Source organism: Pseudomonas reactans, from assembly GCF_013385825.1.
Lineage (GTDB): Bacteria > Pseudomonadota > Gammaproteobacteria > Pseudomonadales > Pseudomonadaceae > Aquipseudomonas > Aquipseudomonas reactans.
Genome location: NZ_JACAPG010000012.1, coordinates 56,222 through 112,995 on the forward strand (window position 1 = coordinate 56,222; position 56,774 = coordinate 112,995).

Genomic DNA, 56,774 nt, shown 5'->3' on the forward strand with positions numbered 1-56,774 from the left:
TTGCCCATTCCTGTACTGGATGGGGGGCATCTGTTGTTTTATCTGGTCGAGTGGGTGCGTGGTCGCCCCTTGTCGGATCGGGTGCAGGGTTGGGGGATACAGATCGGTATCAGTTTGGTGGTCGGGGTGATGTTATTAGCCTTGGTCAACGATCTGGGTCGACTGTAACGCTTCGCTGAATTGCGAATCTGCCGCATTTTGCGGCAGTTTGTTTATTGCCAGTTGGAATAAGAAAGGACTTCATGAAACGTCTGCTGCTAACTGCGGTTCTCACCGTATTGATGATCGCCGAAGTTCACGCCGAGTCCTTCACCATCTCCGATATTCGCGTCAACGGCCTCCAGCGGGTTTCCGCGGGTAGCGTCTTTGGTGCATTACCGTTGAACGTCGGTGAACAGGCTGATGACCGTCGCCTGGTGGAATCCACTCGTGCGCTGTTCAAAACCGGTTTCTTTCAAGACATCCAACTGGGTCGCGAAGGCAACGTCCTGGTCATCACCGTGGTCGAGCGACCTTCCGTCGCCAGTATCGAGATCGAAGGCAACAAGGCGATCTCTACTGAAGACCTGATGAAAGGTCTGAAACAGTCCGGCCTGGCCGAAGGCGAGATCTTCCAACGCGCCACCCTCGAAGGTGTGCGTAACGAGTTGCAACGCCAGTACGTTGCCCAGGGTCGCTACTCCGCCACCGTGGAAACGGAAGTGGTGCCGCAGCCGCGTAACCGTGTCGGCCTCAAGGTCAACATCAACGAAGGCACCGTGGCGGCGATTCAGCACATCAACGTGGTGGGTAACACCAAGTTCGCTGATGAAGACCTGATCGACCTGTTCGAACTCAAGACCACCAACTGGTTGTCGTTCTTCAAGAACGATGACAAGTACGCCCGTGAAAAGCTTTCCGGTGACCTGGAGCGCCTGCGTTCCTACTACCTGGACCGTGGCTATATCAACATGGATATCGCTTCGACCCAGGTGTCCATCACCCCGGACAAGAAGCACGTCTACATCACCGTCAACGTCAACGAAGGCGAGAAGTACAAGGTTCGTGACGTAAAACTGAGTGGCGACCTGAAAGTACCTGAAGACCAGGTCAAGGCGCTGCTGTTGGTGCAGAAGGACCAGGTGTTCTCGCGCAAGCTGATGACCACGACTTCCGAACTGATCACCCGCCGCCTGGGTAACGAAGGCTACACCTTCGCCAACGTCAACGGCGTGCCGACACCCCATGATGATGACCACACCGTGGACATCACCTTCGTGGTCGATCCAGGCAAGCGTGCTTACGTAAACCGTATCAACTTCCGCGGCAACACCAAGTCTGCGGACGAAGTGCTGCGTCGCGAAATGCGCCAGATGGAAGGTGGCTGGGCGTCGACTTACCTGATCGACCAGTCCAAGACCCGTCTTGAACGCCTGGGCTTCTTCAAGGAAGTCAACGTCGAAACCCCGGCCGTACCGGGTGTTGATGACCAGGTTGACGTGAACTACGCCGTGGAAGAGCAGGCGTCGGGTTCCATCACCGCCAGCGTCGGTTTCGCCCAGAGTGCCGGTTTGATCCTCGGTGGTTCGATCACCCAGAACAACTTCCTGGGTACCGGTAACCGCGTGTCCATCGGCCTGACTCGAAGCGAATACCAGAGCCGATACAACTTCGGTTACACCGACCCCTACTGGACTGCTGACGGTGTGAGCCTGGGCTACAACGCCTTCTACCGCACCACCGACTACAAAGACCTCGACGTTGACGTTGCAAGCTATGCGATCGACAGCCTCGGCGCCGGTGTGAACATCGGTTACCCGATCAGCGAAACTTCCCGTCTGACGTTCGGCCTGACTGCACAGCAGGATGAGATCAAGACCGGTGTGTACACCGTGGATGAGATCTTCGACTTTACCCGTCGTGAAGGTGACAAGTTCCTGAACTTCAAGGCGTCTGCCGGCTGGTCCGAGTCGACCCTGAACAAAGGTGTACTGGCGACCCGTGGTCATTCCCAGAGCCTGACCCTGGAAACCACCACGCCAGGCAGCGACCTGTCGTTCTTCAAGCTCGACTACCGTGGCCAGTTGTTCACGCCGTTGAGCGACAACTACACCATGCGCCTGCACACTGAACTGGGTTATGGCGATGGTTATGGTTCCACCAATGGTCTACCGTTCTACGAGAACTACTACGCGGGTGGCTTCAACTCCGTACGTGGTTTCAAAGACAGCACCTTGGGCCCGCGTGGTACGCCAAGCCGTGGTGTTGGCATAACCGGTAACCAGGGCACTGTGGCGGATTCGGACAACGACCCGTTGCCGTTCGGTGGTAACGTGTTGATCCAAGGTGGTGCGGAGATTCTGTTCCCACTGCCATTCGTGAAAGATCAGCGTTCCCTGCGGACTTCGGTCTTCTGGGACGTGGGTAACGTGTTCGACTCCAAGTGCGAGCAGATCCGTAACCCGAGCGGTGTGAAGTCCAACACCCAGTGCAACGATGTGAGCCTGAGCAACCTGGCAAGCTCCGTGGGTGTGGGTGTGACCTGGGTGACTGCGCTTGGCCCATTGAGCTTTGCTCTGGCCATGCCGATCAAGAAACCGGATAACGCTGAAACCCAGATTTTCCAATTCTCCCTCGGCCAGACGTTCTAAGCGTCTGACCCAAGATAACGACAACGGATTCTGTAGGAGTACATCGTGCGTAAGTTGACTCAATTGGTTCTGCTGGCCACCGTGCTGGTAACCACCCCGGCCTTCGCCGAAATGAAAATCGCCGTCCTGAACTATCAGATGGCCCTGCTGGAATCCGATGCGGCCAAGAAGTACGCCGTGGATGCCGAGAAGAAGTTCGGTCCGCAACTGACCAAGCTCAAGACGCTGGAAAGCAGCGCCAAGGGCATCCAGGATCGCCTGGTAGCCGGTGGTGACAAGATGCAGCAAGGCGAGCGCGAGCGTCTGGAGCTTGAATTCAAGCAAAAGGCCCGTGACTACCAGTTCCAGTCCAAGGAACTGAACGAAGCCAAGGCTGTTGCTGACCGTGAAATGCTGAAACAACTGAAGCCGAAACTCGACAGCGCTGTGGAAGAAGTCATCAAGAAAGGTGCCTTTGACCTGGTGTTCGAGCGTGGCGCTGTGATCGACGTCAAGCCTCAATACGACATCACCCGTCAGGTGATCGAGCGCATGAACCAGCTGAAGTAAGCCATGACCGCGACTATCAAGCTCGGCGAGTTGGCCGAGTTCCTGGGAGCCACCTTGTGTGGCTCCCCGGAGAAGGAAATCACTGGGCTAGCCACCTTGCAGGAGGCTGGCCCAGCTCAGTTGAGCTTCCTCGCAAACCCCCAATACCGTAAATACCTGATCGACAGCCAAGCCGCAGCCGTGTTGCTGAAGGCCGCTGACGCCGAAGGGTTTGCCGGGGATGCGCTGGTGGTAGCCGACCCGTATCTGGCTTATGCACGGGTGTCGCACCTGTTCGATCCGAAACCCAAGGCTGCCAGCGGTATTCATCCATCGGCGGTTATTGCTGATGATGCGCAGGTTGATCCAGCGGCCAGTATCGGTGCGTTTGCGGTGATCGAAAGTGGCGCACGCATTGCGGCGGGCGTAACGGTTGGTGCCCATTGCTTTATCGGTGCGCGCTGCGAGATCGGTGCTGACGGTTGGCTGGCTCCGCGTGTAACCCTGTACCACGACGTGCGTATTGGTGAGCGTGTGGTCATCCAGTCGGGTGCCGTGATTGGCGGTGAAGGCTTCGGTTTTGCCAATGCCAAGGGTATCTGGAACAAGATTGCCCAGGTCGGCGGCGTATTGATCGGCGACGACGTGGAGATCGGCGTGAATACCGCTGTCGATCGGGGGGCTCTGGCCGATACCGTGATCGGCAATGGCGTGAAGCTCGACAACCAGATCCAGATCGCCCACAACGTGCAGATTGGCGATCACACCGCCATGGCGGCCTGCGTGGGTATCTCCGGCAGCACCAAGATCGGCAAGCATTGCATGCTCGCCGGTGGCGTAGGGCTGGTGGGGCATATCGATATTTGCGACAACGTCTTTATCACCGGCATGACCATGGTCACCCACTCGATCACCGAGCCAGGCGCCTATTCTTCCGGTACCGCCATGCAGCCCGCGGCTGAATGGCGCAAGAGTGCAGCACGGTTGAGGCAGCTCGACGACATGGCTCGACGTCTCAAACAGCTGGAAAAGCGTGTTGGGGACGTGACCCCTGGCGGTAATGCTTCATCAGAAGGCTGATACCATTTCCATATCAAGTGTGCACAGCCGCTAGACTGCCTCCTTGATTTGCTAGCGGGGCGTGCTTTTAGTTCGCCCGCCCCCAATCTTTATTACAGGCTTCCCCCCGAAATGATGGACATCAACGAGATTCGCGAATACCTGCCTCACCGTTACCCGTTCCTGCTGGTGGACCGCGTAGTGGACCTCAACATCGAGGAAAAGCGCATTCGTGCCTACAAGAATGTCAGCATCAACGAACCGTTCTTCAATGGTCACTTTCCTGCGCATCCAATCATGCCGGGCGTGTTGATCATCGAAGCGATGGCCCAGGCTGCCGGTATCCTTGGTTTCAAAATGCTCGACCTCAAGCCTGCCGACGGCACGCTTTATTATTTCGTGGGCTCCGACAAGTTGCGTTTCCGCAACCCGGTGACCCCGGGTGACCAGTTGATCCTGGAAGCCAAGTTCATCAGCTGCAAGCGCCAGATCTGGAAGTTCGAATGCCAGGCCTCGGTGGACGGCAAGCCGGTGTGCTCCGCCGAGATCATCTGTGCGGAACGCAAACTATGAGTTTGATTGACCCTCGCGCAATCATCGATCCGTCGGCCGTTCTGGCCGCCGACGTTGAGGTCGGCCCCTGGTCGATCATCGGCGCAGGTGTGGAAATCGGCGAGGGGACTGTCATCGGGCCGCACGTGATCCTCAAAGGTCCGACCCGCATTGGCAAACACAATCGCATCTACCAGTTCTCCTCGGTAGGTGAAGACACCCCGGACATGAAGTACAAGGGTGAAGAGACGCGCCTGGTAATCGGTGATCACAACATCATCCGTGAAGGCGTGACCATTCACCGTGGCACCGTTCAGGATCGTGCCGAGACCACCCTGGGTGATCACAACCTGGTCATGGCCTACGCGCACATCGGCCACGACAGTGTCATCGGCAACCACTGCATCCTGGTCAACAACACTGCATTGGCCGGACATGTGCATGTTGATGATTGGGCGATCCTGTCCGGCTTCACCCTGGTGCATCAGTACTGCCATATCGGCGCCCACAGCTTTTCCGGAATGGGCACCGCCATTGGCAAGGATGTTCCGGCGTTCGTCACGGTATTCGGCAATCCGGCGGAAGCGCGCAGCATGAACTTCGAAGGCATGCGCCGTCGTGGGTTCAGCGAAGACGCCATCCATGCCCTGCGCCGTGCCTACAAGGTGGTTTACCGCCAAGGGCTCACGGTTGACCAGGCATTGACCCAATTGGCCGAGCCGGCAGCGTTGTTCCCGGAAGTCGCGGTGTTCCGTGACTCGATCCAGGCGTCGACTCGCGGCATCACCCGCTAATCATGGCTAATCTGCGTATCGCGCTGGTAGCCGGGGAAGCTTCCGGTGACATTCTGGGCGCAGGTCTTATGCGGGCCCTCAAGGCCCAGCATCCGGCGGTTGAATTCATCGGTGTCGGCGGTCCGCTGATGCAGGCTGAAGGGCTCACGTCCTACTTTCCCATGGAGCGCCTGTCGGTCATGGGGTTGGTCGAGGTGCTGGGTCGCCTGCGCGAGCTGCTGGCCCGTCGCAAGCTGCTGATTCAGACCCTGATCGAAGAAAAGCCCGACGTGTTCATCGGCATCGACGCGCCAGACTTCACCCTCAATATCGAACTCAAGTTGCGTCAGGCCGGGATCAAGACCGTGCATTACGTCAGCCCGTCCGTGTGGGCGTGGCGGCAGAAGCGCGTGCTGAAGATCCGCGAAGGCTGCGATCTGATGCTGACACTGCTGCCGTTCGAGGCCAGGTTCTACGAAGAGAAGGGCGTGCCGGTACGGTTTGTCGGGCATACCCTGGCGGACACGATTCCGTTGCAGGCTGACCGCGCCGCCGCGCGTGCCGAACTGGGCTTGCCCGACGGCCCGTTGGTCGCGCTGATGCCGGGCAGTCGTGGTGGCGAAGTTGGCCGCCTGGCCTCTGTATTCTTCGATGCCGCCGAGCGTCTGCAAGCGTTGAAACCAGGGATACGTTTCGTGCTGCCTTGCGCGAGCCCGCAGCGTCGCGCGCAGATCGAAACGCTGCTGGAAGGTCGCAATCTGCCGTTGACCTTGCTCGACGGCCAGTCGCACCTCGCCCTGGCGGCCTGTGATGCGGTGCTGATCGCTTCGGGGACGGCTACCCTGGAAGCTTTGCTGTACAAGCGCCCAATGGTGGTGGCCTACCGCCTGGCGCCGCTGACCTTCTGGATCCTCAAGCGCATGGTCAAAAGCCCTTACATCTCCCTGCCCAATCTGCTGGCCCAACGCCTGTTGGTGCCGGAGTTGTTGCAGGACGATGCAACGCCTGAGGCCCTTGCGCAAACCCTACTACCCTTGATCGATGGCGGCGAAGAACAGACCCGCGGTTTCGACGACATCCATCGCATATTGCGTCGTGATGCCTCGAACCAGGCGGCAGACGCCGTGTTGACCTTGATCGGCCAGAAACAGGAAACCTTATGACGACGCAAATGGGCCTGGATTTCAGCCTGGTTGCCGAAGCCCATGAACTGGTCGCCGGTGTCGACGAAGTCGGGCGTGGACCTTTGTGCGGTGCCGTGGTCACGGCCGCGGTGATCCTCGATCCGAACCGCCCGATCCTCGGCCTCAATGACTCGAAGAAACTCACCGAGGCGCGCCGTGAAAAGCTTTACGACGAGATCATCGAAAAAGCCCTGAGCTGGCATATCGCCCGGGCTGAAGTCGAAGAAATCGACGAACTGAACATTCTCCACGCCACGATGCTCGCGATGCAGCGTGCGGTTGAAGGCCTGCACATCACCCCCAAAATGGCGATGATCGACGGTAACCGTTGCCCCAAGCTGGCCATGCCTTCTGAGGCGGTGGTGAAGGGTGATAGCAAGGTGCCCGCCATCGCCGCCGCCTCGATCCTCGCCAAAGTCAGTCGTGATCGTGAAATGGCCGCATTCGAATTGATCTATCCCGGCTATGGCATTGGCGGGCATAAAGGTTATCCGACGCCCGTTCATCTGGAAGCCCTGGCTCGGCTTGGCCCGACGCCGATCCATCGCCGCTCGTTCGCCCCGGTTCGCCAGGCCTACGAGCTGCGCGAGAGCCTCAACGAGGTGTAGCCGCGAGGCTGATGTTTTGCTCAAGGCCCGGTACAATCCGGGCCTTGTTGTTTTCCACGTATAAGAGATCACTATGCCGGCTTCATTCGTTCACCTACGCCTGCACACTGAATACTCCCTGGTCGACGGCCTGGTACGGATCAAACCGCTGGTCAAAACCCTGGTGGGCATGAACATGCCTGCGGTCGCGGTGACCGATCAGAACAACATGTGTTCCCTGGTCAAGTTCTACAAGAACGCCATGGGCGCCGGCATCAAGCCGATCTGCGGCGCCGACCTGTGGCTGTCCAACAAAGATCCGGATAATGCACTTAGCCGCATCAGCCTGTTGGCGATGAACGGCGTGGGTTACCGCAACCTCACTGAACTGATTTCTCGTGGTTTCATCGACGGCCAGCGCAATGGCTCGATCATCATAGAGCGCGAATGGGTCGCCGAGGCGAGCGAAGGCCTGATCATGCTGTCGGCCGCCAAAGAGGGCGAGATCGGTATCGCGCTGCTGGGTGGCAATCCTCAAGAAGCCGAAGTACTCGCCAAGGAGTGGATGCAGGTCTTCCCCGATCGTTTCTACCTGGAAGTCCAGCGCACCAATCGCCCCAACGACGAAGAACACCTGCACGCGGCCGTGGCCTTGGCCGATAAGCTGGGCGCGCCGCTGGTCGCAACCAACGATGTGCGCTTCATCAAGAAGGAAGATTTCGAGGCCCACGAAACCCGCGTGTGCATCGGCGAAGGCCGGGCCCTGGATGACCCGCGCCGCTCGAAGAACTACAGCGAAGAGCAGTACCTTAAAAGCGCCGACGAAATGGCCGAGCTGTTCAGCGACCTGCCCGAGGCCCTGGAAAACTCTGTCGAAATCGCCAAGCGCTGCAACATTGAAGTGAAGCTGGGCAAGCACTTCCTGCCCAACTTCCCGATTCCCGATGGCATGACCATCGACGAGTACTTCCGCAAAGTCTCGTTCGACGGCCTTGAAGAGCGACTGACCGTCCTGCTGCCCAAGGACACCACCGAAGATTACGACGCCAAGCGCCAGGTCTACGTCGACCGGCTGAATTTCGAGCTGGATATCATCATCCAGATGGGGTTCCCCGGTTACTTCCTGATCGTAATGGACTTTATCCAGTGGGCCAAAAGCAACGGCGTGCCGGTAGGTCCAGGCCGGGGTTCGGGTGCCGGTTCGCTGGTGGCCTATGTGCAGAAGATTACCGACCTCGACCCGCTGGAATATGACCTGCTGTTTGAACGGTTCCTGAACCCGGAACGGGTTTCCATGCCCGACTTCGACGTTGACTTCTGCATGGACGGCCGTGACCGCGTGATCGAATACGTGGCCGAGAAATATGGCCGCAACGCGGTGAGCCAGATTATCACCTTCGGTTCCATGGCGGCGAAAGCTGTAATCCGTGACGTGGCCCGGGTGCAGGGCAAGTCCTACGGTCTGGCGGACCGTCTGTCGAAGATGATCCCGTTCGAAGTCGGCATGACCCTGGAAAAAGCCTACGAGCAGGAAGAAATCCTGCGCGACTTCATCAAGGTCGACGAAGAAGCCGCCGAAATCTGGGACATGGCGCGCAAGCTTGAAGGCGTGGTGCGTAACGTCGGTAAGCACGCCGGTGGTGTGGTGATTGCCCCGACAAAGCTCACCGACTTTTCGCCGATCTACTGCGACGAAGAAGGCGACGGCCTGGTAACCCAGTTCGACAAGGACGACGTGGAGGCGGCCGGCCTGGTGAAGTTCGACTTCCTCGGGCTGCGGACCCTGACGATCATCGACTGGGCGCTCAAGACCATCAACCGCGACCGCGCCAAGGTCAACGAAGCGCCGTTGGATATCGCGTTTATCCCGCTGGACGACAAACCGACTTACACCTTGCTGCAAAAAGCCGAAACCACGGCGGTGTTCCAGCTTGAGTCGCGGGGCATGAAAGAGCTGATCAAAAAGCTCAAGCCCGACTGCCTGGAAGACTTGATCGCACTGGTGGCCCTGTTCCGTCCGGGTCCGTTGCAATCGGGCATGGTGGACGACTTCATCAACCGTAAGCACGGTCGCGCCGAACTGGCATATCCGCACTCGGACTACCAGTACGAAGGCCTCAAGCCAGTATTGGCCCCGACCTACGGCATCATCCTGTATCAAGAACAGGTAATGCAGATCGCCCAGGTGATGGCCGGTTACACCCTGGGTGGCGCGGACATGCTGCGTCGAGCCATGGGTAAGAAAAAGCCCGAGGAAATGGCCAAGCAGCGCGGCGGTTTCATCGAAGGTTGCGCCACCAACAATATCGACGCGGACCTGGCGGGTAACATCTTCGACCTGGTGGAAAAATTCGCCGGTTATGGCTTCAACAAATCTCACTCCGCCGCCTACGGCCTGGTGTCGTACCAGACTGCCTGGCTGAAAGCCCACTACCCGGCGCCGTTCATGGCCGCGGTACTCTCGGCGGATATGCACAACACCGACAAGGTCGTGACCTTGATCGAGGAAGTGCGCACCATGAAGCTGCGCCTTGACGCGCCGGACGTGAACGCCTCTGAGTTCAAGTTCACAGTGAACGACGAAGGCCGCATTATTTATGGCCTGGGCGCGATCAAAGGCGTGGGCGAAAGCCCGGTGGAAGCTATCGTCGAAGCGCGTCAGAGTGGGCCGTTCGCCGACCTGTTCGACTTCTGTGCGCGGGTTGACCTCAAACGCATCAACAAACGGACCCTCGATGGCCTGATCCGCAGCGGCGCACTTGATCGTCTTGGCCCGTATTTCCATGATGAGCCGAAGGCTTACCAGGCCAATATCGATCGCAACCGTGCGGTGCTGCTCACCGCGATGGAAGAAGCGATCAAGGCCGCCGAACAGACCGCCCGCACCCATGATAGCGGCCACGCCGACCTGTTTGGCGGGTTGTTCGTCGAAGAGGACGCGGACGTCTACGGTAACCACCGCAAGGCCAAGGAGCTGACCCTCAAGGAGCGCCTCAAGGGTGAGAAAGACACTTTGGGCCTGTACCTCACCGGTCACCCGATTGATGAATACGAGGGCGAGATCCGCCGTTTCGCCCGTCAGCGCATCATCGACCTGAAGCCTGCGCGGGATACCCAGACCGTCGCCGGCATGATCATCGCCCTGCGGGTGATGAAGAATAAAAAGGGCGACAAGATGGGGTTCATCACCCTCGACGACCGCTCGGGCCGCATTGAGGCCTCGCTGTTTGCCGACGCGTTCCATTCTGCGCAGTCGCTGTTGCAGACCGATGCGATGGTGGTGGTGGAAGGGGAGGTCAGCAACGATGACTTCTCCGGTGGCCTGCGCCTGCGGATCAAACGGGTGATGAGCATGGAGGATGCGCGCACCAATCTGGCCGAAAGCCTGCGCTTGAAGGTGAAAACCGAAGCACTCAAGGGCGATCAGCTACGCTGGTTGGGTGATTTGCTCAAGCGCCACCGTGGCGCGTGCCCGGTGACCATGGAGTACACCGGCAGCGACGCCAAGGCCATGTTGCAGTTTGGCGAGACTTGGCGAATTGATCCGGCTGATGGCTTGATTCAAGCATTGCGTGACCAGTTCGGCCGTGACAACGTCTTCCTCCAATACCGTTGACGGTCAGGCAGTCCTAACAGCCTGATCTCGACTGAACATTTAATCTCGACCTAAACGCGCCTCTCCCTTAAGGTAGGGCGCGAATAGACAACCGGCTGGCCAGGCACTCCCTGGCCGTCGACCCAAGACGGACGCTTATGAACCCGAATTTTCTTGATTTCGAACAGCCGATCGCTGACCTGCAAGCCAAGATTGAAGAACTGCGCCTGGTCGGCAATGACAATTCGCTGAATATCGGCGATGAGATCGCTCGCCTGCAAGACAAGAGCAGCACGCTCACCGAAGACATCTTCGGCAAGCTGACCAGCTGGCAGATTGCGCGCCTGGCTCGCCACCCGCGCCGTCCGTACACCCTGGACTACATTCAGCACATTTTCACTGAGTTCGACGAGTTGCATGGCGACCGCCACTTCTCCGACGACGCGGCCATTGTGGGCGGTATCGCTCGCCTGGACGACCAGCCGGTGATGGTGATCGGTCACCAGAAAGGCCGTGAAGTGCGCGAGAAAGTCCGCCGCAACTTCGGCATGCCGCGTCCAGAGGGCTACCGCAAGGCGTGCCGCCTGATGGAAATGGCCGAGCGCTTCAAGATGCCGATCCTGACCTTCATCGATACCCCGGGCGCCTACCCAGGTATCGACGCTGAAGAGCGCAACCAGAGCGAAGCGATCGCCTGGAACCTGCGCGTCATGGCCCGCCTGAAAACCCCAATCATTGCCACCGTGATTGGTGAAGGTGGTTCCGGCGGCGCACTGGCCATTGGCGTCTGTGACCAACTGAACATGCTGCAATACTCGACCTACGCGGTGATTTCGCCCGAAGGTTGCGCCTCGATCCTGTGGAAAACCGCCGAAAAAGCGCCGGACGCTGCCGAAGCCATGGGCATTACCGCCGATCGCCTCAAAGGCCTGGGTATCGTGGACAAAGTCATCGCCGAGCCGCTGGGCGGCGCCCACCGCGACCCGGCTGCTGCTGCCGCGACGATCCGCGCTGAACTGGGTTCGCAACTGGCGATGCTCAAGAAGCTGGATAACGAAGCGCTGCTGGCCCGTCGTTATGAGCGTTTGATGAGCTACGGCCTCTAAGCACGACGCAACACCCTGTAGGAGCCGGCTTGCCGGCGATGAGGCCAGCAAGGGCATCGCAAGGCCTGAGGCTGCCATCGCCGGCAAGCCGGCTCCTACAGTTTGTGGTTCAGCTCGGACGGTACGGTGCAATGAAACCTTTCAACCCGAATCTGCCTGCCAAGCTGCTGCATACCCTGGCTCCCTGGCGCGATGCCCCGGCCTGGCACATCGCATTCTCGGGTGGACTTGATTCCACCGTCCTGCTGCATCTCCTGGCCAACCTGGCCAAAACCGACACCCTACCGCCCCTCAGTGCTGTCCATGTTCATCATGGCTTGCAAGCTGCCGCCGACGCCTGGCCCGAGCATTGCCAATCGATTTGCGACAGCCTGGGTGTGCCCCTGCGCGTCATGCGCGTGCAGGTCCAGCACGGCGCCAGCCTTGAGCGCGCCGCCCGTGACGCGCGTTACCAGGTGTTTACCGAGGTAACCGGAGCAGGGGAGGTGCTACTGACGGGCCAGCATCGCGACGATCAGGCAGAAACCTTGTTGTTCCGCCTGCTGCGTGGGGCGGGTGTGCGCGGGCTGGCGGCAATGCCAATGCAGCGCCCGCTGGCGGCTGGCTATCTTGTACGGCCCTTGTTGGATGTCCCGCGTGCAGAGCTGGAAGCCTATGCCGAGGCGCATCAGCTCACATGGATTGAAGATCCTTCGAACACGGACTCGCGGTTCTCCCGTAATTACTTGCGCCACCGCGTGCTTCCGGTACTGGCGGAGCGCTGGCCGCAGGCTAGCTCAAGCCTCGCTCGGGCCGCCGAGCACTTGAGTGAGGCTCAGGCCCTGCTGGATGAACTGGCGCAGATGGACTTGCGAGCCGCCCATCAATCTTCGCCATTTCCCTGGTTACATTTGCCGTCCTTGGCGCTTGCGCCGCTGCGAGAGCTCTCCGACGCCCGCCAACGCAACGCCCTACGTCACTGGCTAACCCCTCTCACCCGTTTACCCGACAGTGACCACTGGGCCAGTTGGCATGCCCTACGTGACGCCAAGGGCGACGCACAGCCCCTGTGGCGCCTGGCGGACGGTGATCTGCACCGCAGCGGTGAGCGTATCTGGTGGCTGCCCTCCACTTGGTCGGAATTTTCCGACGCGTCGGTGAGCTGGCCTGATCCGCAAAACCCACTAGAGTTACCCGGCAATGGTCAGGTGAAACTGACGGGCAGGGTGCCTGGAGGTCCATTGACGATCCGCTACCGCCAGGGCGGCGAAGTCCTCGCAGTGCCAGGCCGCGGTCGGCGCGACTTGAAGCGCCTGCTTAACGAAAATGGTCTGCCGGGCTGCGTCCGTGGCAGATTGCCGCTGCTGCATCAGGGCGAGCAATTGCTGGGTGCGCCCAGCCTTGCGGGACTCTGGCCGGCATCGAGCGATGAGTGGCAATTACATTGGATGCCACAGACCTGCGATCAAGGTTTGAGCTGATAGAGCCTTTCCGGTAGACTACGCTCCCTTCTTGATACAACTTCTGTGGATTCTCCTGAATTGCAGCAGTTGCCGATTACCAAGCAGTCTTTGCTGGGCGATTCCAAAAAATGTGTAGCGATCAACGTACCGGTGTTTCATTGCTGGTCTGTCACCACGCGGCGGTTTTTTTGAAAGGTGCACTGTGATTAATGCAGGTGATCGGGGGCTTCGGCCTTCCTTCGCTTTCCCCGGCGGCTCGGACCGCTTTAACGCAGACTTCTAGGGTTTTTCATGACGCGCTACATATTCGTCACGGGCGGTGTTGTTTCTTCATTGGGGAAAGGCATCGCATCGGCTTCATTGGCGGCCATCCTGGAGGCGCGGGGACTTAAGGTCACCATGCTCAAGCTGGACCCGTACATCAACGTTGACCCGGGCACCATGAGCCCGTTCCAGCACGGTGAAGTGTTCGTCACCCACGACGGCGCCGAGACCGACCTGGACCTGGGCCACTACGAGCGGTTCATCCGCACGACCATGACCCAGAACAACAACTTCACCACCGGCCGTGTCTACGAGCACGTGCTGCGCAAGGAGCGTCGTGGTGACTACCTGGGTGCAACCATCCAGGTGATCCCGCACATCACCGACGAAATCAAGCGCCGCATCATCAAGGGTGCAGGCGATGCCGACGTGGCCATGGTCGAGATCGGTGGCACCGTGGGTGACATCGAGTCGCAACCGTTCCTCGAAGCCATCCGCCAGCTGCGTTTCGAAGTCGGCGCCAAGCGCGCGATGCTGATGCACCTGACCCTGGTGCCGTACATCGCCACCGCCGGCGAAACCAAAACCAAGCCTACCCAGCACTCGGTCAAGGAACTGCGTTCCATCGGCCTGCAGCCGGACGTGCTGGTGTGCCGCTCCGATCACCCGATCGACATTTCCTCGCGTCGCAAGATCGCGCAATTCACCAACGTTGAAGAACGTGCGGTGATCGCGCTGGAAGACGCCGACACCATCTACAAGATCCCGGGCATCCTGCACTCGCAAGGCCTGGACGATTTTGTGGTCGAGCGTTTCGGCCTGCAATGCAACGGCGCGGACCTGTCCGAGTGGGAAGCCGTGGTCGACGCCAAGCTCAACCCTGAGCACGAAGTCACCATCGCCATGGTCGGCAAGTACATGGAACTGCTGGACGCGTACAAGTCGCTGATCGAAGCGATGAGCCATGCCGGTATCAGCAACCGTACCAAGGTCAACCTGCGCTACATCGACTCCGAAGACATCGAGAACCAAGGCACTGCCTTGCTCGAAGGTGTGGACGCGATCCTCGTTCCCGGCGGTTTCGGCCTGCGTGGCGTGGAAGGCAAGATCACGGCCGTGCAGTACGCCCGTGAAAACAAGGTTCCGTACCTGGGTATCTGCCTGGGCATGCAAGTGGCCGTCATCGAGTTCGCCCGTAACGTGCTGGGCTGGAAAGACGCCAACTCCACCGAGTTCGACAGCAAGAGCGGCCACCCGGTCGTGGGCTTGATCACCGAGTGGGAAGATGCCACTGGCGCGGTCGAAACCCGTACCGAAGCGTCCGACCTGGGCGGCACCATGCGCCTCGGCGCGCAGGACTGCCTGCTGGAGCCGGGCTCGCTGGTTCACGATTGCTACGGCAAGGACGTGATCGTCGAGCGTCACCGTCACCGCTACGAAGTGAACAACAACCTGCTGCCGCAAATCAAAGAGGCCGGCCTGAAAATCTCCGGTCGCTCCGGTGACGGCGCGCTGGTTGAAGTGGTCGAGGCACCGGATCATCCATGGTTCGTGGCGTGCCAGTTCCACCCTGAGTTCACCTCGACGCCGCGCGACGGTCACCCGTTGTTCAGCGGTTTCGTCAAAGCTGCACTGACGCAACATCAGAAGAAGGCGTAACCCTGATGGCCCAGAAGATCATTCGCGTAGGCGACATCGAGATTGCCAACGACAAGCCCATGGTGCTGTTCGGCGGCATGAACGTGCTGGAAAGCCGCGACATGGCGATGCAGGTCTGTGAAGAGTACGTGAAGGTCACCGAGAAACTCGGTATCCCTTACGTGTTCAAGGCCAGCTTCGACAAGGCCAACCGTTCGTCCGTGACCTCCTATCGCGGCCCGGGCCTTGAAGAAGGCATGCGGATCTTCCAGGACATCAAGCAAGCCTTTGGCGTGCCGATCATCACCGACGTCCACGAGCCTGAGCAGGCTGCCGTGGTCGCCGAGGTGTGCGACATTATCCAGTTGCCGGCCTTCCTGTCGCGCCAGACCGATCTGGTCGTCGCGATGGCCAAGACCGGCGCAGTGATCAATATCAAGAAAGCCCAGTTCCTCGCGCCCCAGGAGATGAAACACATCCTGAACAAGTGCGTGGAAGCGGGTAACGACCAGTTGATCCTCTGCGAACGCGGTTCTAGCTTCGGCTACAACAACCTCGTGGTGGACATGCTCGGTTTCGGCATCATGAAACAGTTCGAATACCCGGTGTTCTTCGACGTGACCCACGCGCTGCAAATGCCCGGTGGTCGCGCCGATTCTGCGGGCGGGCGTCGTGCCCAGGTGCTGGACCTGGCCAAGGCTGGTATCAGCCAGTCCCTGGCGGGCCTGTTCCTGGAAGCCCACCCGGACCCGGACAACGCCAAATGCGACGGCCCCTGCGCCCTGCGCCTGGACAAGCTGGAACCATTCCTGGCCCAGCTCAAGCAGTTGGACGAACTGGTCAAGAGTTTTCCGACGGTAGAGACCGCGTAAGCTTCGTTTCTCCGGTAGAATTTCCCACGCTTTACGCTCAGGCCTGCGGGCCTGAGCCTTGTCGTCTGCAAGCCTGCCTCGTTGTTCCACCCTTGCGGTCGGTCAAAAGATTTCCTTCAGCTGCGTCGTTTTCGTCAACTTTGGAGTGTTTACAACAATGGCAAAAATCGTCGACATCAAAGGTCGTGAAGTTCTCGACTCCCGTGGCAACCCCACCGTCGAAGCCGACGTGCTTCTCGATAACGGCATCATCGGCAGCGCCTGCGCGCCGTCCGGTGCTTCTACCGGTTCGCGCGAAGCGCTGGAACTGCGTGATGGCGACAAGAGCCGTTACCTGGGCAAGGGTGTACTCAAGGCTGTAGCCAACATCAACGGCCCGATCCGTGACCTGTTGCTGGGCAAGGACCCGCTGGACCAGAAAGCCCTGGACCACGCGATGATCAAGCTCGACGGCACCGAAAACAAAGGCAGCCTGGGCGCCAACGCCATCCTCGCCGTATCCCTGGCTGCGGCCAAGGCTGCTGCCCAGGATCAGGACCTGCCGCTGTACGCGCACATTGCCAACCTGAACGGCACTCCAGGTGTCTACTCGATGCCGGTGCCGATGATGAACATCATCAACGGTGGCGAGCACGCCGATAACAACGTCGACATCCAGGAATTCATGGTGCAGCCGGTTGGCGCCAAGTCCTTCTCCGAAGGCCTGCGCATGGGCACCGAGATTTTCCATCACCTCAAAGCTGTGCTGAAGGCCCGTGGCCTGAGCACTGCCGTGGGTGACGAAGGTGGTTTTGCACCGAACCTGGCGTCCAACGAAGATGCACTGAAAGTGATCTCCGAAGCCGTGGCCAACGCTGGCTACAAGCTCGGCACCGACGTGACCCTGGCCTTGGACTGTGCGGCCAGCGAGTTCTTTGAGGACGGTAAATACAACCTGTCCGGCGAAGGCCAGGTGTTCAACTCCGAAGGTTTTGCTGACTACCTGAAGGGCCTGACCCAGCGCTACCCGATCATCTCGATCGAAGACGGCCTGGACGAGTCCGACTGGGATGGCTGGAAAATCCTTACCGACAAGATCGGCGAGAAAATCCAATTGGTGGGCGACGACTTGTTCGTGACCAACACCAAGATACTGAAAGAAGGCATCGATAAAAAGATCGCCAACTCGATCCTGATCAAGTTCAACCAGATCGGCACCCTGACCGAAACCCTGGAAGCCATCCAGATGGCCAAGGCTGCGGGCTACACCGCCGTGATCTCCCACCGCTCCGGCGAAACCGAAGACTCGACCATTGCCGACCTGGCCGTGGGCACCTCGGCGGGCCAGATCAAGACCGGTTCCCTGTGCCGTTCCGACCGCGTTTCCAAGTACAACCAATTGCTGCGTATCGAAGAGCAACTGGCGGGCAAGGCCAAGTACAACGGTCGCGGCGAGTTTCGCGGCTGATCGCACTTGTTGGTAAGGCATGGTAAAAAGTCAGCGGATTGCGTCGGAAAACTCACGACAGTGTGGATTTCGACGCTAATCTGATGGCTATCAAGCACAAGCCTGGTTCTTCCAGGCTTCGTGCTATCAGTTGCTTCAAAAGTTTTGCATGGCTGTCTTTTTTCACTGGATACCCGATATTCGATGCGCAGTCCCAATTGGTTGTTCCTCGTCTTGCTCTTGTTGCTGGCTGGCCTGCAGTACCGCCTATGGGTGGGTAATGGCAGCTTTGCGCAGGTAAAAGACCTGACCGAGCAAATTGCTGCACAGCACGCCGAAAACGAGATCCTGCTGGAGCGCAACCGCGTGCTCGATGCCGAAGTGCTTGAGCTGAAAAAAGGTACGGAGACCGTGGAAGAACGGGCTCGTCATGAACTGGGCATGGTCAAGGAGGGCGAAACCCTCTACCAGTTGGCCCAATGAATCACCGTTTGCCGGCCTTCTGGGCCGTGATTCCTGCCGCGGGCGTCGGTGCCCGTATGGCTGCGGACCGTCCCAAGCAATATTTGCAACTGGGCGGGCGCACTATTCTCGAACACAGCCTTGGCTGTTTTCTCGACCATCCATTGCTCAAGGGCTTGGTGGTCAGTCTTGCTTCTGATGATCCTTATTGGCCCACCTTGGCGTGTGCGGCTGACCCACGTATCCAGCGTGCGGACGGCGGTTCTGAGCGTTCGGGCTCGGTACTTAACGCGCTATTGCACCTGAATGCCTTGGGTGCGAGCGATGAAGATTGGGTTTTGGTGCACGATGCGGCACGGCCCAATCTGAGCCGTGATGATCTCGACAAACTGCTGTTTGAACTGGCAGATGATCCGGTGGGCGGCTTGCTGGCGGTGCCGGCCCGCGACACCCTCAAGCGTGTCGACAAGCATGGTCGCGTGGTCGAGACCGTCGACCGCAGCCTGATCTGGCAGGCCTACACGCCGCAGATGTTCCGCCTCGGTGCCTTGCATCGCGCGTTGGCCGACAGCCTGGTGGCGGATGCCGTTATCACCGACGAAGCCTCGGCCATGGAATGGTCCGGCCAGGCGCCACGCCTGATCGAAGGGCGCTCGGACAATATCAAGGTGACCCGGCCCGAAGATCTGGAGTGGCTGCGCTTGCGGTGGGCGAATCGATCTCTGTAGGAGCGAGCTTGCTCGCGAAAAACGTCAACGATAACGCAGTTCGTCCGGGTTAACGCGGCGCTCTCAGGTTTTTCGCGAGCAAGCTCGCTCCTACAGTGCGTTGTACTCTGGCCGCTCGGCCAACCCCTCCTTCAAAAAGTCCACCAACTTCCTCACCTTCGGCGACAAATGCCGCTGCTGCGGATACAACGCCCACACCGCCGTATTCGGTGGCTGATGCGCCTCCAGCAACGATACCAACGCGCCACTGTGCAGGTGCTCCAGCACGTAATAGTCCGGCAACTGGCACAACCCCACACCTTGCAACGCTGCGTCCAGCACCGCTTGCCCACTGTTGCAGCGCCAGTTTCCCTGCACCCGCTGGGAAAATTCCCGCCCGTCCTGAGCCAACTGCCAGATGTCAGAGCTGCCGATCAAGCAGTTGTGCCGACTCAACTCCGACAAGCTATGCGGCCGACCATACCGCGCCAAGTAGGACGGCGACGCGCACAAGTACATGCGCCTCGGTGCCAGTCGGCTGGCGACCATGCGCGAATCCTGCAATCGCCCCAGGCGGATCGCCAGGTCGAGGCCTTCGTGCACCAGGTCCAACTGGCGGTTGCTCAGCTCAATATCCACGCGCAACTGCGGATAGAGCGCCATGAAGCGGGTGACCAGCGGCACGATAAAGCGCTCGCCGTACGCCACCGCGCAGGTCATGCGCAACATGCCCTTGGGTTCACTGGTGAGGTCGCCCACCGCGCGCAAGGCTTCTTCGCGACCGTCCTGCAGGCGTTGGCAATGTTGCAGGAACGTCTGGCCCGCTTCGGTCAGGGTCACCTTGCGCGTACTGCGATACAGCAGCCGCGTTTGCAGGCGTTCTTCCAGGCGCGCCACTTGGCGGCTGATGTGCGACGACGACACTCCCAGGCGTTCCGCCGCTGCCGTGAACTGACTGCATTCGGCGACCGCGACAAACTCGTCGATGCCTTCCCAGCGGTTTTCCAGCATGTCGATTATCCCTGTACAGCAATAAAGTTTTGCTTTCGGCTGGATTATTAATCAACTGGCCATGTTTTACACTCTGCGCCTTAGTTTTTAACCCCATGGAGAAACCCGGATGATCAAGTCCCGCGCCGCCGTAGCCTTCGAAGCCAAGAAGCCTCTTGAAATCGTTGAAGTGGATGTCGCCATGCCCAAGGCCGGCGAAGTGCTGTTGCGCGTGGTCGCCTCCGGCGTATGCCATACCGACGCCTACACCCTGTCGGGCGCGGACCCGGAAGGCATCTTCCCATCGATCCTCGGTCACGAAGGTGGCGCCGTGGTCGAAGCGATCGGCGAGGGTGTTACATCGGTAGCAGTGGGCGACCATGTAATCCCGCTCTACACCCCGGAATGCGGCAAGTGCAAATTCTGCCTGTCGGGCAAGACCAACCTGTGCCAGGCCATCCGTTCCACCCAGGGCAAAGGCATGATGCCGGACGGTACCACGCGCTTTTCCTACAAAGGCAAGCCGATTTTCCACTACATGGGCACCTCGACGTTCTCCGAGTACACCGTGCTGCCGGAAATTTCCGTAGCCAAGATTCCTAAAGAAGCCCCGCTGGAAAAAGTCTGCCTGCTGGGCTGTGGCGTCACCACCGGCATCGGCGCGGTGATCAATACTGCCAAGGTCAAGCCGGGCGACACCGTGGCCATTTTCGGCCTAGGCGGTATCGGCCTGTCGGCGGTGATCGGTGCGGTCAAGGCCAAGGCCGGGCGTATCATTGCCATCGATATCAATCCGGCCAAGTTCGAAATCGCCAAGCAACTGGGCGCCACCGACTGCATCAACCCGAAAGACTACGATCGCCCGATCCAGGACGTGATCGTCGACCTCACCGATGGCGGCGTGGACTTCTCCTTCGAATGCATCGGCAACGTGCAACTGATGCGCGCCGCCCTTGAGTGCTGCCATAAAGGTTGGGGCGAGTCGGTGATCATCGGCGTTGCCGGTGCCGGCCAGGAAATCGCCACCCGTCCGTTCCAGTTGGTGACCGGTCGCGTCTGGCGCGGTTCGGCCTTCGGTGGTGTGCGTGGCCGCAGTGAATTGCCAAGCTATGTGGAAATGGCCCAGACCGGGGAGATCCCGCTGGACACCTTCATCACCCACACCATGGGCCTGGAAGACATCAACAAAGCGTTTGACCTGATGCATGAAGGCAAGAGCATTCGTACCGTCATCCACTTCTGAGGTCGACCATGAGTCTGGAAAACCTGTCGTGCCAGAAAAGCTTCGGCGGCTGGCATAAACGCTACAAGCATCATTCCGATGTGCTCGGTTGCGACATGACCTTCGCCGTCTACCTGCCGCCGCAAGCGGAAGAGGGCGGCAAGTTGCCGGTGCTGTACTGGCTGTCCGGCCTGACCTGCACCGATGAGAACTTCATGCAGAAGGCTGGCGCCCAGCGCATGGCTGCCGAGCTGGGCTTGATCATCGTCGCGCCGGACACCAGCCCGCGTGGGCCGGGTGTGCCGGGCGATCCGGACAACGCCTGGGATTTCGGCCTGGGCGCCGGCTTCTATCTGAATGCCACGCAAGAACCCTGGGCCAAGCACTATCGGATGCATGACTACGTGGTGCAGGAATTGCCGGCATTGGTTGAAGCGCATTTCCCGGCATCGGACAAACGCGGCATCAGCGGCCACTCCATGGGCGGCCACGGGGCGCTGGTGTGTGCCTTGCGCAATCCCGGGCGATACCTGTCGGTGTCGGCGTTTTCGCCGATCAACAACCCGATGGATTGCCCCTGGGGCCAGAAAGCCTTCTCGCGTTATCTGGGCGAGGAGCGCTCTAAGTGGCGCGAATGGGACGCCTGCGTGCTGATCAGCGAAGCCTCGGAAAAGCTGCCGCTGCTGGTGGACCAGGGCGACCGCGACGATTTCCTCGCCGTGCAGCTCAAGCCTGAGGCCCTGCAGCAAGCGGCCAAGGCGGCCAATCATCCGCTGGAACTGCGCCTGCAACCCGGCTACGACCACAGCTACTTCTTTATCGCCAGCTTCATCGAAGATCATTTGCGACACCATGGCCGTGCTTTGCTCGGTTAATGTGAAGCAAAAGTAGGTAGAATCACGCCCTGAATTAAATCGGGGCGTTTTTTTATGCGTATTGGCCACGGCTACGATGTGCACCGTTTCGCTGAAGGCAGTTTCATTACCTTGGGCGGCGTGCGCATTGCACACCACCATGGTTTGCTGGCTCATTCCGACGGCGACGTTGTGTTGCATGCCTTGAGCGATGCCTTGCTCGGCGCGGCGGCGTTGGGCGATATCGGCAAGCATTTTCCGGACACCGACCCGACCTTCAAGGGCGCGGACAGCCGTGTATTGCTGCGCCATGTGGTCGGCCTGATCCACGCCAAAGGCTGGAAGGTCGGCAACGTCGACAACACCATCGTGGCCCAGGCGCCGAAGATGGCCCCCCATATTGAGTCGATGCGCGCGCTGATTGCCGCGGATCTGCAAATTGAACTGGATCAAGTGAACGTGAAAGCCACTACTACCGAAAAGCTCGGCTTTACCGGTCGTGAAGAGGGCATCGCCGTGCACTCCGTCGCCTTGTTGCTGCGCGCATGAATGACGTGCAACTGTTGGGGCCACGGGCCTATGGCGAGGCCTTGGGCAGCGCGGTACTGAAAGCGACGGCTGAAGATTTCCAGGTCGACGAAGTGCTGGATATCCCGCTGACCGGCGAAGGTGAACACCTGTGGTTGTGGGTTGAGAAGCGCGGCCTCAATACAGAAGAAGCCGCGCGGCGCATCGCCAAGGCGGCGGGCGTGCCACTGCGTACGGTCAGCTACGCCGGGCTCAAGGATCGCCAGGCGTTGACCCGCCAATGGTTCAGCGTGCAACTGCCCGGCAAGGCCGATCCTGACATGAGCGCGGCGGAGAACGACACGCTCAAGGTCCTCAAGACCGCCCGTCACAAGCGCAAGCTGCAACGCGGTGCGCACTCAGCCAATGGTTTCACCTTGCGCCTGACGCAGTTGGCCGGTGACACCGCCGCCATCGACGCGCGGTTGCAACTGATTGCACAACACGGCATTCCCAACTACTTCGGCGCGCAGCGTTTTGGCCACAACGGCGGCAACGTGGTCGACGCCCGTGAGTGGGCCGCGCGCAAGGCTTTGCCGGAACAGCGCAACGTGCGATCGCGGTTGCTGTCCACGGCGCGCAGCTTCCTGTTCAACAAAGTGTTGGCGGCGCGTGTGGCCGACGGTTCATGGCAGCGCGCCCAGGTCGGCGACTTGCTGGCCTTTACCGACAGCCGCAGTTTTTTCCCGGCGGGGGAGGCTGAATGCAGCGACCCACGCTTGGCGATCCTGGACCTGCACCCGACCGGACCACAGTGGGGCGAAGGTGATTCGCCTGCCACGGGGGCAACTTTTGAGCTTGAACAGGCGGTCGCCGCCAGTGAAGCCGACCTGCGTGATTGGCTGGTGAATGCCGGCATGAGCCAGGAACGTCGCATTCTGCGACTGCCCATTGGCGGTTTGACGTGGCATTATCCCTCGCTGGACATTCTGCAATTGGAATTCGTCCTGCCGGCCGGATGCTTCGCCACTGTCTTGGTGCGCGAGCTTGTTGATCTGGTGCCGGTGGGGCAGACGGACAACCCATGCGTATTCTGATATCAAACGATGACGGTGCCACCGCACCCGGTCTTGCCGCGCTCTATGCTGCGCTGGAAGATTACGCCGAGTGCGTGGTGGTCGCCCCCGACCAGGACAAGAGCGGCGCCAGCAGTTCGCTGACGCTCGACCGTCCGCTGCACCCGCACGTCCTGGCCAATGGCTTTATCAGTGTGAACGGCACCCCTACCGACTGCGTCCATTTGGCGATCAACAGCCTGCTGGATCAGGAGCCGGACCTGGTGGTATCGGGTATCAACCTCGGTGCCAACCTGGGCGATGACGTGCTGTATTCCGGCACGGTGGCGGCGGCGCTCGAAGGCCGCTTCCTGGGGCGTACGGCGTTCGCCTTTTCGTTTGCTTCGCGCCAACTGGATAACTTGCCGACTGCTGCGTATTTCGCGCGCAAGCTGGTCGAGGCCCATGGTTCCCTGAGCCTGCCGCCGCGCACGGTGCTCAACGTCAATATTCCCAACTTGCCCCTCGACCATATTCGCGGCATCCAACTCACGCGCCTGGGCCATCGTGCCCGCGCGGCGGCGCCGTTGAAGGTGGTCGACCCGCGTGGCAAGGAAGGCTATTGGATTGCGGCAGCGGGTGATGCCGAAGATGGCGGTGAGGGCACGGACTTTCATGCCGTGATGCAAGGCTATGTGTCGATTACCCCGTTGCAATTTGATCGCACCTTCAGTGATGCCTTCAGTGGTCTCGATGGCTGGCTGGAGGGGCTGCGCTGATGGGCCGTGAACAAGACGACTTGCTGCGCCGGGGCATCGGGATGACGTCCCAGCGTACCCGCGAACGCTTGATCCAACGCTTGTACGAAGAGGGGTTGTCCAACGCTCAGGTGCTGGAAGTGATCCGGCGCACGCCTCGGCATCTGTTTGTCGATGAAGCCCTGGCCCACCGAGCCTACGAAGACACCGCGCTGCCCATCGGCCACAACCAGACCATCTCCCAGCCGTACATGGTGGCGCGCATGAGCGAGCTGCTGTTGGCGGCGGGGCCTTTGGACAAGGTGCTGGAGATCGGCACCGGCTCCGGCTACCAGACTGCCGTGCTGGCGCAACTGGTGGAGCGGGTGTTCTCGGTCGAGCGCATCAAGGTGTTGCAAGACCGTGCCAAGGAGCGCCTGGTGGAGTTGAACCTGCGCAACGTGGTGTTTCGCTGGGGCGATGGCTGGGAAGGTTGGCCGGCCCTGGCGCCGTACAACGGCATCATCGTCACCGCCGTAGCTACCGACGTGCCCCAGGCGTTGCTCGATCAACTCGCTCCAGGCGGACGTCTGGTCATCCCGGTAGGCTCCGGCGAAGTGCAACAATTGATGCTCATTATCCGTGAGGAAGAGGGCTTTTCCCGGCATGTACTCGGCGCCGTGCGCTTCGTGCCATTGCTCAATGGCCCGCTGGCCTGATCATTTGTTCGCGGGCAGTGAATTCTGTTGGTGAGGATGTGTCTTACGGCGGGGTCTATCGAGTCAACATGATCGGGCGGCGGCATTAAACACGATGAATTTTTCGTTTCAGTCGTGTGCCGGTAAAAAGCCAATGCCCAGTTATACTTGCGTCATATTTCAAGCCTGATACAGGCATTCATGTTCAGCCACCACAAAGGGAGCGGCGGGTGAGTCTCACAGGTCTTGCGCAGCGTATGAGTAAAACAAGCTTTCATCGACTGGTGCTTGGCCTCGTCTTCAGTTCCGTGTTGGTCGGGTGCTCCAGCTCGCCAAGCAGCGGCGCGCGGGTGGTTGACCGTAATAACGCCGCCCCGCAAAAGCCGACGGTGACCACCGGGCAATACGTGGTACGCAAGGGCGATACGATGTTCTCGATCGCCTTCCGTTATGGCTGGGATTACAAGGCGCTCGCAGCTCGTAACAATATTCCTGTGCCATACACGATACATCCGGGTCAGACGATTCGCTTCGACGGACGCACCGGTTCGGCGCCTACGGCAGTTGTGACAAACACTGGATCTTCGCCGTCGTCTTCGAGCAAAACCACCATCATCACCCGGCCTGCAGGCACCGCCACACCGGCCCCTGCGACCAAGCCGGCACCCGCGCCGTTGCCACCTGCCGGGCCTGCGCCGACCGGTTGGGGATGGCCCTCAAACGGCGTGTTGATTGGAAAATTCTCTTCAAACGGTAGTTTGAATAAAGGCATTGATATCGCCGGAGATTTGGGACAGCCTGTTTTAGCTGCGTCTGATGGGACAGTGGTGTACGCCGGGAGTGGTTTACGGGGCTACGGCGAGCTGGTCATCATCAAACACAGCGATACCTACGTCAGTGCTTACGGCCATAACCGTAGGCTGTTGGTTCGGGAGGGGCAGCAGGTCAAAGTCGGACAGACAATTGCCGAAATGGGGTCAACTGGTACAGACCGGGTGAAACTGCACTTTGAGATTCGCCGCCAAGGGAAGCCTGTAGATCCGCTGCAATTCCTACCCCGTCGTTGATGTGTTGCACAGCCTGTTCCCTCACGTAGAAGGAACAGGCTCCAGCGTTGCCAAGGATAAAGGCGCCGCTTGAGCTTGAGGTCGAACTCACCAAAGGACTATAACAATGGCTCTCAGTAAAGAAGCGCCGGAGTTTGACATCGACGATGAGGTTCTCCTTATGGAGACCGGTATCGATACGGAATCGATGTCGAATGAGGGACCTGCTGTACCTTCAGTTCGCACCAAGTCCAAGAACTCCACCGCGTTGAAGCAACACAAGTACATTGACTACACGCGGGCGCTCGATGCGACCCAGTTGTACCTCAATGAAATCGGCTTTTCCCCTCTGCTTACCCCCGAAGAAGAAGTCCATTTTGCGCGCTTGTCGCAAAAGGGCGATCCGGCTGGGCGCAAGCGCATGATTGAAAGCAACCTGCGCCTGGTGGTGAAGATCGCCCGACGCTACGTCAATCGTGGGCTGTCCCTGTTGGACCTGATCGAGGAAGGCAACCTGGGCCTGATCCGGGCTGTGGAGAAGTTCGACCCCGAGCGGGGCTTCCGCTTTTCGACCTATGCCACCTGGTGGATTCGCCAGACCATCGAACGGGCGATCATGAATCAGACCCGCACGATCCGGTTGCCGATCCATGTGGTCAAGGAGCTCAACGTCTACCTGCGGGCGGCGCGTGAGCTTACCCAAAAACTCGATCATGAACCTTCGCCCGAAGAAATCGCCAACCTGCTGGAAAAACCGGTAGGGGAGGTCAAGCGCATGCTCGGTCTCAATGAGCGCGTCTCTTCGGTCGACGTCTCGCTGGGTCCGGATTCGGATAAAACCCTGCTGGACACCCTGACGGATGATCGTCCTACCGATCCTTGCGAGCTGTTGCAGGACGATGATCTTTCCCAAAGCATTGACCAGTGGTTGTCGGAGCTCACGGACAAGCAGCGTGAGGTGGTGATTCGCCGCTTCGGCCTGCGCGGCCATGAGAGCAGCACCCTGGAGGACGTAGGTCTGGAGATCGGCCTGACCCGTGAGCGGGTGCGGCAGATCCAGGTGGAAGGGCTCAAGCGTTTGCGTGAGATCCTGGAGAAGAATGGCTTGTCGAGTGAGTCGTTGTTTCAGTAACGATTGATTAGGCCGCTATGACAAAACGCCCGGAGCATGGGAATGCACCGGGCGTTTTGCTGTGCGCTGATCATTCATTGCCAACCTTACCCTGTAGGAGCCCGGCTTGCCGGCGATGGCGGTCTTGAGGGCCTCATCGCCGGCAAGCCGGGCTCCTACAGGGGAGGATGTAGCACCGAATCCCAGGCATAAAAAAACCCCGCTTTTAAGGGCGGGGTCTTTTCGACTAAGTCAGTACAAGTTAGATAACTTGAACTTCTTCAGCTTGCATGCCTTTCTGACCGCGGGTAGCGATGAAAGAAACCTGTTGGCCTTCTTTCAGGCTTTTGAAGCCGTCGGATTGGATAGCTTTGAAGTGAACGAACAGGTCGTCACCGGATTGTGGAGTGATGAAGCCGAAGCCTTTTTCATCGTTGAACCACTTAACGGTACCAGTTTGGCGATTAGACATGGTGTATCTCCTTGGACAAAGTTAACTGCGACTCAGGAAAAGCCCTGGCCGAGACTGAGTGCAAAGAGCAGGAAAAATTCTTGGAGATGGTTGGATCGAAATTCAACATATCGTGTAGAGATTCTCAGTGACACAAGCAGCACAGTGGCGCCACCTTAACCCTTTTTCAGGAACGTGCCAATGATATTTCCGAAGGTTTCTCCAAATTCGTGACTGGCGGTGGTATTTCCGCTCACCGGGCATGCCAACACAGGTCCCGGCCCCACTGGCTGCGGCTTATAGGAGCAGGCACATTCGTCAAGAAAAGCCCCGCGGCCTTTGAACCCCAACGCCAGCCCCGGTAAGATGCCCCACAGAATTTTTCCACCTCGCTATTCAGGACACCCGCCATGAGCATCAAATCGGACAAGTGGATTCGCCGCATGGCGCAGGAACACGGCATGATCGAACCGTTCGTCGAGCGCCAGATCCGTGGCCAAGGCGATGCACCGGTGATTTCCTACGGCGTTTCCAGCTACGGCTACGATGTGCGCTGCGCCGATGAGTTCAAGGTGTTCACCAACATCAATTCGGCGATCGTCGACCCTAAGAACTTCGACGAAAAGAGCTTCGTCGACGTCAAGAGTGACGTGTGCATCATTCCGCCTAACTCCTTCGCCCTGGCGCGCACCGTGGAGTTCTTCCGCATTCCCCGCGACGTGCTGACCATCTGCCTGGGTAAAAGCACCTACGCGCGTTGCGGCATCATCGTCAACGTGACACCGCTTGAACCCGAGTGGGAAGGTCACGTGACCCTGGAGTTCTCCAACACCACCACGCTGCCGGCGAAAATCTACGCCAACGAAGGCGTGGCGCAGATGCTGTTCCTGCAGTCCGACGAGGCCTGTGAAGTGTCCTACAAAGACCGTGCCGGCAAGTATCAGGGCCAGCGCGGCGTAACTCTCCCACGCGCTTGATCGAAAGCTCCTACTCGTAAAGGGAATTAGTCTGCATAAAGTGACTCTATCTAGGTGTACTGCCCCGGCGCGTGTAAAACGCGCCGGGCCACGCTTGAGGAGTACTTTATGAAGCTCGACCCGCGAATAAGCGCAGAACTTGCCCGGCTTGAACCCAATCAGATTGGCGTTCTGGCCTGGTCCCTGATGGCCGACCCTGCTTATGCGGGCGGCATCCCCGGCCAACCCGAGCCGGATTACCCACAACCGACCGAACCTGGCGAGCCGACCCTGCCGGACGAGCCGCCACCCGCGCCGGTCGCCTGATCCCTAGCCCACCGGCCAGACGTCATGATCGCCAATCACATAGATTCGGCGGTCATTGTCCCGTTCCACCCTATGCCCGCCGGTAAATGCACCGAACGCCGGCAGCAGGCTGACTCGGGCACCGATCACAAAGCACGGCAGCTTTAAGCTCTGTCGTCCCTTGCCGCGCAACCGATACACCGGATGCACATGCCCCGCCAGCACGTGGTGGCTGGGATGGGCGTGCGGTTCGTGCTGCAAGGCGAAAGGGCCCATCAGCAGCGGCTCCGTAACCACGTCTATCCTCAAGTCCTCGGGCGGGTCGCCCGCGCGTTTATCGTGATTGCCGCGAATCAAGGTCATCGGCAGCTCAGGATTAAGCGCTCGCCAGCTTCTCAGCGCGCTGAGCGTGCCGTGGGCGTGCGAACCGGGGCCGTGCAGGAAATCACCGAGAAAGATCACCTGCGCGCACGGCAGCGCCGACAGCAACCGATCCAGGCGTTGCAAATTTTCAGTAGTCGTCCCCTGCGGCACCGGCTGCCCCAGGCTGCGATACGCCGAGGCTTTGCCGAAATGTGCATCGGCAATCAACAGGCACTCGCGTGCAGGCCAGTAAATAGCCCTGTTCGCCAACAACCACAATTCTTCTCCCTCAAGCAATACCGAGCAAACCATCAGCGCTTCCCGTTATCCGCGACTTTTTCCAGGTCCTTGACCATCCGCGCAATGCGCTCCGAGAGTTTTTCCGAACTCATGCTTTCGCGCATCCGCTCGACCAGCAGCGGAAAGGCCAGGGGCGTAGGCCGTTCGATCAGATGCAGGTCACGTTTCAGTGCCGAAAGATCGCGCAAGGTCGCTTCCAGCCGACGAATGTCCAGTTCATCGCGTAGGACTTCTTCCCCGGCCTGGGTCAGCAGCAGGTTCTGTGGGTCATATTGCTTGAACACCTCAAAGAACAAACCGCTGGATGCTTGCACCTGGCGCGTACTTTTGGGTGCCCCTGGATAACCGGCAAACACCAGCCCGGCGATGCGTGCGATCTCGCGAAAGCGGCGCAGCGCCAATTCCCCGGCATTCAGGCTGGCCGCCACGTCTTCAAGCAAATGTTCAGGACTCAACAGCGCGTCATTCAACAGTACCGGCCAATCCACTGCGGTGGCGCTCAACAGCTCCAGCCCGTAATCATTGACCGCAATCGAAAAAGTCACCGGCTGCCGTTGACTCACCCGCCACGCCAGCAGGCTCGCCAGGCCCAAGTGCACCTGGCGCCCGGCGAACGGATAGAGAAACAGGTGCCATCCCTCACGCGACTTGAGCGCCTCGGCCAGCAAGTGCTCACGCGTCGGCAGGCCGGACCAACGCAACTGCGTCTGCAACAGAGGCTGCACTGCCTGCATCTCCGGGCCTTCAAAGTGCCCGTGAGCCGCGGCATCGAAGCGCTCCACCACAGCTTGGGCCAGCTCATTGGAAAGCGGCATGCGCCCGCCATTCCAGCGGGGCACAGCGGCTTTTTTTGCGGTGCTGCGGCGTACATAGGCGGTCATGTTTTCCACCCGCACCAGTTCCAGCAAACGCCCGGCAAACAGAAAACCGTCACCGGGCTTGAGTCGCGCGATAAAGCCTTCCTCGACACTCCCCAGGTTCTTGCCACCACCGCCCTTGCTCCAGAATTTCAGATGGATGCTCGCGTCACTCACGATCGTACCCACGCTCATTCGATGGCGCCGCGCCAGCCGGGCATCCGGGACACGCCAGATGCCGTCTTCGTCCGGTTCCACCCGGCGATAATCCGGATAGGCGGTCAGCGACAGTCCACCATGGCGCACGAAACCCAGGGCCCAGGCCCAGTCTTCATCCGTCAGGTCGTGGTAGGCCCAGGCGCCGCGCACTTCCGTCAGCAAGGCCTCGGGTATGAAGCCACCCCCCAATGCCATGCTGACCAAGTGTTGTACGAGTACATCCAAAGGCTTGTACGGCGATTCCCGCGCTTCGATACGCCGTTGCGCGATCGCATCCTGGGCGGCGGCGGCTTCAACCAGCTCAAGGCTATGGGTCGGCACCAACGTTACCCGCGACGGCCGCCCCGGCGCATGCCCCGAGCGGCCGGCGCGTTGCATCAAACGCGCCACGCCTTTGGCCGAACCGATCTGCAGCACCCGCTCCACTGGCAGGAAATCCACCCCCAGGTCCAGGCTTGAGGTGCACACCACCGCTTTGAGCTGGCCGTCCTTCAAGGCCCGTTCCACCCAGTCACGGGTCTCTCGGGACAGCGAACCATGGTGCAGCGCAATCACCCCAGCCCAATCGGGGCGGGCGTCCAGCAATGCCTGGAACCAAATCTCCGACTGCGCCCGCGTATTGGTAAACACCAGGCAACTGCTGCTGGCGTCCACTTCCGCCACCACCTGGGGCAGCATCTTCAAACCAATATGCCCGGCCCACGGAAAGCGTTCGGTCACGGGGGGCAGTAAGGTGTCGATGACCAACTGTTTAGCCGTCTGCCCCTGCACATTGATCCCGTCACCCTGTGGGACCAACACCTCCAAGGCGTGGGATTGATTACCCAAGGTCGCCGAAATCCCCCACACCATCAATTCGGGGTGCCAGCGCCGCAGGCGCGCCAAGGCCAGTTGCAACTGCACGCCGCGCTTGTTGCCGATCAGTTCATGCCATTCATCCACCACCACCATGCGCAGGTGCGCCAGGCTCACTTCGCTGTCGGCACGCGCCAGCATCAGCGTCAGGCTTTCCGGGGTGGTGACCAGTGCGGTGGGCTGGCGGCGGGTCTGGCGTGCGCGCTCGCTGTTGCTGGTGTCACCGGTGCGCAGGCCGACGCTCCAGGGAATCTGCAACGCCTCAAGCGGGGCTTCAAGGGCGCGGGCGGTATCGGCGGCCAGCGCGCGCATGGGCGTGATCCACAGCACCGTCAGCGGCTCAGCGGGCGGTTTGCGTTTAGCGGTTACCGGTGGGCGAGTGATGGCGAAGCGATTGAGGGCGGCGAACCACAGCGCGTAGGTTTTACCCGCACCGGTGCTGGCATGCAGCAGCCCCGATTGGCCGCTCTTGACCGCCGCCCACACCTCTTTCTGGAAGGCAAACGGCTTCCAGCCTTTGGCGGCAAACCAGTGTTTGGCGAAATCGGTGGGTTTTGCCATGGGGCGGCTGACACTCTGGAAGACCTATTCCACAGACCTTCACCGAGCATCAAAGGTTTAACACAATCCTTGTAGGAGCCGGCGTGCCGGCGAGGGTGGCGTAAAGATCACCGCATGGCTCAAGGCCTCATCGCCGGCAAGCCGGCTCCTACAGGTCGTTTTGGCTTATTTCAGGTTGCCGCTGAGGAACTGCTGCAAACGCTCGCTCTTCGGATTGCCCAGCACGTCTTCCGGCGTGCCTTGCTCTTCCACCAAGCCTTGGTGCAGGAACAACACCTGGCTCGACACCTTGCGTGCAAAGCTCATTTCGTGGGTCACCATGATCATGGTGCGGCCTTCCTCCGCCAAACCCTGGATCACCTTCAACACTTCGCCCACCAGCTCCGGGTCGAGGGCCGAGGTGGGTTCGTCGAACAGCATCACCTCCGGCTCCATCGCCAAGGCGCGGGCGATGGCGACGCGCTGTTGCTGTCCACCGGAGAGGAACGCCGGGTACTGATCGGCCACTCGGGCCGGCAAGCCCACCTTGTCTAAGTAACGACGGGCACGGTCTTCGGCGTCCTTCTTGCTGCAGCCCAGCACCCGGCGTGGGGCCATGGTGATGTTCTCCAGCACGCTCATGTGGCTCCACAGGTTGAAGTGCTGGAACACCATCGCCAGACGCGTGCGCAGGCGCTGTAATTCGGCGTCGTCGGCCACGCGCATGCCGTGGCGGTCGCTGACCATGCGGATCGGCTGGCCGTCGAGGGTCATGGCGCCGTCGTTGGGGGTTTCCAGGAAGTTGATGCAGCGCAAAAAGGTGCTCTTGCCCGAGCCGCTGGCGCCGATCAGGCTGATCACGTCACCGGTCTTGGCCTTGAGCGAAACACCTTTGAGCACCTCATTGTCGCCATAGCTTTTATGCAGGCCTTCAACGGTCAATTTGTACATGGGGCGTGCATCCTCAAGGCGAAAGTAGATAGCCGCTGCGGTAGGCCTCTAAGCCTGCGACATGGGCGATGACCATCCCGGCAGTGGCCATGCGGCGCAGCGAACGGGCGTAAAGCAGGCCGGCATTGCGACAATGCACGGGCGTTACGCGGTCGGAAATGGGGTCGATGATTTCAGCGATCAGTTGTCCGGCTTCCAGGTATTCACCGGGCAGGGCACTGAACACCAGCAGGCCGCCTATGGGCGTCGCTACCGGCTCAACACCTGCCAGCGGTGTGGCCGGGTAGGGCAGGTCGGGCAATGGTGCGACTTCCCCGGCAATGGCGCCGAAGTGGATCAGGTAATCAATGATCGCCTGGCAGTCGAGGGCGGCCAGGCCGTGGTTGACGTCGCCCTGGCCGCGCAGTTCGACGGTCACCGAAAAACTGCCCATGGGGATTGGGAAGCGCTCGCCGAAGCGTTGCTGCAATTGCCACCACACCAGGGTGAAACACTCATCGAAGGATTGCCCACCGGAGTCGGTCGCCAGCAGATTGGCCTCCGAGCCGATGTAACGCGCCAACGGTTCCACCTGCGGCCAGGCCTCGGGTGTGGTGTACAGGTGCGCCACGGCTTCAAAGTCGCAATGCAGGTCCAGCACCATGTCGGCATCGCACGCCAGGCGTTGCAGCACCAGGCGCTGGGATTGCAGTTGGGTCTCAGCGCTTTGCGCTGCGAGGGCGGTAGACAGCGCGGCGCGGATCAACTCGACGTTGTGCTGGGGATCGTCCCCAAGCAACTCCTCGACTTGATTTCCCACCGCCTCACTGAGGTCGACAAACAGGCGATTGAAGTTCTGCCCGCTTTCCAGCTCGTAGCGGCCCAGCGGGATATCCATCAATACCTGTTCCAGGCCCACCGGGTTGGCGATGGGCACCAGCACAATCTCGCTGCGCAGACGACCGGCTGCCGCCAGTTCAGCCAGCCGCACCTTCAGGTGCCAAGCCACCAGCATGCCGGGCAGTTCATCGGCATGCAGCGACGACTGGATGTAGATCTTGCCTTTAGCCTGCTCCGGGCCAAAGTGAAAACTGTGAATCTGCCGCGCCGTACCTGGCACTGGCGCGATCAGTTCATGAACCTGATGACGCATACGAACTCCTTAATGACTCGGCCCGAGGAACGCCAGCCAGCGACGCTCCGCCAACCGGAACAGACCGACCAGGGCGAAGGTCACGGTCAGGTAGATCAGGGCTGCGATACCAAATGATTGAAAGGTCATGAAGGTGGCCGAGTTGGCATCCCGCGCCACTTTGAGGATGTCGGGGATCGTCGCGGTGAAGGCCACCGTGGTCGAGTGCAGCATCAGGATCACTTCATTGCTGTAGTAGGGCAGCGAGCGGCGCAATGCCGACGGCATGATCACGTAGGCATACAGCTTCCAGCCGCTCAAACCGTAGGCCTTGGCCGCTTCAACTTCGCCGTGGGCCATGCTGCGGATCGACCCGGCGAAAATCTCCGTGGTGTAGGCGCAGGTGTTGAGGGCGAAAGCCAGGATGGTGCAGTTCATCGCATCGCGAAAGAACGCATCCAGCAACGGTTGTTCGCGTACGGCGGCGAGGCTGTAGATGCCGGTGTAGCAGATCAGTAGCTGGATATAGAGCGGCGTGCCCCGGAACAGGTAGGTGTAGAACTGCACCGGCCAACGCACCAGGCGCTTGCGCGACACACGGGCGATGGACAACGGGATCGACACCAGAAAGCCGATGACCAGCGCGGCAGTGAGCAACCACATCGTCATGGCCAGGCCGGTGATGTGTTGGCCGTCGCTATAAAGGAAGGGGCGCCAGTATTCCTGCAAGAGTTCGATCATCGCACGGCCTCCCGGGCACCAGCGGAGTAGCGACGTTCAAGGCGGCGCAAGACGAAGTTGGACGCGCTGGTGATCAACAGGTAAATCAACGCGGCGAGTACCAAAAAGTAAAACAGCTGATAGGTGCTCTTGCCGGCATCCTGGGCAGCCTTGACCAGGTCGGCCAGGCCGATGATCGACACCAGCGCCGTGGCCTTGAGCATTACCATCCAGTTATTGCCGATCCCCGGCAGGGCAAAGCGCATCATCTGCGGGAAGGTCACGTAGCGAAACCGCTGGCCACGCTTGAGGCCATAGGCCGTGGCGGCTTCCAGTTGGCCACGGGGCACGGCGAGGATCGCGCCGCGAAACGTCTCGGTGAAGTACGCACCGTAGATGAAACCGAGGGTGATCACCCCAGCGCTGAAGGGGTCGATCTCGATGTATTCCCACTCCATGAAATCGGTCAAACCGGTCAGCCAGGTTTGCAGGCTGTAGAAAATCAGCAGCATCAGCACCAGGTCGGGCACGCCGCGAATCAACGTGGTGTAGAGCTGGGCGGGGATGCGCAGGAAGGGCAGGCTGGAGAGTTTGGCGCTGGCGCCGAGCAGGCCCAGCAACACGCTGACGGCCAGGGACAGCACCGACAACTTGATGGTCATCCAGGTGCCTTGCAGCAACAGCGGGCCGAAACCCTTCAAGCTGAGCGCGCTCAACCCGAGGGTTTGCAATAATTCTTCGAACATAAATCAGGACCTATGGCGATAAAAAAGCGCCCCTCCGGGGAAGGGCGCTCCAGGCATTATTTGCCGCTGTACAGGTTCAGATCGCCAAAGTGTTTCTTCTGGATGGTGGCGTAGGTGCCATCATCGTGTAACGCTTTGATACCTTTATCCAAAAGCGCCTTCAGTTCAGTGTTACCTTTTTTGATACCGACGGCGGTTTTCGACGGCAGCAACGGGTCGTCGATGGCCGCGCTGACTTCATAACCGGCACCGGCCGGCGACTTCAGGAAGCCCAATTCAGCCTGCAACATGTCCTGCACGGACGCGTCGAGACGGCCGGAGGTCAGGTCGGCGTACACCTGGTCCTGGTTGGCGTAGGCCTTGGTGGTCACACCGGCTTTATCCAATACGGCCTTGGCGTAGGCTTCCTGGATGGTGCCTTGCTCGTAGCCCACGGATTTGCCCTTGAGGGATTCTGGCGTCGAGTAGCCCGCGCCTTTCTTGAACACCAGCGAGGTAGGGCCGGAGAACAGTTCGCTGGAGAAGTCGATGGCCTTTTCACGCACCGGGGTCACGGTCATGGATGAAATCACGCCGTCGAACTTGTTGGCTTTGAGGCCCGGAATCATGCCGTCGAAGTCACTTTCAACCCACTTGCACTTCACTTTCAGCTCGGCGCAGATCGCATTGCCCAGGTCGATATCGAAACCCACCAGGCTGCCGTCGGCGGCCTTGGATTCGAATGGCGCGTAGGACGGATCGACACCAAAACGCAGTTCCTTGTATTCCTTGGCCAGCGCGGTACCGGCAGCCATGCACAGGGCCAGTGCAGAAAGGGTCAGCAATGCTTTTTTCATTATGTAATCCCTGGAAACCAAGATAAGCGCTTGTGGCGCGTTAGGACTGTTACTGAACGGTGTCAGACGGATCACAAGTAGCAATTTCTGCACCATAGTTCCGAATGTAGATCCGAATGAGTGTTTTAAAAGGTAGGGGAAGGGAGAGCTGAGTGTAGGAGATGCCCGAAAATGGGCATCGAAAAATGAGTGCACTGTTTCAGGTCAGAAGGTCTTGCAGGGTGGCGAGGTTGTCGGCGTCCTCGACTTTCTTGTCCTGCCGCCAACGCAACATCCGTGGAAACCGCACCGCAATCCCGCTCTTGTGCCGCTTGGACAGGGCAATGCCTTCGAACCCCAGTTCAAACACCATGCTCGGGGTCACGCTGCTGACCGGGCCGAACTTTTCCACGGTGGTCTTGCGCACAATCGCGTCGACCTTGCGCATTTCTTCGTCGGTCAGGCCGGAGTAGGCCTTGGCAAACGGCACCAGCGAGCGTTCGCTGCCGGCCGGGCCGTCCCACACGGCGAAGGTATAGTCGCTGTATAGGCTGGCGCGTCGGCCGTGGCCGCGTTGGGCGTAAATCAACACCGCGTCGACGCTGAACGGGTCGACCTTCCACTTCCACCACACGCCCATGTCCTTGGTGCGGCCGACGCCGTAGAGGCCGTCGCGGGCCTTGAGCATCATGCCTTCTACGCCGAGGCTGCGGGACGCTTCGCGTTGTTCGGCCAGATCTTCCCAGGTCGCGCCGGTCAACAGCGGCGACGCCCGTAATACCGGCTGGTTGCACTGGGCGATTACCTGCTCAAGCTGCGTGCGTCGCTCAGCCTGGGTGTGGTTGCGCCAATCGTCGCCCTGGTGTTCCAGCAGGTCGTAGGCCAGCACCGCAACCGGGGCGTCCTCCAGCACTTTTTTGCTCAGGGTCTTGCGGCCAATCCGCTGTTGCAGCAGGGCGAAGGGTTGCACCGCGTCTTTCCACACCACGATTTCGCCGTCGATCACCGTGCCGTCGGGCAAGCCGCTTACCAGGCTGTGCAATTCGGGGAAGCGCTCAGTCACCAATTCTTCGCCACGGGACCAGACCCACAGGCGGCCGTCACGTTTCACCAGCTGTGCGCGGATGCCATCCCACTTCCATTCCACTTGCCAGTCGGCGGGAGAACCAAGCAAATCGTTGAATTGCTCCACTGGTTGCGCCAAACCATGGGCGAGAAAAAACGGATAAGGCTGCCCGCCGCGTTGCGCATGTTCGTCGGGCGATTCGGCGGCGATGAGCTTGAGATAAGCCTCCGGCGTAGGACGGTTAGACAGATCGGTGTAGCCCACCAGTCGCTGAGCCACGCGCTTGCTGTCCAGGTCGGCCATCGCGGCGAGGGCGCGGGTGACCAGTAGCTTGGACACGCCTACTCGGAAACTGCCGGTGATCAACTTGATGCACACCATCAGGCTGGGTTGATCCAGTTGCGCCCATAACGCCGGTAGGCGCTCGGCCAATTCCAATGGCGGCAAGCCACGCAGGGGCAGGAGTTTTTCCTCCAGCCACACCGCCAAGCCGTCCTGCGAGGTGTAGGTAGATTCCGGCAGCAGCAGGGAAATGGTTTCTGCCAGATCGCCCACTGATTGGTAGCTTTCTTCAAATAACCACGGTTCGATACCGGAGGCTTCAGTGGCCATGTCCCGCAACAGGCGTGTCGGCACCAGTTGCCGAGGGCGTCCGCCGGACAGGAAATACACGGCCCAGGCCGCATCTTCCGGCGCAGCATCGCGAAAGTAGTCCTGTAGCGCGGCCAGCTTGGCGTTGCTGGAGGTGGTGGCGTCGAGGTTGGCGTACAACTCGGCAAAGGCCTTCATGCGCTGGCCTCTTCTTCGTCGTCACCGTATTCAGTGGTGAAGCCCTGGGCATCCAGGCCTTTTTCCCGCAGATGGCGTACCAATACGCCGACAGACCCGTGGGTAACCATCACTCGCTCGGCGCCGGTTTGTTCGATGGCCCATAACAGACCCGGCCAATCGGCGTGGTCCGACAGCACAAAACCTCGGTCCACGCCGCGCCTGCGTCGGGTGCCGCGCAGGCGCATCCAGCCGCTGGCGAAGGCGTCGCTGTAGTCGCCGAAGCGCTTGATCCAACTGCTGCCGCCGGCCGAGGGTGGGGCGATGATCAAGGTTTGGCGCAGCAGCGGGTCGGTTTTCTTGAAGTCACCGGCGTACAGGGTTTCGGGGATATAAATGCCGGCCTCGCGGTACACACGGTTCAACGGTTCGACCGCGCCATGGCTGAGGATCGGGCCGATGCTGGCATCGATACCGTGCAGGATGCGTTGGGCCTTGCCGAAGGAATAACAGAACAGCACGCTGGCCTTGCCGGCGGCGATATTCGCCTGCCACCAATCGTTGATCCCGGCGAAGATCTGCGCCTGGGGCTGCCAGCGGTAGATCGGCAGGCCGAAGGTCGACTCGGTGATAAAGGTGTGGCAACGCACCGGTTCGAAGGGCGCGCAGGTGCCATCGGGTTCGACTTTGTAGTCACCGGATGCGACCCAGACTTCGCCCTGGTATTCCAGGCGCACTTGGGCCGACCCCAGAACATGCCCGGCCGGGTGAAAACTCAAGGTGACGCCGTGGTGCACCAGTTGCTCGCCGTAGGCCAGGGTTTGCAGGTTGATGTCCTGACCGAGCCGCGAACGCAAGATACCTTCGCCGGGAGCCGCCGCCAGGTAGTGTTGGTTGCCGGTGCGGGCATGGTCGCCATGGGCGTGGGTGATGACCGAGCGTTCCACCGGGCGCCAGGGATCGATATAGAAATCTCCGGCGGGGCAGTAGAGGCCTTCGGGGCGGGCGATGACAAGGTCCATGGGCGTGCCGGGGGCGATGGGCTTATCAGGTAGGAGGCAAAGCGGTCACCACAAGTTCGATCTGATTCAACACCCTCCTGTAGGAGCTGGCTTGCCGGCGATGGGGACTTCGCGGACGCCATCGCCGGCAAGCCGGCTCCTACAGATTGGGGTGCGGCCGTGAAGCCGGTTTACTTGCCGGGGGTCAGGGTCAACCGAGCCTTCCCATACACCTTCTCAAAGTTCTGCGGCTGCATCGGGAAGCTCAGGTATTGCGCCTTGAGCGACGGGTCGATGCCATTGGCGTAGTTCGGGCTGGCCGGGTTGCCGGACTGGCCGATGCCGCCCTGGCCCATCATCGGTTCCACCTGGCCGAAGTCGACGATCATGCGCAGCGCCGGCACCTGGGTGGTGGCGAAGTCCTGGCCCCAGCTATACGGCGCAGGGTTCAGGGTGTTGTGGTCGCCACCGGACGCCAGCGGACCGCGAATCACCTGGCCATTGGTGTTTTTCCAGGTGGTGGTATGCAACTTGCCCCACTGCCAGGCCTTGTGATCGGCACCCAATTGACTCTCGCCCGCGCTGATCGCGGCGGCCAGGCTGCGGGCGAGGATCGCCGGTTTGTCTTCTTTCTGCGGGGTGCGCACGTCATCCCAGAATGGGCTGTCTTCGCGACCCAGCAAGTGGTCGGCCTGGGCGGCGTAGGACAGGTTGGCATTGCTGACAAACGCCTTCCAGCTGGCACTGTTTTCCGGGCCGAGTTCGTCGAGGAAGATCTGCTTGGTGCTTTCCTGCAGGAACAGCTCATAGATCGCCGCGTCGGCGGAGCTGGACACCAAGCGGCCATCAAAGGCCATCAGGCGGCTCAGTGCTTCACGTGCCTTGGCCTGTTCGGCCGCCGGCAGCGCGTCAATCGCCTGTTTCAGCGGCTGGGCCATGCCTGGCGCCTGGAACATGGTCTTGAGCTTGGCGGCGAAGGTCGTGGTCTGGTCGTACTGCATGGCGATCATGCTGCGGCTGTCATGCTTGCCGGCATTGGCCAGTTGCGCCAGGCGTTCGCTGCGCTCCGGGGCATCCCAGGAGTTGGACAGTTGCATGCCATAACCGCGCGGCGCGGTGCGCTGGTTGGCGGTGCCGATCCAGCCTTGAGCCGGGTCCTGGTCATACGGGTGCAGCATCGCATCGGCGTAACCGTCCCAGTCAAAACGCGTGTCCCAGCCCGGCGACGGCAGCAGGCCTTCGCCTTCGCGACGGTTGGGGAAGCGTCCGGTGACTTGCCAGCCAATATTGCTGGCGTCGGCGAAGACCATGTTCAGCGCAATGGCGCGTATCTCGCGAGTAGCGTCCGAGGCCTTGCCCGCGTTTTGGGCGCGGGACAGGTCGAAGAACGCGTCCAGGCTCTTGTCGTCCTTGAAGTCGGCAGTTTGCAGCGACAGACCCAGGCCGGTGGTCAACGCCTGACTGCTGTTGAGCAGGGCGCCGTGGCGGGTTTCGTACACCACTTCGCGAATCGAGCGTTGGCCTTTGACGAAGAAGGTTTCGTTGCGCACACCGGCGGGTAGCCATTTGCCGTTGTTCTCGTAGTACAACGCGCTGCCCTGGCGTTTGACCTTTTCCAGGAACAGGTCCTGGGTGTCGCCCTTGACCGTGCTCATGCTCCACGCGACCTTGCCGTTGAAGCCGGACAGCAGTGTCGGCAAGCCGGCAATCGAGGCGCCCACGGCCTGGTATTTCGGTGCACGGATCTGCACGTAGCTCCACGGCGACGGCGCTTGCGGCTGGGCGGCGAGGTCGCCTGCCAACAGGCTCTTACCGCTACGGCTGCGTTGCGGGCTTATGGCCCAGTTACTTGAGGTGGTCACTGCCAGCGAATTGAGGCTGCTCAGTTGTTGGCTGACCGCGTCCAGCCCGGCCAGACCGGTGATCTGCCCCAGGTTCACACCCTTGAGCTTCTCGGCCTCGGCCAACGGGATCGCTTCGTCCGGCGCGCTTGGGGTGAGCCAGGCGAGTTTGTCGACGCCGACTTTCTGCGCCAGCACCAGCGAGGCAATTTCTTCCTGCAGGTTGGCCGACTCGCTGAAATTCAGCAGGCAGAACAGCAGTGCCGAATCCTCCGGCTTCCAGTATTCGGGCTTGTAGCCGGTCTGGGCCAGGTCCGGCGGCAGCTTGTCGCGGTAGCGGAACAGGTAGGCGTTGACGCCACGCGCATACACTTCGAAGAAACGCTTGAGGCGCGGGCTTGACGCGTTATACAACTCGCCGGCGCTTTTCTTCAGGTTGACCGCGCGCATGAACCGGTCGACATCCAGCACCTCGGGCCCGGACATTTCCGCCAGGCGGCCCTGGGCCAGCAGGCGCAGGGTGACCATCTGCGTGATGCGGTCACTGGCGTGCACATAACCGAGGCTGAACAACGCGTCATGGAAGGTGTTGCTTTCGATCAGCGGCATGCCTTGGGCATTGCGGCGCACGGAAACATTCTGTGCCAGGCCTTTGATCGGCTGCACGCCGACGACCGGGGGCAGGGTGTCCTGGGTGCTCTGGAGCTGGCAACCGGCCAGGCTTAACGCACTGGCCACTGCCGCGGCAACGCCGAACCGGGGAAGAAAATGTGAGAGGGCTGGCGAGGCCATGGCAAAGCTCCTGCGGGGGTAGCGTCAGTAAAGGCGCTACGTTAGTGAGCGCGGCGAAACGACGCAAGCAGGAGTCGATGCTTATTTGTCGATTGATTTGTAGAACGCGTAATAACTGTAGGAGCCGGCTTGCCGGCGATGAGGCCGTCAGCCTCAGCGAAGATGGCGACTGTTCAATCGCCATCGCCGGCAAGCCGGCTCCTACAAAGGGCCAGGCTCAGGATTTAGGCGGGTTCACCTTCTGTACCAGCTCATACGCGCGCACTGTTGCCGGCCGCTCCTTGATGCTGTTGAACCAGCGGTGCAGGTGTGGGAAATCTTCCAGGCGTTGGCTCTGCCACTTGTGGGAAACAATCCACGGGTAGATCGCCATGTCGGCAATGCTGTAGTCCTCACCCGCCACGAATGCACGGTCCGCCAAACGTCGGTCCAACACGCCGTAAAGGCGGGCCGTTTCGTCCACATAACGCTTGATCGCGTAGGGGATTTTTTCCGGTGCGAACTGGCTGAAGTGATGGTTCTGACCCGCCATCGGCCCCAGGCCGCCCATTTGCCAGAACAGCCATTGCAGCGCTTCCTGGCGACCGCGCAGGTCTTTTGGAAGGAACTGGCCGGTTTTTTCCGCGAGGTACAGCAGGATCGCGCCGGATTCAAACAGCGAAATCGGCGCGCCGCCGTCGGTCGGGTTCTGATCGACGATGGCCGGAATACGGTTGTTGGGAGCGATCTTCAGGAAGTCAGGCTTGAACTGGTCGCCCTGGCCGATGTTGATCGGGTGCACCTTGTAGGGCAGGCCGGCTTCTTCCAGGAACAGCGATACTTTGTGACCGTTAGGGGTAGTCCAGTAATACAGGTCGATCATGAAGCTCTCCAAAAGTGGTGATGCTTGAGCGGATGCCTGTAGGTATAGGTAATGTTGGGCGTGCGAAATTTCAATGAAACATTTGCGCATACCCTTAGAAGCAAATCAAAAAGCGCCATCCACCAACACCTGCAGTGATTGCTGCGAACAGCGCTCGATGCGTGCCCGCACGCGATACACCTCGGCAAACAGCAGAGGGTTAAGCACGTCGTCCGCCGCACCGCTGGCGTACAAGCGGCCCTGGCGCAGCACGGCAATATGGTCGGCGAAGCGTGCGGCCAGGTTGATGTCGTGCAGCACCACCACGGCGATCAGGTTGTGTTCGCGCACCAGGCCGCGCACGCAGTCCATCACCTTCAGTTGGTAATTGAGGTCGAGGGCACTGGTGGGTTCGTCCAGCAGCATCACCTGCGGGCGACGCGCGATGAGTTGCGTGAGGCTGACCAATTGGCGTTGGCCGCCGGATAGGGTGCTCAGCAACTGATCAGCCAAATGTGCGATGCCAATACGCTGCAAGGCGTCGAAGGCCTCACGCAGGCAGGCGTCGCTGGACAAGGGAATGCCCTCGACATTCGCCACGCGCAGCGCGGCGATCACACTTTCCATCACGCTGAGGCTCAAGCCTGGCGGCAGGTTCTGCGGCATGTAGGTCACACGCCGCGCGCGCTCGGCGACGGACATGGCCGACAGGTCGAGGTCACCCAATCGCACAACGCCTTGCATCTTTTCCAGCCCGGCCACGGCACGTAGGAGGGTGGATTTGCCCGCGCCGTTGGGGCCGATCAGGGCGGTGAGGCTGCCGTGGGGCAGGGTGGGCAGGCTCAGGTCGTGCACGATCTGCCGGCGCCCGTAACTCACCTGGGCGTTGTGTACACTCAAACCTTCGCTCATAACTGCCTCCCCCGCTTGAACACCAGCACCACGAAAATCGGCACGCCCACCAACGCGGTGACGATGCCCACCGGCACAATCACGCCGGGCATGATCAACTTGCTGGCAATCGACGACAGCGCCAGCAGCAACGCACCGGTCAAGGCGCTGGCCGGCAGCAGGAAACGTTGGTCTTCGCCCACCAGGATTCGCGCGATATGCGGACCGACCAGGCCGATAAATCCGATGGTGCCTACAAAGGCTACGGCGGTGGCCGACAGCAGGCTGATGCGCAGCAACGAGAAAAACCGCAGCCGCTTCACGTCCACGCCAAAGCTTTGCGCGCGGTCCTCACCCATGCGCAACAGTGTCAGGCGCGGTGCGGCGATAAAGGAAAACGGCATGACGACGGCGACCACCAAGGCCAGGATGCCAAGCTTGTCCCAGTTGGCGCGGGTCACGCTGCCGAGGGTCCAGAACACCAGTTGTTGCAGCACGTCTTCGGTGGCGACCAGTTGCAGCAAGGCCACCACCGCGTTGCAACTGAACACCAGGGCAATGCCGAACAGCACCAGGCTTTCCACCCCGGCGCCGCGCAAACGCGACATGGCTTGCAGCAAAAACACCGAGGCCGCTGCGAAGATAAAGGCCGAGAGGGAAATCGCCGTGTTGGCCGACACCCACAGCGTCGTCACCGGAAACACAATCACCAGCGACGCGCCCAAGGCTGCTGCCGACGACACGCCCAGAGTGAACGGGCTGGCTAGCGGGTTGTTCAGGATCGCCTGCATCTCGGCCCCGGCCAGCGACAACGCGCAGCCCACCAACACCGCCATCAGCGCGTAAGGCAGGCGCACGTTCCAGATGATCACCTGATCGGTGGCGCTCAGATGCGACGGGTGAACAATCCCGTCAAGCAGCGCCAGCAGGCCCATGCCCGACGGGCCGCTGGCCAGGTCCACCAGAATGGCGCAAACCAGTGCGGTGCCGAGCAGGCCCAGTAGCCAGGTACGCCGCGCCAGCAGGCGGCGGTAGCCGTGTGTGGCGCTGGCGAGGTCGAGGGTTTGGGTGGTCATTTAGGGGCGTCGATCCAATAGGCACCCTGCAACGGCATCCCCAGGAACTGCGCGTTGATCTGGTCCATGGTCGTCTGCGGATCCAGCTTGGCGAACAGCGTTGGGTGCACCCATTTGGCCAGCGATTCAATCGCCAGCAGGTTGTACGGCGAGTTGTAGAAGTCATGCCACAGGCCGTGGGCATTGCCCTCGCGGATTGCACGAAGGTTGGCGAATTCGGGACGCGCCAATACCCGGTCCAGCGCCTCGTGGGCTTCATCTGCGCCAACACCCGCGCCCAAGATCAAGCCGGGCTTGCGGTTGCCGGTGGCTATATACACATCCGGGTCGGCCTTGAGCGCGTACTCGACGCTGATATCGCCCAACGCACCCGGCACCACGCCAGCGGCGATATTGCGCCCGCCGACCAGTGCGATCAGTTCGCCCATGCCACTCTTGCCGGTGGTATGCCCCGGCGCTTGCCAAACGCCGGCCAGCAGTTCGAGGAACACACTCGGGCGCGGCCCCGCCGGCAAGGCGGCGACGGCATCGGTGATCACCTTGATGTGCTGGTCATAGAAACCCAGGAACGCCTTGGCCTGGGCTTCACGCCCCAATGCCTGGCCCAGCGCAGTCATGCTGGTGTGAGTGCCTTGCACCGGGTTGATGCGGAAGTCGACGAACAGCACCGGAATGCCCGCCTTGGCCAGCACATCGGCGACCGGACTGTGTTCGGTCGGGCCGTGACCGGAAATGCTGAACACCGCCAGGTCAGGTTTCAACGAGAGGATTTCCTCGGCGCTGACGCTTTGTTCCGACGCTTGCCCGATCAGCGGGATGTCTTTCACCGTAGGGAATTTCGCCACGTAGGCGTTGTAGGTGTGTTGGTCGAGCAGGCGCAAATCGTTCTGCCAGCCGACGATGCGCTGGAAGGGCGCGTCCTTGTCCAGCAACGCAAACGCCGAAATCAGCCGGCCTTCACCTAGGACAACGCGTTTTACGGTGTCAGCCACTTCGACCTTGCGGCCCAGCACGTCGGTGACTTCATGGGCGGCAGCGGTTTCAGCGTGGCCGAGAACCAGGGCGCCGAACAGTACGCCCAGCTTGAGCAGGTGACGGGGTTTCAACATGGCAGGGACTCCAGGTGAAGGCGGCGCATCAGACATCGCTCCAGCGCCGCAACAGGTTGTGATAGGCGCCGCTCAGTTGCAGCAGCGCGTGGTGGTCGGCGTCTTGGGCGGTGAGGGTCTGGATCGCCACATCCATGTCCAATAGCAACTGGCGCTGGCTGTCTTCGCGCACCAGGCTTTCGATCCAGAAGAAACTCGCGATGCGTTCACCGCGGGTCACTGGGTTGATCTTGTGCAAGCTGCTGCCGGGGTAGATCAGCAGGTGGCCGGCGGGCAGCTTCACCGCGTGCTCGCCGAAGGTGTCGCGGATCACCAGCTCACCGCCGTCGTAGCTGGCCGGGTCGGCCAGGAACAGCGTGGCGGAGATGTCGGTGCGCACCCGCTCGCGCACGCCCTTGATGCCGCGAATGGCGTTGTCGATATGCCAGTCGAACGCTTCACCGCCGCTGTAGCGGTTGAACATCGGCGGGTAGATGCGCTTGGGCAAGGCCGCCGACATGAACAGCGCGTTGTCCGACAGCCGCGCCAGAATCTGCTCGCCGATGCGCAGGGCCACTGGCGACTCTTCCGACAACTGTCGGTTGTTTTTCGCCATGGCCGAGCGCTGTCCGGCGGTCACCTTGCCGTCAACCCAGGGCTGATCGAGCAAGGTGGCCACGGTGGTTTCGACTTCGCTGGCGCTGAGCAGCGCCGGGATTTCGATCAGCACGGTTCAGAACTCATAGTCGACGCTGGCGGTGAGGGTGCGCCCGGCACCTGGGATGCCGTAGAGCTGGAAGCCATCGAGGGAGGCGCCAACCTGGCTGTAGTAGAACTTATTGAACACGTTGTTGAGGTTGAGGTTGACCGTGGTGTCCTTGTTCACTTTGTATTGCGCGGCCAGGTTGCTCAGCCAGTAGCCGGGGGCTTTTTCGTGGTCGCGGGTGTAGATCGCGTACACGCCGGACGGGCCGTTGGCGTAACTACTGTTGTTGTTCAAGCCGCCGACGTATTTGTTGTCGGTGTAGCGGCGTCGGCCCACGTATTGCTCGCCGTAGCTGAGGCTCAGGGCGTCGGTGACGGCGTAGGTGGTCCACAGGTTGACGGTCAGGTCGGGGACGTTCTTGGCTTCGGCGCCTTTGTTGATGCCTTTGGTCTGGGTGCTCTTGAGTGCCGAGAACCCGCTGTAGGCGGTCCAGCGCGGGGTGATATTGCCTTGCAGGCCCAGTTCGATGCCGTCTACTCGCTTGGCGGGCAACGCGCGTACCGGGGCGGATTCGCCGTCCTGGTATTCCCAGGCATTGTCCAGTTCGGTGCGGAAGATCGCCGCCGTGACGTTAAGCATATCGTGGGCAATGTCCCACTTGGTGCCCAATTCGTAGGTCTTGGATTTGGCCGGGCTGTAGTTGCTGGTGCTCGCCGCGCCGTAGATCTGGTTATTGGTTGACGCGCCCAGTGCCGACGGCTGCGCCGCTTCGCTGTAGGACACATAAATGCTGCCGTTGGGCAACGGCTTGAACACCGCGCCAACGCGACCGCTGACGGCACCGTCAGTGCTGCTGATGCTGGCCTGGCCACGCTGGCTGGTTTGTGCGCGCCAGTTGTCGTAACGCAGCGAGCCCAGCACTTGCCATTGCTCATTAAGGGTGATGGTGTCGCCCAGGTAGATCCCGGCGTTGTCGATCACCGAACGCGGGTCGCCTTCGCCTTTGGTCACGTAGGTGCTGGCGAAGCTGTGGCTGGGGTCGTTCATGTCGAACAGCATGTTGCCAGCCGGCACTTTGGCGTTGCGTTTCAGGCCGCCGTAGGTCTCGTGATAGAACTCCAGGCCGCTGACCACGGCGTGTTGCAGGCTGCCAGTGGTGAGGTTGAAGTTGAAGTCGGTCTGGTTGTCGAGGATGGTGTAGCGCTTGGACAAACCGAAGTCACTGCCGCGCAGGATGCCGTAGGCGGTGTTGCTGTTGTTCACGTAGCCGGTATAGGCATTCACCGTACTGCCCGGCACTTGGCTGATTGGTCCTACACCGGTGTAGCCCAAGGTCGCACAGCGGGTGCCGGTGCAGGTTTTCTGGCCGTTGGCGCTGGCGGCGAAGAAGCGCGCCGGGGAGAGCACGGCAAAATTGTCGCTGCGTTCCCAACGCGTCTGGTTGCGCAGGTTGGCGTCATTCCAGTCGAAGTCATGCTCGAAGCGCGCCGTGAGCGAGGTGGTTTTGTTCTCCTGAGTGTAGAGGCTCGAGTCGCCGTACCAGTTGGAGCGCTTCACGCCGGGCATCCGATCGCCATTCGTCCCACGCTGAATCGGCACGCCGCCGTCCGGGGTGTTGGTGTCTTTCTGGTAGAAGGTGTCGACGAAAAAGCGCGTGTCGGTGCCCAAGCCAAAGCCGAACGAGGTGGCAATGCCCCAGCGGTCGTAGTCCACGTCGTCACGTTCGGCCACCTGGTTGTAGTGCTTCATCAGGTTGACGCGTACGGCGGTGGTGTCGTTGATCTGTTTATTCAGGTCGGCGGTGAGACGTCGGTAGGCATCGGTACCGATACCGGCGGAGACGCGGTTGGCGTCGCCCAGGTGCGCTTCTTTACTCACCAGGTTGACGCTGCCACCCACGGCAGACACACCGGACTCGATGGAACCGGTGCCCTTGAACACTTCCGCCTGTTGCAGGTTGAAGGTGTCGGTACGCGTGGACATGCCCGCATCGCGCACGCCGTCGACGGTCAGGCTCTGTTCGGAAGAAAACCCGCGAATCGAAAACAGATCGCCCCACCCCAGGTTGCCCTCACCGGACATGAAGGTGATGCCCGGCACGTTGCGCAACACTTCCTGCAGCGTCTGCGCGTTCTGCTCCTTGAGCACCTGCTGCGGCACGATGGTCACGCTTTGCGGGGCGTCCAACAGCGGTTGGCTGATTTTTGCCGAGGTCACCCGGTCCACTTTGAACGTGGAGGTGGCTTCGCCATCGACCTTGATTTCCGGCAGGCTCAGCACCGAATCGTTGGACTTGGCCGTTGGCGCGTCAGCCAAGGCAACCGGTGCGACGCTGCCGGCAGCCAGCAGGCCGAACATCGGTGCCAGGGTAGTGTGCAGGGTGTGGCTGCGAGGTGTGGGCAATGACATGAGTGGCTTCCGAGTCTAAATTACAATTACTCTCATTTAGGTTCGGTAGTCTAAAGAGCGATTCCGCCTGTCATCCCTCGGGTTTGTATCGCGGGTGCGTGATTATGGTTTCCTACAACATTCCATTACATTTGCCTGCACGGCTGGCTGAACTTTCGGCTATTTGCTGCGTTTCATAGTTTTTCGGATTGACTGCCCATGGCCAAGCAAGACCACCTGCTGATCGTTGATGACGACCCGCAAATCCGCCAGTTGCTCTGCGACTACTTGAGCGACGCCGGCTTCCAGGTCTCCACGGCGGCCGACGGCAAGGAAATGCGCCGCCGCCTGGCGCTGAATGTCATCGACCTGATCGTCCTCGACCTGATGCTGCCCGGTGAAGACGGCCTGAGTCTGTGCCGCGAACTGCGGGTGAACTCCAACACGCCGGTGGTGATGCTCACGGCAAAAGGCTCGTTGATCGACCGCATCGTCGGCCTGGAAATCGGCGCCGACGATTACCTGCCCAAGCCGTTCGACCCGCGCGAACTGCTGGTGCGGATCAAGGTGGTGTTGCGCCGGGTGCAGAGCTTTCCCGACCGCGCGCGCCTGGATGAAGCGCCGAGCATCCGTTTCGCCGGCTGGCAGCTCGACACGCGGGCGCGGCAGTTGCTCTCGCCGGAGGGTGTGGTGGTCAGCCTGGGCAACTCCGATTACCGTGTGTTGCGCCTGCTGTTGCAGCACCCCAATCGCCCGCTGAGCCGCGACTTTTTGCTCAACCACGTGTTCGACAAGGACAGCACACCGTTCGACCGTTCCATCGACGTGTGCGTCAGCCGTCTGCGCTCGCAACTGCCGGCCACCCTGATCAAAACCGTGCGCAACGAAGGCTACATGCTCACCGCCGATGACGTGGTGCTGGAGTCGTGAGACTGCTGCCGCGTTCGTTGTTCGGGCGGCTGGTGCTGATTCTGGTCAGCGGCATGCTCGCGGCGCAGGCGCTGACCAGCAGCATCTGGTACGACCGTCGCCATGGGCAGGTGCTGGAAATCCCCGCGCGCTTGATCGCCACGCGCCTGGCGGACGTGGTGCGGCTGGTGCACAGCGATCCGCAACAGGCGGACCTGCTGATCAAGATGCTCGACACGCCGACCTTCCGCCTGACCCTCAGCGATCAGGCCAGCAATACACCCAGCACCTTGCACGACAGCGACCGTCCGACCGAACGGTTGATCAAGAAGGTGTTGTCGGAAAAAACCGGCTATGCCCAGACGCTGATCCTGTTGCGCCTGTCGTTGGTGGATGGCGAAGGGCAAACCGCCGGGCTGTCGACCTTGCTGGGTTCCAAACCGGTGGTGGGGCAGTTTCTGATCGACCTGCGCCTGCCCGACGGCCGCTGGTTGCAGGTGGATGCCAGCGAAGAACAGGGCTGGACCAGCACGTCACCGTTGGACCTGTTGTTCGATTACGTCATGCGCATTTATTTGCTGCGGGTGCTGGTATTGGTGCTGATCGCGTTGGTGGCGGTGCGCCTGGCGATCCGCCCGCTTAACGCGTTGGCCAAGGCGGCCGAAGCCCTGGGCCGGGATATCCAGCGTCCGCCGTTAGCAGTGGATGGCCCCACCGAAGTGCGCCGTGCCGCCCAGGCGTTCAATGCCATGCAACAGCGGCTGATCGCCAACATCGCCGAGCGCACGCGGTTTCTTGCGGCTATTTCCCACGACTTGCGTTCACCGATCACACGCTTGCGCCTGCGCACCGAGATGCTCGAGGACAACCGCACGAAGGAGCGTTTTCGCAGTGACCTGGAGGAAATGGAGCACATGGTCGCCAGCACTTTGGATTTTGTCAGCAGTGGCGAAATCAACGAGGCGCGGCAGAACATCGACATCAATGCGTTGTTGCAAAGCTTGCAGGCGGATCTGCAGGACGTGGGCGAACACGTGGTGATCGAAGGCCGGGCAAGACAGCCACTGCCAGGGTACGCCCGCAGCCTCAAGCGTTGTGTGCAGAACCTGCTGGAGAACGCGGTGCGCTATGGCAGTGAGGTGGTGGTGCGGGTCGTGGACCAGGCGGATAGCTTGAAGATCGTCATCAGCGACCGAGGGCCGGGGATTCCCCAGGCACAGCTGGAGCAGGTGATGGAGCCGTTTTATCGGGTGGAAGGCTCACGCAATGCCGAGACTGGCGGGTATGGCTTGGGGTTGAGCATCGCTCACACCATCGCCAAGGCGCATGACGGGCGATTGAGTTTGCGTAATCGGGAAGGTGGGGGGCTGGAAGTGGAGTTGCAGTTCCAACGCAGATCCTGATGTGAGAACACAACCTGTAGGAGCCGGCTTGCCGGCGATGGCGGTCTTGAGAACGTCATCGCCGGCAAGCCGGCTCCTACAGGGTCAGGGCATCAAGCCCCGTGGCACTTCTTGAATTTCTTCTCGCTGCCGCACGGGCAAGGATCATTGCGACCCACGTCCTTCAAGGCATTGCGCACCGGCTCCTGGTGAGCGTGGCCGCAGTTCGGGCCGTGGACATGGCCGTGGTCGTGATCATGGTGATCGTGATCGTGGTTGCAGTCAGGACCATGGACATGGGGTTGCTGAGTCATCGATGTCGCTCCGGAATAAAATCGCCGGGGATTATCTCGCCATTGTGGTTCACCTGCACGTCATAACCGATGAATAATCCGGTTTTCAGCTCACCTTCCAGGCGATAGGGCACCGGCTGGTCGGGATTTTTCAGCATTTGCACCACATCGCGGATCTGCGGCCAGAGGTTGGTGCGCACCGACACCCGGAAAAACTTATGACTGCGCGGCGGCACGGTGAGCCACTCATTGGACTCGCCCTCGGTCAGCACGAAGTCGCCCAGGGTTACCTTGTAAATCAAACCGCGCACAGTCAGGTCGGCGTCGTCGCGGTTGTCCACGCGAAAGTACAGCTTGAATTTCTGCTCCAGCAGCTTGGCGCGCACCACTTCGACTTTCACCAGCGACACGTGGGGCGGGGGTGAGTCGTCTTCAAACCACGACGCGCAGCCGCTCAAACCGAGGGTTAACGCCAGCATCAAGCTGTACATCCTAAGCATGGCGTTAATCCTTAGAGTTGTTAGAGGTAGCTGGAACAGCACTTCTTGAATTTCTGCCCGCTGCCACACAGGCAGGCATCGTTGCGCCCGGCCTTCACTTCTACCGTCGGGTCGATGAAGTACCAGCGCCCGTCATTCTGTACGAAAGAAGACTGCTCGCGGTGGCTATGTTCGCCGTTGCTGTCATGCCAGCGTGCGGTGAAGGTCACGAACGCGTGTTCCGGCTGGCCGCCGAACACCTCGGAGCTTTCTACCTCCAGGCCGAGCCAGGTGCTTTGGGCGCTCCAGGCGCCGATGGCATTTCGGTCCAGACCAGCCTGTTGCACGGGCAGGGTGGTAGCGACCAGATAGTCCACCAGGCCCAGCACATAGGCGCTGTAGCGCGAGCGCATCAACGCGGTGGCGCAGGGGGCCGGGTGCCCGGCGTGATAATGACCGCAGCAGGCATCCAGCAGGTTGCCACTGCCGCAGGGGCAAATGGATGTACTCATCGGGTTACCACCAATACTTTCCGAAGTTTTCCGGGTTGGCCCAGAAGCGGGCGTTGAGCCAGTCCGGCACTTGTTTATAGTCAAGCAGATCGTAGGTAAACAGCGTCAGAACCTGCTCATCGCGCTGGAAGCGCTCGCCGGCCTGCAGGGCCAGGGAGAAGAAGTCGGTGTCCTTCCAGTCGCAGGCGCCCAGGTCCACCAGCACTGCAATGCGGCTGGCATTCAGGTTGCGGATGCCGCCGAGCAAGGTCAGGCCTTGTGGTTTTGACAGGTGCTCCAGGCAGTCCACCACCAGCGCCAGGTCAAACCGCTGTGCGGCAAGCTCCGTGGGCAACGCGCCTGGCTGCGCGACGGACACTTGGGTATCCGGGTGGGCTTTTTGAAAAGCCTCCAGCGCCGGGAACTGGCTGGCGCCCAACAGCAACAGGCGTTTGGGCTGGTGCAGATCGAGCAAGGCGGCCAAGGCTTGCTGGGGCGTACGGGCAGAAATACCGGCGGTCATCAGAGATCCTCACATCAGGACCGTAGAGACTAGCGCGGCTGAGCGTTCGGGCCTAGAGCGGGCGGCTGTGAAAAGTCCTGAGAATGCGGCGATCCTCAATGAATACAGGGGCGCGGCGTAGTGGCGCAGATGAAAAGAGCCGTCTTTACTCCACCCATCGGCCCCCGCCGATCCCCTCAGGAGAAATCAGATGAGCATCATGCGGACAGCTCTACCCTTGGTTCTGCTAACCGGAGTATTGACAGGTTGCGCAGGTTTGCAAAAAACCGACTGGCCCACCTGCGCCGCCCTTGGCGGTGTGACCGGTGCGGCGATCGGTGCCACTGAAAGCTCGGCCTACGCCGGCGCGGGTGCGCTGCTGATCGGCGGCATGGCCGGCGCCTATTGCTGGGTACACGGCGATGGTGACGAAGACGGCGATGGTGTGCCGGACAGCCGTGACAAGTGCCCAGGCACGCCAAAAGGCGTGCAGGTGGATGCCAATGGTTGCCCACCCACACCGCCAGCGGCCGTGGTTGAGGAAGTCGTCGTGGTCAAGGAAGAAACCATCGTGATCCGCGATGTGCACTTCCAGTTCGACTCGGCCAAGCTGACGGCGGCGGACAAAACCAAGCTCGACACCATTGCCACGCGCTTGAAACAGGAAGCCCCGAGCGCCCAGTTGCGGGTCAGTGGCCACACCGACAGCGTCGGCAAAGACGCCTACAACCAGAAACTCTCGGAAAAACGCGCCCACTCGGTCACGGACTACCTGATCGGTGCCGGTGTGCCGAGCAGCAATTTTGTCTCGGTGACCGGCGCAGGTGAAAGCCATCCGGTCGCGGATAACAAAACCGCCGACGGCCGCGCCTTGAACCGTCGCACGGAAATCCAGATCAACCGCTGACGGCCCTTGCCCCTGTGGGATCCACAGGGGCATTGCTGCCAATCTTCCCCCTTTATCAACTTTTTTGATCCTTCACTGGCAAAGCGCCTGTGGAAGTCGTTACTGTGCGTCCAAAGAAAAACTAGAAATAATTTTTGAAAATTTTCAGGGGAGCTCCACGATGCGTAAGGTTTTACTGCTGGCCCTGTTGGTCAGCCCCGTTGCCCTGGCTCAAAGCGTCAGTGTGGAACCCAACTCATTGATGCGTCTGCCCAATAGCACCAGCGTGCTGCAACTGGAGCGTCTGGAAGTGGCGGACTACGGCACCTTGCTGATCCCCGCCAACATCAGCCAAGTCACGGTAGATGAACTGCACCTTGGCCGCGAAGCACGCATCGCCATTGTGCCCGGCAACACCGCGCTGCAATTGCAGGTGCGCCATGCGCAGTTGGACCACGGCAGCCAGATCACCTCGCGCGGCGCGCCCGGCACCCACGAAAAACCGGCCAAGGCCGGGCGTGACCTGACGTTGCGCATCAACTCATTGACGGCTGAAGAACTCTCGGTAGACGCCCGTGGCGGCGCTGGTGCACAGGGTTATTCCGGGTTGGACGGAGCCAATGGCGTGGATCCAGGCTGCACCTGGGGTTCGGCCGGTCGCGGTGCCAATGGTGATAACGGCGGTGATGGCTTGCCTGGCGCGTCCGGCGCGCAGGTGCGGGTCGAGTTGCCGCAGGACTTCCCGGCGCAGCAGATCAAGGTCTGGGTGGACGGTGGCCCCGGCGGTTTGGCCGGTACTGCTGGCAAACCGGGCAAGGGTGGCCAGTCCAAAGGCTGCCTGGTGTACCGCGCCGATGGTGGCGAGAAGGGCCGCCCAGGGTTGGAAGGGCAGCCGGGGCCGGCTGGGCCTGCGGGTACTGTGACCATTCAGCGGTTGTAGTGAGCGGGCTTGCCCCGCGCTGGGGGGCGAAGCCGCCCTAAAACCGTACGACCTGTTTCTCACTGCAAACACGCGGTGACTGGATTGGGGCGGCTTCGCCCCCAGCGCGGGGCAAGCCCGCTCACCACAACAAGCCCGCTCACTACAAAATCGGCCGAGCCGAAGCAATCGCCACCACCACCAACCCCACGATCAAATTGATCCCCACCAACCGGCGGATCTGCCCCAGCACCGCAGCACCCGCCGACCAATCCTCAGCCGCCACCGCCGTGCGCAACTCCGGGAATTTCAACGCTTGGATACGGATAAACAACGCCGTCATCACCAGGTACAACCCCATCATTACCTGCACATAACGCGGCGCCGTCTCAAACCCATTGAAGCGCAATTGCAGCAGGCCAATGCCGCTGATCGGCAAAATCGCCACCGCGACCCACACCCACACGAAAAAACGTTGAAACACATTCGCCCACAACCTGAGGCGGGCAGGGCCCTCAAGTGCCGCCACAGCGGCGGGGCGCAGGATCATCCAGGCGAAAAACATACCGCCGACCCATACCAGGGCGGCCAATACATGCAGGGTGTAAGCGAGGCTAAACGCGGTCATTGTGGTACTCCGTTCTGCGCGGGATTCATTAGCGGGGTATGATAGCCGCCGATCCGAACCACTGAAAATTTATCCAGCGTTTTTTGCGCCCGACTATCCATGATCAGCACTGAACTCAAAACCACGATCCAGGGCGCCTACTCGCGTTTTCTCGAAGCCAAGAGCTTGAAACCGCGCTATGGCCAACGCCTGATGATCGCCGAAGTGGCCAAGGTCCTCGGGGATATCGACACCGACGACGAAGGTCGCCGCGAGGGTGAGCCCGCGGTCGTGGCCGTCGAGGCCGGCACCGGTACCGGCAAGACCGTGGCCTACAGCCTGGCCGCGATCCCCACCGCCAAGGCCGCCGGCAAGCGCCTGGTGATCGCCACCGCCACCGTCGCCCTGCAAGAGCAGATTGTCTACAAAGACCTGCCTGACCTGATGCGCAACAGCGGCTTGAACTTCACGTTCGCCCTGGCCAAGGGCCGTGGCCGCTACATGTGCCTGTCCAAGCTCGACGTACTGCTACAGGAAGGCCACGCGCAAACCGCCACCGCGTCACTGTTCGAAGAAGAAGGCTTCAAGATCGAGGTGGATGAAGTCAGCCAGAAGCTGTTCACCAGCATGATCGAGAAACTGGCCGGCAATAAATGGGACGGCGACCGCGACAGCTGGCCCACCGCCCTGGAGGATTCCGACTGGGCGCGCCTGACCACCGACCACAGCCAGTGCACCAACCGTCATTGCCCCAACTTCGGCCAGTGCGCCTTCTACAAGGCCCGCGAAGGCATGGGCAAGGTCGACGTGATCGTCACCAACCACGACATGGTCCTGGCCGACCTGGCCCTGGGCGGCGGCGCCGTGCTGCCCGACCCGCGTGACACCCTATACGTTTTCGACGAAGGCCATCACCTTCCCGACAAGGCTATCGGCCACTTCGCCCACTACACGCGCCTGCGTTCCACTGCCGACTGGCTGGAAACCACCGCGAAGAACCTGACCAAGTTGCTGGCCCAGCACCCGCTGCCCGGTGACCTGGGCAAGCTGATCGAACAGGTGCCGGAGCTGGCGCGGGAGATCAAGACCCAGCAGCAATTCATGTTCAGTGCCTGCGAACAGGTGGCGGATTTCAAACCCGGTGAAGACGTCGAAGGCCGTGAGCGGCCGCGTCATCGATTCGTCGGCGGTTTGATTCCCGAGCACATGCGCGAAATGGGCATTGAGCTGAAGAAGGGCTTTTCACGCCTGACTGATCTGTTCACCCGCCTCACCGACCTGCTCAAAGAGGGCATGGACGGCGAGGTCAACATCGGCATCGCCAGCAACCAGGCCGAGGAATGGTACCCACTGTTCGGCAGCCTGTTGTCGCGTTCCCAGGGCAACTGGGAGTTGTGGACGGCCTTCACCGTTGAAGACCCGGAAGACAACCCGCCGATGGCGCGTTGGCTGACCCTGTCGGAAAGCGGTGCGCTGTTCGACATCGAGGTCAACGCCAGCCCGATCCTGGCGGCGGAAATGCTGCGCCGCAACCTATGGAACGTGGCTTACGGCTGCCTGGTTACCTCGGCCACGCTGACCGCCTTGGGCACCTTCGACCGCTTCCGCATGCG

Annotated in this window: 54 protein-coding genes (2 of these 54 running past the window's edge); 31 read left to right on the top strand and 23 right to left on the bottom strand. The window is 60.7% G+C overall.

Translation table 11 applies throughout. From position 1 onward, the window contains the following. The 16 genes from rseP to ispD all read left to right on the top strand — a co-directional run. Window positions 1–168 carry the 3' end of a sigma E protease regulator RseP gene (rseP, locus tag HX868_RS14220; RefSeq protein WP_177003309.1) on the top strand. The gene continues 1,185 nt to the left of window position 1, outside the view, so only the last 168 of its 1,353 coding nucleotides appear in the window; its start codon lies off the left edge, out of view; it ends in the stop codon at window positions 166–168. A 74-nt stretch (window positions 169–242) separates the two neighbouring features. Then, on the top strand, window positions 243–2,630 hold the full coding sequence (gene bamA, locus HX868_RS14225) for an outer membrane protein assembly factor BamA (RefSeq protein ID WP_028619206.1): 2,388 nt from the start codon (window positions 243–245) through the stop codon (window positions 2,628–2,630). Between the two features lie 45 nt (window positions 2,631–2,675). Then, complete coding sequence (locus HX868_RS14230) at window positions 2,676–3,179, top strand: OmpH/Skp family outer membrane protein (protein WP_003172279.1); 504 nt, start codon at window positions 2,676–2,678, stop codon at window positions 3,177–3,179. 3 nt (window positions 3,180–3,182) lie between these two features. Next, window positions 3,183–4,238, top strand: a complete 1,056-nt coding sequence (gene lpxD / locus HX868_RS14235; protein ID WP_177003310.1) for a UDP-3-O-(3-hydroxymyristoyl)glucosamine N-acyltransferase — start codon at window positions 3,183–3,185, stop codon at window positions 4,236–4,238. A gap of 111 nt (window positions 4,239–4,349) precedes the next feature. Beyond that, window positions 4,350–4,790, top strand: a complete 441-nt coding sequence (gene fabZ, locus HX868_RS14240) for a 3-hydroxyacyl-ACP dehydratase FabZ (RefSeq protein WP_016976866.1) — start codon at window positions 4,350–4,352, stop codon at window positions 4,788–4,790. Beyond that, window positions 4,787–5,563 (top strand): acyl-ACP--UDP-N-acetylglucosamine O-acyltransferase, encoded by a 777-nt coding sequence (gene lpxA, locus HX868_RS14245; protein ID WP_016976867.1) that lies wholly within the window; start codon window positions 4,787–4,789, stop codon window positions 5,561–5,563. The genes fabZ and lpxA overlap by 4 nt, the downstream gene beginning before the upstream one ends. A gap of 2 nt (window positions 5,564–5,565) precedes the next feature. Then, entirely contained in the window at window positions 5,566–6,705 is a 1,140-nt protein-coding gene (gene lpxB / locus HX868_RS14250; protein ID WP_016976868.1) for a lipid-A-disaccharide synthase, read from the top strand. Continuing rightward, window positions 6,702–7,334, top strand: a complete 633-nt coding sequence (rnhB, locus tag HX868_RS14255) for a ribonuclease HII (protein WP_038849180.1) — start codon at window positions 6,702–6,704, stop codon at window positions 7,332–7,334. Before lpxB ends, rnhB begins: the two co-directional genes overlap by 4 nt. A gap of 73 nt (window positions 7,335–7,407) precedes the next feature. Further along, a complete protein-coding gene (dnaE, locus tag HX868_RS14260; protein WP_177003311.1) occupies window positions 7,408–10,929 on the top strand; it encodes a DNA polymerase III subunit alpha in 3,522 nt (1,173 codons plus the stop codon). A 137-nt stretch (window positions 10,930–11,066) separates the two neighbouring features. Beyond that, window positions 11,067–12,014, top strand: a complete 948-nt coding sequence (locus HX868_RS14265; protein ID WP_016976871.1) for an acetyl-CoA carboxylase carboxyltransferase subunit alpha — start codon at window positions 11,067–11,069, stop codon at window positions 12,012–12,014. A 131-nt stretch (window positions 12,015–12,145) separates the two neighbouring features. Then, window positions 12,146–13,474: a tRNA lysidine(34) synthetase TilS gene (gene tilS / locus HX868_RS14270; RefSeq protein ID WP_177003312.1), complete on the top strand. Its 1,329-nt coding sequence runs from the start codon at window positions 12,146–12,148 to the stop codon at window positions 13,472–13,474. Between the two features lie 273 nt (window positions 13,475–13,747). Continuing rightward, complete coding sequence (gene pyrG / locus HX868_RS14275) at window positions 13,748–15,379, top strand: CTP synthase (RefSeq protein WP_010212443.1); 1,632 nt, start codon at window positions 13,748–13,750, stop codon at window positions 15,377–15,379. A gap of 5 nt (window positions 15,380–15,384) precedes the next feature. Beyond that, window positions 15,385–16,230 carry a 3-deoxy-8-phosphooctulonate synthase gene (gene kdsA, locus HX868_RS14280; RefSeq protein ID WP_010212442.1) on the top strand — a complete coding sequence of 282 codons (846 nt, stop codon included), beginning with the start codon at window positions 15,385–15,387 and terminating at the stop codon, window positions 16,228–16,230. A gap of 157 nt (window positions 16,231–16,387) precedes the next feature. Further along, on the top strand, window positions 16,388–17,677 hold the full coding sequence (gene eno / locus HX868_RS14285; protein ID WP_095014967.1) for a phosphopyruvate hydratase: 1,290 nt from the start codon (window positions 16,388–16,390) through the stop codon (window positions 17,675–17,677). 183 nt (window positions 17,678–17,860) lie between these two features. Further along, entirely contained in the window at window positions 17,861–18,139 is a 279-nt protein-coding gene (gene ftsB, locus HX868_RS14290) for a cell division protein FtsB (protein ID WP_003231201.1), read from the top strand. Next, window positions 18,136–18,846: a 2-C-methyl-D-erythritol 4-phosphate cytidylyltransferase gene (ispD, locus tag HX868_RS14295; protein ID WP_177003313.1), complete on the top strand. Its 711-nt coding sequence runs from the start codon at window positions 18,136–18,138 to the stop codon at window positions 18,844–18,846. Before ftsB ends, ispD begins: the two co-directional genes overlap by 4 nt. A 90-nt stretch (window positions 18,847–18,936) precedes the next feature. Here the strand turns inward: ispD and HX868_RS14300 are convergent, their stop codons facing one another. Next, on the bottom strand, window positions 18,937–19,836 hold the full coding sequence (locus HX868_RS14300; RefSeq protein ID WP_177003314.1) for a LysR substrate-binding domain-containing protein: 900 nt from the start codon (window positions 19,834–19,836) through the stop codon (window positions 18,937–18,939). A gap of 109 nt (window positions 19,837–19,945) precedes the next feature. Between HX868_RS14300 and HX868_RS14305 the strand changes: the two genes are divergently transcribed. The 8 genes from HX868_RS14305 to rpoS all read left to right on the top strand — a co-directional run bounded on the left by HX868_RS14305 (window position 19,946) and on the right by rpoS (window position 27,066). Continuing rightward, window positions 19,946–21,058, top strand: coding sequence for an S-(hydroxymethyl)glutathione dehydrogenase/class III alcohol dehydrogenase (locus tag HX868_RS14305; RefSeq protein ID WP_177003315.1), 1,113 nt, complete (start codon window positions 19,946–19,948; stop codon window positions 21,056–21,058). 8 nt (window positions 21,059–21,066) lie between these two features. Continuing rightward, window positions 21,067–21,912, top strand: a complete 846-nt coding sequence (fghA, locus tag HX868_RS14310) for an S-formylglutathione hydrolase (protein ID WP_028619215.1) — start codon at window positions 21,067–21,069, stop codon at window positions 21,910–21,912. A 54-nt stretch (window positions 21,913–21,966) separates the two neighbouring features. After that, entirely contained in the window at window positions 21,967–22,440 is a 474-nt protein-coding gene (gene ispF / locus HX868_RS14315; protein WP_177003316.1) for a 2-C-methyl-D-erythritol 2,4-cyclodiphosphate synthase, read from the top strand. After that, window positions 22,437–23,495: a tRNA pseudouridine(13) synthase TruD gene (gene truD / locus HX868_RS14320; RefSeq protein WP_177003317.1), complete on the top strand. Its 1,059-nt coding sequence runs from the start codon at window positions 22,437–22,439 to the stop codon at window positions 23,493–23,495. The genes ispF and truD overlap by 4 nt, the downstream gene beginning before the upstream one ends. Further along, window positions 23,483–24,232, top strand: coding sequence for a 5'/3'-nucleotidase SurE (surE, locus tag HX868_RS14325; protein WP_016976879.1), 750 nt, complete (start codon window positions 23,483–23,485; stop codon window positions 24,230–24,232). The genes truD and surE overlap by 13 nt, the downstream gene beginning before the upstream one ends. Before the next feature lie 41 nt (window positions 24,233–24,273). Continuing rightward, entirely contained in the window at window positions 24,274–24,909 is a 636-nt protein-coding gene (locus HX868_RS14330; RefSeq protein ID WP_010212427.1) for a protein-L-isoaspartate(D-aspartate) O-methyltransferase, read from the top strand. A gap of 209 nt (window positions 24,910–25,118) precedes the next feature. Beyond that, window positions 25,119–25,955 (top strand): peptidoglycan DD-metalloendopeptidase family protein, encoded by an 837-nt coding sequence (locus HX868_RS14335; protein WP_095014971.1) that lies wholly within the window; start codon window positions 25,119–25,121, stop codon window positions 25,953–25,955. Between the two features lie 106 nt (window positions 25,956–26,061). Beyond that, entirely contained in the window at window positions 26,062–27,066 is a 1,005-nt protein-coding gene (rpoS, locus tag HX868_RS14340; RefSeq protein ID WP_016976882.1) for an RNA polymerase sigma factor RpoS, read from the top strand. Between the two features lie 241 nt (window positions 27,067–27,307). Here the strand turns inward: rpoS and HX868_RS14345 are convergent, their stop codons facing one another. Continuing rightward, on the bottom strand, window positions 27,308–27,517 hold the full coding sequence (locus HX868_RS14345) for a cold-shock protein (RefSeq protein ID WP_002554837.1): 210 nt from the start codon (window positions 27,515–27,517) through the stop codon (window positions 27,308–27,310). 389 nt (window positions 27,518–27,906) lie between these two features. On the opposite strand from HX868_RS14345, the gene dcd reads away from it, so the two are divergent. Both dcd and HX868_RS14355 read left to right on the top strand, forming a co-directional pair. Further along, window positions 27,907–28,473, top strand: a complete 567-nt coding sequence (gene dcd / locus HX868_RS14350) for a dCTP deaminase (protein ID WP_010212421.1) — start codon at window positions 27,907–27,909, stop codon at window positions 28,471–28,473. 108 nt (window positions 28,474–28,581) lie between these two features. After that, on the top strand, window positions 28,582–28,779 hold the full coding sequence (locus HX868_RS14355) for a hypothetical protein (RefSeq protein WP_016976883.1): 198 nt from the start codon (window positions 28,582–28,584) through the stop codon (window positions 28,777–28,779). Between the two features lie 3 nt (window positions 28,780–28,782). On the opposite strand, the gene pdeM is transcribed toward HX868_RS14355, so the two are convergent. The 16 genes from pdeM to HX868_RS14435 form a co-directional block, all read right to left on the bottom strand. After that, window positions 28,783–29,433 (bottom strand): ligase-associated DNA damage response endonuclease PdeM, encoded by a 651-nt coding sequence (gene pdeM, locus HX868_RS14360; RefSeq protein ID WP_177003318.1) that lies wholly within the window; start codon window positions 29,431–29,433, stop codon window positions 28,783–28,785. Next, window positions 29,433–31,913, bottom strand: coding sequence for a ligase-associated DNA damage response DEXH box helicase (locus HX868_RS14365; RefSeq protein WP_177003319.1), 2,481 nt, complete (start codon window positions 31,911–31,913; stop codon window positions 29,433–29,435). Before HX868_RS14365 ends, pdeM begins: the two co-directional genes overlap by 1 nt. 165 nt (window positions 31,914–32,078) lie before the next feature. Beyond that, window positions 32,079–32,843: an ABC transporter ATP-binding protein gene (locus tag HX868_RS14370; RefSeq protein WP_177003320.1), complete on the bottom strand. Its 765-nt coding sequence runs from the start codon at window positions 32,841–32,843 to the stop codon at window positions 32,079–32,081. A 13-nt stretch (window positions 32,844–32,856) separates the two neighbouring features. Continuing rightward, window positions 32,857–33,975, bottom strand: a complete 1,119-nt coding sequence (locus HX868_RS14375; protein WP_177003321.1) for a succinylglutamate desuccinylase/aspartoacylase family protein — start codon at window positions 33,973–33,975, stop codon at window positions 32,857–32,859. A gap of 9 nt (window positions 33,976–33,984) precedes the next feature. Then, a complete protein-coding gene (locus HX868_RS14380; protein ID WP_177003322.1) occupies window positions 33,985–34,695 on the bottom strand; it encodes an ABC transporter permease in 711 nt (236 codons plus the stop codon). Next, window positions 34,692–35,420: an ABC transporter permease gene (locus HX868_RS14385; protein ID WP_010212412.1), complete on the bottom strand. Its 729-nt coding sequence runs from the start codon at window positions 35,418–35,420 to the stop codon at window positions 34,692–34,694. The genes HX868_RS14380 and HX868_RS14385 overlap by 4 nt, the downstream gene beginning before the upstream one ends. A 56-nt stretch (window positions 35,421–35,476) precedes the next feature. Further along, a complete protein-coding gene (locus HX868_RS14390; protein WP_016975034.1) occupies window positions 35,477–36,256 on the bottom strand; it encodes a transporter substrate-binding domain-containing protein in 780 nt (259 codons plus the stop codon). A 199-nt stretch (window positions 36,257–36,455) separates the two neighbouring features. Continuing rightward, a complete protein-coding gene (locus HX868_RS14395) occupies window positions 36,456–38,090 on the bottom strand; it encodes an ATP-dependent DNA ligase (RefSeq protein ID WP_177003323.1) in 1,635 nt (544 codons plus the stop codon). Continuing rightward, a complete protein-coding gene (locus HX868_RS14400; protein WP_177003324.1) occupies window positions 38,087–39,091 on the bottom strand; it encodes a ligase-associated DNA damage response exonuclease in 1,005 nt (334 codons plus the stop codon). The genes HX868_RS14395 and HX868_RS14400 overlap by 4 nt, the downstream gene beginning before the upstream one ends. Before the next feature lie 170 nt (window positions 39,092–39,261). Further along, on the bottom strand, window positions 39,262–41,703 hold the full coding sequence (locus HX868_RS14405) for a penicillin acylase family protein (RefSeq protein ID WP_177003325.1): 2,442 nt from the start codon (window positions 41,701–41,703) through the stop codon (window positions 39,262–39,264). A gap of 217 nt (window positions 41,704–41,920) precedes the next feature. Beyond that, window positions 41,921–42,565, bottom strand: a complete 645-nt coding sequence (locus tag HX868_RS14410) for a glutathione S-transferase N-terminal domain-containing protein (RefSeq protein ID WP_095014978.1) — start codon at window positions 42,563–42,565, stop codon at window positions 41,921–41,923. A gap of 105 nt (window positions 42,566–42,670) precedes the next feature. Beyond that, complete coding sequence (locus HX868_RS14415; RefSeq protein WP_177003326.1) at window positions 42,671–43,456, bottom strand: ABC transporter ATP-binding protein; 786 nt, start codon at window positions 43,454–43,456, stop codon at window positions 42,671–42,673. After that, entirely contained in the window at window positions 43,453–44,511 is a 1,059-nt protein-coding gene (locus tag HX868_RS14420; RefSeq protein WP_177003327.1) for a FecCD family ABC transporter permease, read from the bottom strand. The genes HX868_RS14415 and HX868_RS14420 overlap by 4 nt, the downstream gene beginning before the upstream one ends. Then, entirely contained in the window at window positions 44,508–45,620 is a 1,113-nt protein-coding gene (locus tag HX868_RS14425) for an ABC transporter substrate-binding protein (protein WP_177003328.1), read from the bottom strand. Before HX868_RS14425 ends, HX868_RS14420 begins: the two co-directional genes overlap by 4 nt. Before the next feature lie 28 nt (window positions 45,621–45,648). Beyond that, a complete protein-coding gene (locus HX868_RS14430; protein WP_177003329.1) occupies window positions 45,649–46,329 on the bottom strand; it encodes a Fe2+-dependent dioxygenase in 681 nt (226 codons plus the stop codon). A gap of 3 nt (window positions 46,330–46,332) precedes the next feature. After that, entirely contained in the window at window positions 46,333–48,714 is a 2,382-nt protein-coding gene (locus tag HX868_RS14435) for a TonB-dependent receptor (protein WP_177003330.1), read from the bottom strand. Between the two features lie 198 nt (window positions 48,715–48,912). Between HX868_RS14435 and HX868_RS14440 the strand changes: the two genes are divergently transcribed. Both HX868_RS14440 and HX868_RS14445 read left to right on the top strand, forming a co-directional pair. Further along, entirely contained in the window at window positions 48,913–49,623 is a 711-nt protein-coding gene (locus HX868_RS14440; RefSeq protein ID WP_177003331.1) for a response regulator, read from the top strand. Continuing rightward, on the top strand, window positions 49,620–51,005 hold the full coding sequence (locus tag HX868_RS14445) for an ATP-binding protein (RefSeq protein ID WP_177003332.1): 1,386 nt from the start codon (window positions 49,620–49,622) through the stop codon (window positions 51,003–51,005). Before HX868_RS14440 ends, HX868_RS14445 begins: the two co-directional genes overlap by 4 nt. A 92-nt stretch (window positions 51,006–51,097) precedes the next feature. Here the strand turns inward: HX868_RS14445 and HX868_RS14450 are convergent, their stop codons facing one another. From HX868_RS14450 to HX868_RS14465, 4 genes are read right to left on the bottom strand one after another with little or no spacing between them, the layout of a single operon-like run. Then, on the bottom strand, window positions 51,098–51,298 hold the full coding sequence (locus HX868_RS14450) for an SEC-C metal-binding domain-containing protein (protein WP_003189235.1): 201 nt from the start codon (window positions 51,296–51,298) through the stop codon (window positions 51,098–51,100). Then, on the bottom strand, window positions 51,295–51,777 hold the full coding sequence (locus HX868_RS14455) for an LEA/WHy family protein (RefSeq protein ID WP_177003333.1): 483 nt from the start codon (window positions 51,775–51,777) through the stop codon (window positions 51,295–51,297). The genes HX868_RS14450 and HX868_RS14455 overlap by 4 nt, the downstream gene beginning before the upstream one ends. 20 nt (window positions 51,778–51,797) lie before the next feature. Beyond that, window positions 51,798–52,268, bottom strand: a complete 471-nt coding sequence (locus tag HX868_RS14460; protein WP_177003334.1) for a YchJ family protein — start codon at window positions 52,266–52,268, stop codon at window positions 51,798–51,800. Between the two features lie 4 nt (window positions 52,269–52,272). Beyond that, complete coding sequence (locus HX868_RS14465) at window positions 52,273–52,770, bottom strand: DUF6231 family protein (RefSeq protein ID WP_177003335.1); 498 nt, start codon at window positions 52,768–52,770, stop codon at window positions 52,273–52,275. A gap of 190 nt (window positions 52,771–52,960) precedes the next feature. Between HX868_RS14465 and HX868_RS14470 the strand changes: the two genes are divergently transcribed. Further along, entirely contained in the window at window positions 52,961–53,656 is a 696-nt protein-coding gene (locus HX868_RS14470) for a PA1041 family peptidoglycan-binding anchor lipoprotein (protein WP_177003336.1), read from the top strand. A gap of 160 nt (window positions 53,657–53,816) precedes the next feature. Continuing rightward, complete coding sequence (locus HX868_RS14475) at window positions 53,817–54,575, top strand: hypothetical protein (RefSeq protein ID WP_016975050.1); 759 nt, start codon at window positions 53,817–53,819, stop codon at window positions 54,573–54,575. Between the two features lie 142 nt (window positions 54,576–54,717). Here the strand turns inward: HX868_RS14475 and HX868_RS14480 are convergent, their stop codons facing one another. Further along, window positions 54,718–55,182: a CopD family protein gene (locus HX868_RS14480; RefSeq protein ID WP_177003337.1), complete on the bottom strand. Its 465-nt coding sequence runs from the start codon at window positions 55,180–55,182 to the stop codon at window positions 54,718–54,720. Window positions 55,183–55,281: 99 nt separating this feature from the next. Here HX868_RS14480 and dinG point away from each other — a divergent pair, with 99 nt between their 5' ends. After that, on the top strand, window positions 55,282–56,774 hold the 5' portion of the coding sequence (dinG, locus tag HX868_RS14485) for an ATP-dependent DNA helicase DinG (RefSeq protein WP_016975052.1). The gene runs 652 nt beyond the window's last position; 1,493 of the gene's 2,145 nt are visible here — the first part of the coding sequence; the start codon lies at window positions 55,282–55,284; its stop codon lies beyond the right edge, outside the window.

Bases quoted from the DNA above. Each gene is read 5' to 3' on its own strand.
- ispD (WP_177003313.1), top strand. From the start codon at position 18,136: ATGAATCACCGTTTGCCGGCCTTCTGGGCCGTGATTCCTGCCGCGGGC.
- HX868_RS14420 (WP_177003327.1), bottom strand. From the start codon at position 44,511: ATGACCACCCAAACCCTCGACCTCGCCAGCGCCACACACGGCTACCGC.
- lpxB (WP_016976868.1), top strand. From the start codon at position 5,566: ATGGCTAATCTGCGTATCGCGCTGGTAGCCGGGGAAGCTTCCGGTGAC.
- HX868_RS14345 (WP_002554837.1), bottom strand. From the start codon at position 27,517: ATGTCTAATCGCCAAACTGGTACCGTTAAGTGGTTCAACGATGAAAAA.
- dnaE (WP_177003311.1), top strand. From the start codon at position 7,408: ATGCCGGCTTCATTCGTTCACCTACGCCTGCACACTGAATACTCCCTG.
- HX868_RS14400 (WP_177003324.1), bottom strand. From the start codon at position 39,091: ATGGACCTTGTCATCGCCCGCCCCGAAGGCCTCTACTGCCCCGCCGGA.
- HX868_RS14385 (WP_010212412.1), bottom strand. From the start codon at position 35,420: ATGTTCGAAGAATTATTGCAAACCCTCGGGTTGAGCGCGCTCAGCTTG.
- HX868_RS14415 (WP_177003326.1), bottom strand. From the start codon at position 43,456: ATGAGCGAAGGTTTGAGTGTACACAACGCCCAGGTGAGTTACGGGCGC.
- HX868_RS14480 (WP_177003337.1), bottom strand. From the start codon at position 55,182: ATGACCGCGTTTAGCCTCGCTTACACCCTGCATGTATTGGCCGCCCTG.
- HX868_RS14405 (WP_177003325.1), bottom strand. From the start codon at position 41,703: ATGGCCTCGCCAGCCCTCTCACATTTTCTTCCCCGGTTCGGCGTTGCC.
- kdsA (WP_010212442.1), top strand. From the start codon at position 15,385: ATGGCCCAGAAGATCATTCGCGTAGGCGACATCGAGATTGCCAACGAC.
- ispF (WP_177003316.1), top strand. From the start codon at position 21,967: ATGCGTATTGGCCACGGCTACGATGTGCACCGTTTCGCTGAAGGCAGT.
- rnhB (WP_038849180.1), top strand. From the start codon at position 6,702: ATGACGACGCAAATGGGCCTGGATTTCAGCCTGGTTGCCGAAGCCCAT.
- fghA (WP_028619215.1), top strand. From the start codon at position 21,067: ATGAGTCTGGAAAACCTGTCGTGCCAGAAAAGCTTCGGCGGCTGGCAT.
- HX868_RS14425 (WP_177003328.1), bottom strand. From the start codon at position 45,620: ATGTTGAAACCCCGTCACCTGCTCAAGCTGGGCGTACTGTTCGGCGCC.
- lpxD (WP_177003310.1), top strand. From the start codon at position 3,183: ATGACCGCGACTATCAAGCTCGGCGAGTTGGCCGAGTTCCTGGGAGCC.
- truD (WP_177003317.1), top strand. From the start codon at position 22,437: ATGAATGACGTGCAACTGTTGGGGCCACGGGCCTATGGCGAGGCCTTG.
- HX868_RS14410 (WP_095014978.1), bottom strand. From the start codon at position 42,565: ATGATCGACCTGTATTACTGGACTACCCCTAACGGTCACAAAGTATCG.
- pdeM (WP_177003318.1), bottom strand. From the start codon at position 29,433: ATGGTTTGCTCGGTATTGCTTGAGGGAGAAGAATTGTGGTTGTTGGCG.
- ftsB (WP_003231201.1), top strand. From the start codon at position 17,861: ATGCGCAGTCCCAATTGGTTGTTCCTCGTCTTGCTCTTGTTGCTGGCT.
- surE (WP_016976879.1), top strand. From the start codon at position 23,483: ATGCGTATTCTGATATCAAACGATGACGGTGCCACCGCACCCGGTCTT.
- HX868_RS14440 (WP_177003331.1), top strand. From the start codon at position 48,913: ATGGCCAAGCAAGACCACCTGCTGATCGTTGATGACGACCCGCAAATC.
- HX868_RS14365 (WP_177003319.1), bottom strand. From the start codon at position 31,913: ATGGCAAAACCCACCGATTTCGCCAAACACTGGTTTGCCGCCAAAGGC.
- HX868_RS14475 (WP_016975050.1), top strand. From the start codon at position 53,817: ATGCGTAAGGTTTTACTGCTGGCCCTGTTGGTCAGCCCCGTTGCCCTG.
- HX868_RS14330 (WP_010212427.1), top strand. From the start codon at position 24,274: ATGACGTCCCAGCGTACCCGCGAACGCTTGATCCAACGCTTGTACGAA.
- HX868_RS14450 (WP_003189235.1), bottom strand. From the start codon at position 51,298: ATGACTCAGCAACCCCATGTCCATGGTCCTGACTGCAACCACGATCAC.
- bamA (WP_028619206.1), top strand. From the start codon at position 243: ATGAAACGTCTGCTGCTAACTGCGGTTCTCACCGTATTGATGATCGCC.
- rpoS (WP_016976882.1), top strand. From the start codon at position 26,062: ATGGCTCTCAGTAAAGAAGCGCCGGAGTTTGACATCGACGATGAGGTT.
- HX868_RS14435 (WP_177003330.1), bottom strand. From the start codon at position 48,714: ATGTCATTGCCCACACCTCGCAGCCACACCCTGCACACTACCCTGGCA.
- fabZ (WP_016976866.1), top strand. From the start codon at position 4,350: ATGATGGACATCAACGAGATTCGCGAATACCTGCCTCACCGTTACCCG.
- HX868_RS14455 (WP_177003333.1), bottom strand. From the start codon at position 51,777: ATGCTTAGGATGTACAGCTTGATGCTGGCGTTAACCCTCGGTTTGAGC.
- HX868_RS14265 (WP_016976871.1), top strand. From the start codon at position 11,067: ATGAACCCGAATTTTCTTGATTTCGAACAGCCGATCGCTGACCTGCAA.
- lpxA (WP_016976867.1), top strand. From the start codon at position 4,787: ATGAGTTTGATTGACCCTCGCGCAATCATCGATCCGTCGGCCGTTCTG.
- eno (WP_095014967.1), top strand. From the start codon at position 16,388: ATGGCAAAAATCGTCGACATCAAAGGTCGTGAAGTTCTCGACTCCCGT.
- HX868_RS14395 (WP_177003323.1), bottom strand. From the start codon at position 38,090: ATGAAGGCCTTTGCCGAGTTGTACGCCAACCTCGACGCCACCACCTCC.
- pyrG (WP_010212443.1), top strand. From the start codon at position 13,748: ATGACGCGCTACATATTCGTCACGGGCGGTGTTGTTTCTTCATTGGGG.
- dcd (WP_010212421.1), top strand. From the start codon at position 27,907: ATGAGCATCAAATCGGACAAGTGGATTCGCCGCATGGCGCAGGAACAC.
- tilS (WP_177003312.1), top strand. From the start codon at position 12,146: ATGAAACCTTTCAACCCGAATCTGCCTGCCAAGCTGCTGCATACCCTG.
- HX868_RS14390 (WP_016975034.1), bottom strand. From the start codon at position 36,256: ATGAAAAAAGCATTGCTGACCCTTTCTGCACTGGCCCTGTGCATGGCT.
- HX868_RS14375 (WP_177003321.1), bottom strand. From the start codon at position 33,975: ATGCGTCATCAGGTTCATGAACTGATCGCGCCAGTGCCAGGTACGGCG.
- HX868_RS14465 (WP_177003335.1), bottom strand. From the start codon at position 52,770: ATGACCGCCGGTATTTCTGCCCGTACGCCCCAGCAAGCCTTGGCCGCC.
- HX868_RS14355 (WP_016976883.1), top strand. From the start codon at position 28,582: ATGAAGCTCGACCCGCGAATAAGCGCAGAACTTGCCCGGCTTGAACCC.
- HX868_RS14305 (WP_177003315.1), top strand. From the start codon at position 19,946: ATGATCAAGTCCCGCGCCGCCGTAGCCTTCGAAGCCAAGAAGCCTCTT.
- HX868_RS14300 (WP_177003314.1), bottom strand. From the start codon at position 19,836: ATGCTGGAAAACCGCTGGGAAGGCATCGACGAGTTTGTCGCGGTCGCC.
- HX868_RS14460 (WP_177003334.1), bottom strand. From the start codon at position 52,268: ATGAGTACATCCATTTGCCCCTGCGGCAGTGGCAACCTGCTGGATGCC.
- HX868_RS14470 (WP_177003336.1), top strand. From the start codon at position 52,961: ATGAGCATCATGCGGACAGCTCTACCCTTGGTTCTGCTAACCGGAGTA.
- HX868_RS14370 (WP_177003320.1), bottom strand. From the start codon at position 32,843: ATGTACAAATTGACCGTTGAAGGCCTGCATAAAAGCTATGGCGACAAT.
- HX868_RS14380 (WP_177003322.1), bottom strand. From the start codon at position 34,695: ATGATCGAACTCTTGCAGGAATACTGGCGCCCCTTCCTTTATAGCGAC.